The organism is Pseudonocardia sp. N23 (genome assembly GCF_002583555.1).
Classification (GTDB): domain Bacteria; phylum Actinomycetota; class Actinomycetes; order Mycobacteriales; family Pseudonocardiaceae; genus Pseudonocardia.
This window is the reverse complement of sequence record NZ_BEGX01000056.1, coordinates 1-55,104: the sequence shown is the minus strand read 5'-3', so window position 1 is coordinate 55,104 and position 55,104 is coordinate 1. Positions and strand designations below refer to the sequence as shown.

The following is a 55,104-nucleotide window of genomic DNA, read 5'->3' as shown; positions in this document are numbered from 1 at the left end:
GAGGACGCCCGCGTGGAGCTGATCGACGCCCGGGTCTCGCCGTACCAGGTCGAGAGCGCCGGACGGGTCAACTCCGGGCTCGCCTGGCGGGCGATGGGCCTCAAGCACGCCCCCACCCCGGCACCGCGCGGCGACAAGTGACCCGCCCCGCTCACCTTCCCGCCGTCGTGATGTCGACGTCGGTCCACCTGTTCTCGTCCACCAGCTTCACCCCGCGCCTCTACCCGGCGGACCGTCGCGCCACCGTCCGGCTGGGTAGCCGCGACGTCGACGTCACCCTCTACGCCGACCGGGCCAACCTCGCCCGGCTGCGCGACCTGCTCGCCGAGGTCGTCGCCCAGCTCGACGCCGCGAGCGGTCCCACCGCCGCCTGACCCGCTTCTCGGGCACGGAGGTAGCCACCCCCTTTCACGAATTCCAGCAATTCCGCAGTGGCTACCCCCTGCCCGAAAACAGGTCCCGACCAGCACCAGGAGCACCGATGCGCACCTGCGAGGACTGCGCCGACACCGGTCACTGCGACCTCTGCCAGGGCTACGGCACTACGCCCGACAGCCACCCCGGCGCCGACGACAGCACCGACTGCCCCGCCTGCGACGCCACCGGCACCTGCCCCACCTGCCCGACCGACCACCTCGACCAGGAAGCGAGCCCGTCATGCGTCTGACCCACCCCCACCCGCTTCACCGCCCCCAGCGGCCCGGGTCCGGCGTCGGCCGGCTCCTGCGTCGCCTCGAGCGCGAGCGCCGCCGCTTCCTGCACTGCGACCACCGCGAGGTCCCCACCGAGCTGGCCTGGCGCTCCGGAGTCGCCGAGGGCCTGCGCCTCGCGCAGCTCGCCATCCGCAAGGGCGCCTGACCCACCCACACGAGAGGAGCCGTCATGTTCGTCGAGACCGACCACCGCACCCACCGGCCGCACCGCCGCGACCACCACACCCGCCGCCGGACCACCCGCCCGACCGGTGGTGAGTTCCGCGCGCTGGGCTGGCTCGCCCGCCACCCGCTGTTCCTGCTCGTCCCCGCCGCCGTCCTCACCACCGCGGTTCTCGTCGGATGGCTGCCCACCGTCGTCACCGTCGCGGCTCTCGTCGGGTCGGTCGCGGTCTGGGGTCGGCTGCACCCGGCCTCGTTCGACCACACCGCCGGACCCCGGCTGCGCGCCTGCTGGCGACGCTGGACCCGCTACCGCGGCCGCCGCTGGTCCGGCGTCCTCTCCGACTGCGGCCTCGCCCGGGAGAACCTCCACACCGGCCGCCTCGTCGTCCCCCGCCTGGTCCGGGTCCGCTCGTCGTCACGCTCGATCGACACCCTCTACGTCCGGCTCGCCCGCGGCCAGGACCTGCGCACCTGGGAACAGCGCACCGAAGCCCTCGCCGACGCCCTGCTCGCCCACCGCGTCGCCGTGACCCGGCTACGCCCCGGCCTGCTCGCCCTCGTCGTCGAACACACCATGCCCTTCACCCACACCATCCCCGCACCACCGATCCCCACCGACAGCACCGAGATCGACCTACGCGCCCTCGACGTCGGCGACAACGAACACGGCCGCCCCTTCCACCTGTCCGTCCTCGGCACCCACGTCCTCGTCGCCGGAGCCACCGGCGCGGGCAAGGGCTCCCTGCTGTGGGCACCGCTTCGCGCGCTCGGCCCGGCCATCCGCGACGGCCTGGTCCGGGTCCGGGTGATCGACCTCAAGGGCGGCGCCGAGACCTCCCGCGGCGTGCCGCTGTTCCACCGCTACGCCACCACCATGGACGACGCACTCACCCTGCTCACCGAGGCCCGCGACGACATGCGCGCCCGGCAGAACCACATGCGCGACAACGGCCTGCGCCACCTCGACGTCTCCGCCCAGCACCCGCTGGACCTGGTCGTCGTCGACGAGCTCGCGATGCTCACCGCCTACGGCGAACGCGCCCAGGTCCGCGACGCCCTGCGCCTGCTCGCCGAAATCCTCACCCAGGGCCGCGCCTGCCTGACCACCGTCATCGGCTACGTGCAGGAACCGTCCAAGGACGTCGTCGACGTCCGTGAGCTGTTCCCCACCCGCATCTGCCTCGGCGTCACCGCCGCCTCCCACGTCGACATGGTCCTCGGCGAGGGTGCCCGCGAACGGGGAGCGCTCGCCGACGAGATTCCCGGCGACCCCGAGCACGCGGGCATCGGGTTCGTCATCGACACCCGCTCCCGGCTGCCTGTCCGGTTCCGCGCCGCGCACGTTCTCGATGCCGAGATCGACGAGCTGGCCGAGTCCTGCGCACCGGCGGGGGTGGCGTGATGTGGGCCGTCACCGGATGGGCCGCGATCACCTGGCTCAAGCTCACCGCGGCGCTCGCGGTCGCCGTCGGGGTGTGCTGGCTGTTCCTCGGCACCGGTTCGGGCTGGTTCTGGGGCGTCACCCTCGCCGCGGTCGCGATCGAGGTTCAGGCCACCCGCGCGCTCGCCGCCGAGTGGTCGGCTGAGGCACGTCATGGCTGGTGGTGGACCCGATGACCCGCCGCCCAGCTCACCAGAGCGAATCGGCCGGCCAAGCGCTGCTGTTCGACGACGACCTCACCGACCGCGTCCTGCGCGACGCCCACGACCCCGGATACGTCCTGGTCGGGATCGCCGAGAAGGTCCACACCCGCGCGATCGGCACCCGCGCCGCCGAGTTCGCCATCCCCACCCGCCCCGACGAAGCCGCCACCGTGCACCACCTGCTCGCCGCCGGACGACTCATCCCCGGCGCCCGGGTTCCCGTCCAGCTCGACGGCCGCCCCGAACCCGAGCAGGCGACCCTCGTCGACGTCGCCGCCACCGCGACCACCGGACCCGCACCCGGGGACCGGGTCCTCGTCCACGTCGACGTCGTCCGCCCCGGCCACGGCCTGGTCACCTGCGGCGCCGCCGACTTCTCCGGCTCGATCGTCCGCCAGGACGGCACCTACCTGGTCGAGACCGAACACGGCGACGTCCTCGGCCGAGCCCGCTCCTATCGCGCAGGCGCCGAACGCCTCGCCCGCCACCACGGCTTCCGCGCCGACCCCGTCGAGATCGAACACGAACACGAGGTCTACGGATGAGCACTCACGACACCGACACCGCGCTCACCGCGCGGCTTCGAGCCTTCGACTACCCGATCTGGCGCGCCCGCATGGAAGCCACCGGCGGATGCGCCCACCCCGTCAGGCTGCGCGGCTCCTCCACCGTCACCGCCCAGGACGGGCGGGTCCTCACTCAGCGCACCGGCGAGGTCTGGGCGCCGTGCGGGAACCGGCGCGAGACCGTCTGCCCGGCCTGCTCGGACCGCTACGCCGCCAATGCCTTCCACCTCATCCGCGCCGGACTCGCGGGCGGGGAGAAGGGCGTCCCGACCACCGTCACCGACCGGCCCCGCCTGTTCCTCACCCTCACCGCGCCGTCGTTCGGGCCGGTCCACTCCCGGCGCCTCTCGACCCGCGGCCGAGTGATCCCCTGCCCGTGCGAGCGCCACCACCGCGACCACGACCCCGACCTCGGCACACCGCTGGACCCCGACACCTACGACTACACCGGGTCGGTCCTCTGGCAGGCACACGCCGGGAAGCTCTGGCATCGCTTCACCATCGCCCTGCGCCGCACCCTCGCCAACGCGCTGGGCTGGACCACCCGCGAGTTCACCGCCCGCGCCCGTCTCTCCTACGCCAAGGTCGCCGAGTACCAGCGTCGCGGGCTGGTCCACTTCCACGCCGCCATCCGCCTCGACGGCCCCGACGGACCCACCGACCCGCCGCCCTCAGGCGCCACCCACGAGCTGCTGCGCGACGCAGTCACCGCCGCCGCCCGCAGCGTCACCGTCGACGTCGACAGCCCCGACGGCGCACCGCTGACGCTGCGCTGGGGAACCCAGGTCGACGTCCGCCGGATCAACGCCCAGGCCGCCGCCGACGTCACCGACGAGACCGGCGAGATCACCGACCAGCGATTGGCCGGCTACATCGCCAAGTACGCCACCAAGGGCACCGGCAAGACCGACGACCACCCCGACCGCCCCATCCGATCCTTGACCCACCTCGACCACCTGCGCCTGCACCCCCACCACCGCCGCATCATCGAGACCGCCTGGCACCTCGGCGGCCTCGACGCCTACGCCGCGCTCAATCTCCGCAAATGGGCCCACATGCTCGGCTTCCGCGGGCACTTCCTCACCAAGAGCCGCCGCTACTCCACGACGTTCCGCGCCATCCGCCACGACCAGCGCACCTGGCGCCTCGCCGAGCACCTCGAACGACTCGGCCACCCACCCGACGAGCCCGTGATCGTCGTCAACGACTGGCACCTCGTCGGCATCGGCCACCACACCCAGACCGACCGCGAACTCGCCATCGCCCACGCCGAACGCATCCGAGAGCAGCGCACCACCAGGAGGACGACGTGAACGAGCGGCTGTGGGGTCCGAAGGACGTCGCGCAGTACCTCGACATCCCTGTCCAGACGATCTACCAGTGGCGCACCAAGAACTACGGACCTCCCGGCACGCGCATCGGCAAGCACGTCCGGTTCGTGCCCGAGGAGGTTCGCGCCTGGGTCGCCTCGTTGCGCAAGGACGTGGCGTGATGGCCCGCCCGCCGCTGCCGATCGGCACGCACGGGCAGATCAGGCTCTACCGGCTCGGTCAGCGACGGTGGCGGGCTCGCACCAAGTTCCGTGACCACGACGGTGTCGTCCGCGAGGTCGAACGCACGGGCACCAGCAGAGCCGCCGCCGAGCAGCGCCTCAAGCTGGCGCTACGGGACCGCGGACGCACCGCTCTCGCCGGTGAGATCAGCGGCGACACCAAGGTGGCCGCTCTCGGCTCGCTCTGGCTCGCCGAGATCGACCGGGCCGTCGCCCAGGGGAAGCGCTCACCCACCACCGCCCATCAGTACCGGTACCGCTTCGACCGGCACGTCAAGGCAGGGCTGGGCCAGCTCCGCGTCCGCGAGCTGACGGTCTCGCGCCTCGACCAGCTCGTCGCCGACGTCCACGATCGCTACGGGACCGCGGCGGCCAAGACCACGCGGACGGTGCTGAGCGGCATGGTCGGTCTGGCAGTCCGGCACGACGCGCTCGACCGCAACCCCGTGCGCGACGTGGGCCGGATCGAGAGTGAGACATCGTCCGCGAAGTCGCTCACGCTCGACCAGGCCCGCGAGCTGCGCGGAAAGATCGCGGCGAGCGAGAAGGCGATCGAGTGGGACGTCGTGGAGCTGACGGACTTCATGCTCGCGACCGGCCTACGGATCGGCGAGGCGTGCGCGGTCACGTGGGATGCCCTGGACCTCGACGCAGGCACCGTGGAGGTCCGTGGAACGGTCGTCCGGGTCCCGGGTACTGGGCTGGTCCTCAAGTGGCGCACCAAGAGCCGCAGTGGCTTCCGGACGTTGGAACTGCCGACGTGGGCGGTCACCATGCTCAAGGCCCGGAGAGCGCACGCCACGGCCAACGAGTGGGGCGTCGTGTTCACCGCGCCGATGGGCGGCCTACGCGACCCGTCGAACACCCAGGCCGATCTCCGGGTCGTCTTCGCGGCGGCCGGCTACTCGTGGGTGACCTCGCACGTCTACCGCAAGACCGTCGCCACGTTGATGGATGCTGCGGGGCTGAGCGCCCGGGCCGCAGCCGACCAGCTCGGCCACGCCAAGGTCTCCATGACCCAGGACAACTACTTCGGCCGGAAGGTCGCGAAGACGGGCGCCGCCGCTGTCCTGGAGGCGATCACCGCCACGCCGAAGAAGCCCCACAAAGATGGGGGTAAAGGAGGGGCGTGATCTTCATACCGGCTCGGGCTAGGCCTCTGAGCTGGGAGAAAGCTCCTCCGACTGGACTCGAACCAGTAACCCTGCGATTAACAGTCGCATGCTCTGCCAATTGAGCTACGGAGGACCGCTCTGCCGGTCGGGCGCCGCCCTTCCGACTCGCAAACTTTAGCGCACCCGTTCGGCCGCATCCCCCGGGGGGCCACGTCCGCCACGGCAACCAGCGGACCTGCGGCTGGGGCAGGATGGGGATCGACACGGACGACCTGCGGAGGCGACATGCTGATGTTCTTGTTGGGTGCGGCCGTCGGGTACGTGCTGGGGGCGCGGGCCGGGCACGAGCGCTACGACCAGCTGGTGCGGACGTACCAACGCCTCACCGACCATCCCGCCGTCCAGGGCGCGGCGGGGGTGGTGCGGGCACGGGTCGAGGAAGCCGTCACCGGCAACCGGCACGCAGACGCGTCGTCGAACGGGCGCGGCCACTGACGTCGCGCCGGGCATCGCGGGGTACACCGGGAGGTCCGGCGGTCTACCTGCGGTACGTCGAGATCGACGAAGCCGCGGTCGCGGAGGCGCTCACCCAGCCGGAGCCCGACACCCCTCGAGCCGACAGCTCGGAAACCGGCAGCCCCGACGCCGACAGCCCCGTGCCCGGCAACGCCGACGGTCCGGCGGCCGCCAGACCCGGGCCCGACAGCCCCGCCGCCGGCAACCCAGCGGCCGGCAGACCCGGGCCCGACACTCCCGCGGCCACAGACCCGGCGTCCGGCAGACCCGCCGCCGACTCCGACCCAGACCCCGCCCCAGACGACGCCGACTGTCCCGGACAGGCTGCCCCGTCGACGGGCTATCCGTTCGATCTTCCCGTCGTCGCCGCCCTGCGGGGCCGACGGCTGGAGCTCGGGGCGGGCGTGACGTTCCTGGTGGGCGAGAACGGGTCCGGAAAATCCACGCTTGTCGAGGCCATCGCCGTGGCGGCGGGTTTCAACGCCGAGGGCGGGTCGCGGTCGTTCCGGTTCTCGACGCGGTCGAGCGAGTCGGCGCTGGGCGGGGCGTTGCGGGTGGGCCGGGCGCCGGGCGGGAGCGGTCGTCGTTCTTCCTGCGCGCCGGCTCAGGATCGCTTGTGCGCCACCGCGAAGATGCGGCGGAACGGGAGCCACGTCGTGCCGTCGGGTCGCACCGGGTAGGCCTCCCGCAGCAGCGGGGCGAGCTCGGCACGGAAGTCGGCGTAGGCGTCGTCGTCGAGGGCGTCGCGGACGGGACGCAGGGCGGTGGCGGTGATCCAGGTCAGGACGGGATCGTCGCCGGTGAGTCGCTGCAGGTAGGTCGTCTCCCACACGTCCACGTCGACGTCGGGGCCGCCGAGGATCGAGGCGTAGTCGGCGGGCTCGCGCACGGCCAGCTCATCGCGCAGCGTGAGCCCGCGCCTGTCGGCGAGGTCGCGGGACAGCGCGTGCGACGGCGCTCCGAAGTTGCCGGGCACCTGCATCGCGAACCAGGCTCCGGGCGGAAGCATCTCGACCCAGCGCGCGAGCAGCTCGGGATGGGTGGGCACCCACTGCAGCACCGCGTTGGTGACGACGACGTCGGTGTCGGGGCGGGGCGTCCAGGACCCGACGTCGGTGAGTACCGCGTCGATGCCGCGCTCGCGGGCGGCGGCGACCATCTCGGGCGAGGAGTCGACGGCCTCGACGGCGGCGTCGGGCCAGCGGCGCGCGAGGACCTCGGTGAGGTGGCCGGGCCCGCACCCGAGGTCGACGACGCGGCGGGGCGCGTCGGCTCCGATCCGGGCGACCAGATCGAAGAACGGGCGGGAGCGGGCGTCGTCGAAGGTCAGGTAGAGCGCGGGGTCCCAGGTGGTGCGGCTCATGCCTGGTGCGCCTTCCTGGCCACGTCGACGGCCAGACGGCGCACCAGCTCGGCGTCGGTGCCGGGGTCGGCGCGGACCTGCAGGACGGAGCCGTCGACACCCGGGATCCTGCGCTGCAGGAACCACACGCCGCCACCGCCGGGCAGGTCGCGACGATGCCGCGACCGGATCGAGCCGGTGACGCGGGTGTGCACGGCTGCCGGGACCTTGCCCGGCTCGTCGAGGCGCAGCCGCAGCGGGGGCAGGTCGGTGAGCAGCACGACGCCGTCGGCCACCTCCTCGGTGGCCTCGGTGACGACGAGGGTGCCGTCGCCCCACACGGCCTTGCTCACGAGGTGCCAGCCGATGCGCCGTGACGACTCGCCGGGCAGCCAGATCCCCCAGGACGTGACGACGACGTGCCCACCGCCGGCGACCTCGGCGACGGCGACGACGTTCTCGTCGGGTTCGAGGGTGCCGTCGAAGTCGGCGGGGAGCCCGCCGCGTCCGGTGACGGCACGGGTGATGCGGTCGAGCAGGCCCATCAGACGGCGGCTCCCATCGCCTTGTCGCGCAACGCGATCCGGTACTGCTCCAGGGGGACGAGGTCGCCGAAGAGCTGGTGGTAGGCGTCGGCTTCCTCGACGGGGTTGGTGCGCTGCAGCCTCGCCTTGAGCTCGGCGATCTGCGACTCGACGAGCGCGAGCCGCACCCCGGCGACGACGCTGCCGACGTAGCGGGCCTCGTCGGTGAGGCCGTTGCCGTTGTTGCTGGCACGCCCGGACTTGCGGGGCAGCTGCATGGGTTCGACGGCGAGCTCGTGGACGAGCCCGCGGACCTCGGGGGTGCACTCGGTGCCGACGGCCTCGATCCACGCCTGCCCGGACATCCCGCCGCACACGCCACCGGCGGCGGCGACGGCGCGGTGCACGACGGCGAACGCGGGATGGGTGAAGGCGGCCTCGGGCAGCTCGTCGTAGGCGGGGCCGGCGACGGCGGGCTCCTGCAGGGCCGCCTTCACGGCCTCGCGCTGCAGGTGCAGCCGCGGGTCGTCCTTCGGCGGCGGGGCGACCGCGGGGGTCGACCGGCGGCCGCGGCCTGCCTCGGCGGGGGCGCCGGCGGTCTCGCGGACGCGGCGGACGACCATCGCGATGTCGTCCCAGCTGGTCCAGCCGGCGAGGCGCCGGGCGTACTCGTCGCGAAGATCCTCGCGGCGGATCCGGGCGACGAGCGGGACGCAGCGCTGCAGGGCGGCGACGCGACCCTCGGCGGTGTCGAGGTCGTGGTCGCGCAGCATGGAGCGGATCGCGAACTCGAACAGCGGTTCGCGGCGGGCGACGAGGTCACGCACCGCGGTGTCGCCGCCGGACTGGCGCAGCTCGCAGGGGTCCTGGCCGTCGGGGGCGATCGAGACGAACGTCTGCGCGGCGAAGCTCTGGTCGCCCTCGAACGCCTTGAGCGCGGCGGCCTGACCGGCGGCGTCACCGTCGAAGGTGTAGATGACCTCGCCGAGGTCGAACGAGTCGTCGCCGATGAGCCGGCGGATCACCGAGACGTGGTCGGCGCCGAAGGCCGTCCCGCAGGAGGCGACAGCCGTGGGCACGCCGGCGAGGTGCATGGCCATGACGTCGGTGTAGCCCTCGACGACGACGACCTGGCGCCGCTTCGCGATCTCGCGTTTGGCCAGGTCGAGCCCGAACAGCACCTTCGTCTTGTGGTAGACGCTGGTGTCGGAGGTGTTGAGGTACTTGGCCTCTATCTGGTCGTCGTCGAACAGCCGGCGCGCGCCGAACCCGACGACCTCACCGCCGAGGTCGCGGATCGGCCACAGCAGCCGGCGGTGGAACCGGTCGATCGGGCCGCGGCGCCCCTCCTTGGTGAGCCCGGCCTTCATCAGCTCGTCGAGGGTGAAGCCGGCGGCGAGCAGGTGCTTGGTCAGACCGTCCCAGCCGGCGGGGGCGTACCCGCAGCCGAAGGTGGCCGCGGCCGCGGAGTCGAAGCCGCGGCCGGTGAGGAACGCGATCGCGGGCGCGGCCTCCGGGCTGCGCAGCTGCTCGGCGTAGTACTCGGCTGCCTTCTTGTTGGCCTCGAGCAGCCGGGACCGGGTGCCGCGGTCGCGCTGGACCGACGAGCCTCCGCCCTCGTAGTTGAGCCGGATGCCGACCTTGTCGGCCAGCCGTTCGACGGCCTCGACGAACCCGACGACCTCGATCTTCATGACGAAGTCGATGACGCTGCCGCCTTCGCCGCAGCCGAAGCAGTGGAAGGTGCCGTGGGTGGGCCGCACGTTGAACGACGGTGACTTCTCGTCGTGGAAGGGGCACAGGCCCTTCAGCGACCCGGCGCCCGCACGGCGGAGCGCGACGTACTCGCCGACGACCTCGTCGATCCGGGCGCGGTCGCGGACCTCCACGATGTCGCTGTCCCGGATCCGCCCTGCCACGGGTCCGAGTCTATGCGGACCGGGCGCGTGCCGGTCGGACGGCTCACTTCGCGAGGACCAGGCAGAACGGGTGGCCGACCGGGTCGAGGTACACGCGGAACGTCTCGCCGGGCTGGACCCCGGCCTTGGTCGCCCCGATGCCGAGGACGAACGCCTCGCCGGCGTCGAGATCGGGGACGTCGAAGTCGAGGTGGACCTGCTGCGGGTGCTCCTGGGAGGGCCACACCGGGGCGCGGTAGCCGTCGACGACCTGGCAGGCGATCGTGACCGGGCCCTCGGCGACCAGCTCCCACCAGTCGTCCTCGGAGTCGGCGGCGACGGGCCAGCCCGTGAGCTCGGAGTAGAAGCGGACGAGGGCTTCGGCGTCGGGGCAGTCGAGCGCGACGACCGACAGGCGTGGGCGCGGGTTCGGACCGGTCATCGTCGCGACGGTAGCCGGACGGGTGCGCGTTCGTCGCGGTCGACGAGCAGCGGGACCATCGTCATCACGGCGAACAGCAGGACGGCGACGGAGACGGCGGACCAGGTCAGGAGGTCGTGGAGGGTCATCACCCCACGGTGGCCCCCGAGGCCGTGGCGCGGCTGCGAACGAGCTGGGAGCCGGCTGAGAAGCGCCGGCCAGGGGGACCGAGGGTCAGGCGGCGACGGAGTGCGGGGCGATGGCGTCGAACGACTCGGGCGCGCGCCGCGGCTGCGGGATGAGCGGGGCGTCGGCCTCGACGCGGCCGACCGCGTCGGCGTAGAGGGGCAGGGCCGCCATGGCCAGCAGCATGACGATGCCGGCGCCGCCGGCGAGGACGGTGAAGACGTCGGTCAGCATGTTCATACCCCGTCATCTCCCGCCGGGCCGCCGGTGTTACCGCATCCGGAGGCCCGACCGGCGTGTCACCGCTACATCATTCGGACGAGTGAACGGCGGGCGCCTTCGACCGCACCAGCACGACCGCGAGCACCGCCGCGACGACCACCTCGACCGCGAACCCGACCGTCTGCGCCGTCGCGTCGAGCACGGAGAAACCGTGCAGGTGGACGCTGTGGAACACGACGTGCGGGACCGTCCAGACGGCGAACACCACGAGCGTGATCGCGACGAGCCGGCGGTCCAGCCAGACCGCCGCCGCGACGAGCAGGACCGTCAGCGCGAGGCTGAGCGCGCCGACGTCGCGGACCAGGTGCTCGTTGTAGGGCGGCAGCGCCGACACCCAGTGGTGGCCGGGTGCGGGGAAGCCGTCGTAGAACGAGCGTGGCGCGGGCAGCGCCCACAGCCCGACGACGGCCTGGGTCACGCCGAGCACCAGCAGCCCGGCGCGAAGCACCACGCGCGGGGTCACGACCGCGCCAGGTACTGCTCGAAGGTCACGGTGCCGTCGGCGTGCTCCGGCGCGGTGTGCGCGCCCGAGCGGAACCCGCGGGCGATCTTGCCCGGCAGCCGCAGACCGACGACGCGGCGGCGTCTGCCCGTCGCTGCGAGCCACGCGCGGCCGAGGTCCGCCACGTCGCGCACCTGCGGGCCGCCGAGGTCGGCGACCCGGGCGGCGGCCGGCCCCACCGCCAGCTCCGCGAGGCGCGCGGCGACGTCGGTGACGTCGACGGGCTGGAACGGCGTCCCCGCCGGCACCGGCAGCACCCCGGTCCGCGAGCCGGCGGCGAACATCGTCGCGAGCAGGTCGTGGAACTGGGTGGCGCGCAGGATCGTCCACGGCAGGGGGCCGCCGGCGACGACACGTTCGGCCGCGAGCTTTCCCCGGTAGTACGGCAGCGGTACCCCCTCGATGCCGACGATCGACACGTACAGCAGGTGCGGGCGCCCGGCGCGAGCCGCGGCGTCGACGAGCGTGCGGGTGGTGTCGGCATCGCCGCGCGGGGCGGTCGCGCAGTGCACGATCACGTCGGCTCCGCGCACGGCGTCGTCGATGCCGGCGCCGGACCGCAGGTCGCCGACGTCGCGCCCCTCCCCCGCGCTGCGGCTGAGCACCCGGGGCGCCTGCCCGTCGTGACGCAGCCTCTCGACGAGCGCGCGGCCCAGCGTGCCCGTGCCCCCGGTGACGAGAATGTCCATCGGTCCTCCCTGACTCGGTCGTTCTCCCGTGGGACGAGACCGGGCCGCAGGACGTGACGGTGGCCGGGGGTGACGCTCGTCGCCCCCGGTAGCGTCGCCGTCGTGACCGCCGACGCCGTGGCCTTCGAGTCGCACCGCGCGCACCTGCTGGGCGTCGGTTACCGGATGACCGGCAGCCTGGCCGACGCCGAGGACGCCGTCCAGGAGGCGTGGCTGCGCTTCGCCGCCCAGCCCCCCGACGCGATCGACGAGCCGCGCGCGTGGCTGACGACCGTCGTCGGGCGGCTGTGCCTGGACCGGTTGCGGTCCGCGGCGGTCCGCCGCGAGCGCTACGTCGGCCCGTGGCTCCCGGAGCCGATCGTCACCACACCGGGTGCCGATGACCCGCTCGCCGTCGTCGTCCGCGACGAGGGTGTCCGGATGGCCGCGATGGTCGTGCTGGAGCGGCTCAGCCCGCCGCAGCGTGTCGCGTTCGTCCTGCACGACGCACTCGACCTGCCCTTCGGCCGCATCGCCGAGGTGCTCGACTGCTCCGAGGCCACCGCCCGCCAGCACGCCAGCCGGGCGCGGCGCATCGTCGCCGAGGCCGACGCACCCCCGCGGGCGGCCGACGCCGAGCAGCAGGCCGTGCTCGCCGCGTTCGCCGACGCGCTGGCCCGCGCCGACACCGACCGGCTCGTCGCGCTCCTGCACCCCGACGTCGTCATGCTCACCGACAGCGGCGGCAACGCCCCCGCGGCGCGGCGCCCGATCGTCGGCCCCGCCGACGTCGCACGGCTGCTGCTGGGCCTGCTGCGCAAGTACGGCGACGGGCTCGCGGCGGGCTGGTCACCCGTCCTCGTCAACGGGGAGCCGGGTGTGCGGACGGAGGCCGTCGGCAAGGCACCCGCCTCGGTCGCAGTGCTCTCGATCACGGACGGACGAATCCGGAGCGTGTTCCAGGTGGTCAACCCGGACAAGCTCTGACCCCCGGCCGGTTCACCCGGATACTCCCCCGTGTCGCTCCGGCACCGAGGGTGACCGCCGGGCGAGGATTCGCGGGTGCGAACGGTACGTGCGTGGCGACGGGTTGTTCCGGTACTGGCGGCGATGGCCGCCCTGAGTGTGGGGGCCTCGGGATGCGCGGCCCTGCAGACCGCGGGGTTCCAGGTCGCACCCGCGGATGCGCCGGCGGTAGCGGCCGCCACCGGGGACGCCGCCACCGCGCTCGCCGCGCTCCCGGTGAAGGGGCGCGCGGCGAAGACCGGCTACACCCGAGAGCAGTTCGGCCCGGCGTGGTCGGACATCGACCGCAACGGCTGCGACCAGCGCAACGACGTCCTCGCCCGGGACATGACCGGCGAGACGTTCAAGCCCGGCACCCACGACTGCGTCGTGCTCACCGGTACGCTGCACGACCCGTACACCGGCAAGGACATCGTCTTCCAGCGCGGTCAGGGCACCAGTGAGAAGGTGCAGATCGACCACGTCGTCGCGATCTCCGACGCCTGGCAGAAGGGCGCGCAGCAGCTCGACGCGCCGACCCGGAAACTGCTCGGCAACGACCCCCTCAACCTGCTCGCCGTCGACGGGCCGACCAATCAGTCCAAGGGCGACGGCGACGCCGCGACGTGGCTGCCACCGTCGAAGCCCTCCCGTTGCGACTACGTCGCCCGCCAGGTCGCGGTGAAGACGAAGTACTCGCTGTGGGTCACCGCCGCCGAACGTGACGCCATCTCCGGCGTCCTCGCCGGCTGCCCGGGGCAGCCGCTGCCGGCGGACAGCACGATCCGCCGCTGACCCGCGCCACCCGCCGGCCACTTCGGGGTCGTGAGCGGGAATCACGGGCTGTTCAGGCGGACCTCGCACGCGGCATCGAAGCCCTGGTCGGTGATGCCGAGGGCGTGGTTGCTGCGGGCGCGCATGTTCTCCAGCGCGATCGCGTGGGTCAGCTCGACGAGGCCGGCGCGGCCGAACTCGCGTTCCAGCCCGGCGACCTGGTCGTCGGTGACCGTCGTCGGGGTCGCGGTCATGGCGTCGGCGTAGGCGATCGCGAGCCGTTCCTGGCGACTGTAGAGCGGGTCGGCGGCGTAGGAGTCGATGTGGCGCAGGCGGTCCACGTCGAGGCCCTCGAGGCGCTGCAGCATCGTCCCGAAGTCGACGCACCAGGAGCAGCCGACCTGCGTCGCCGTCCGGTACACGGCCAGCTCGCGCACCGGCGCGGGCAGCACGGTCGACGCCTTCTCGTACGCCAGCTCCGACACCAGACCCGCCCAGAACAGCTTCCGGTGGTGGCGGGCGACCGCGAACGGCTCGGGCACGTCGCCGAACCGGCGCCGCGCCATCCGGTACACCAGCCGGCCGACCGGGCCCGCGTCACGCTCGGTCACCGCGGGGACTCGTGGCATGTCAGACCTCCATCGTGTCGTCCTGTGCGTAGGACGAGACGACTCCCGGGTTCGTGACAGGCAGGCTCAGACCCGTCGCAGGCGCGCGTGCCAGGCGAAGGCCTGCTGGTCGGTGAGCACCGCGATCTGGTCGACGACGACGCGCAGCCGGGCGCAGTCGTCGGCGGCGAGCGCCCAGTCCTCGGCCCGGACCGGGTCGAGACTGGCCGGGGCGCCCGCGAGCAGCGAGGCGGCGAGCTCGGCGAGCAGCTCCCGCTGCCGGGCCTGCAACGCGAGCCGCGCGGGATCTGCCATCACGTAGCGCACGGCGACGGCCTTGAGCAGTGCCACCTCGGCGGCGGCGCCGGGCGGGACGACGAGGTCGGCGGCGAACCGGGCGACGGGCACGTCGGGATCGGGCAGGGCGTCGAGCGTCGCGTCGGTGGCCGCGCGGACGAACCGGCCGACGAGCTCGCTGGTGAGCACCTTGAGCGCGACGTGCGCACCGCCGGTGGCGGTCGGGCCGTGGAACCCTGCGACCGCCGCGACCGACGGCAGCGCCACGAGCTGGTCGGCGGCCTCCTCCAGGGCTTCGGCGTCGGCACCGAAGTTGGCGACGGCCAGCGCCGCGAGCGCGGCCCGCTCCTCGGGATCGCCCAGCGAGGCCAGGTCGATGCGGCCGGCGAGGATGCCGTCCTCGACGTCGTGCACCGAGTAGGCGACGTCGTCGGACCAGTCCATGATCTGCGCCTCGACGCACCGTCGCCGCGGCGGGGCACCCTCGCGCACCCACGCGAGGACGGCGGCGTCGACGTCGTAGGCGCCGTACTTGCGCAGCCCCGGCTCCGCCACCCACGGGTACTTGGCGGCGGCGTCGAGCGAGGCCCGGGTGAGGTTCAGGCCGGCCGAGCCCTCGCCGTGTCCGACCTTCGGTTCGAGCCGGGTGAGGATGCGCAGGGTCTGGGCGTTGCCCTCGAAGCCGCCGCAGGCGCCGGCGATCTCGTCGAGCGCGCGTTCACCGTTGTGCCCGAAGGGCGGGTGCCCGATGTCGTGGGCGAGCCCGGCGGTGTCGACGACGTCCGGGTCCGCCCCCAGCTCCTCGGCGATGCCGCGGCCGATCTGGGCGACCTCCAGCGAGTGCGTCAGCCGCGTCCGCGGGATACCGGTGACCTCCGCACCCTCCCCCGGGCCCACGACCTGCGTCTTCCCCGCGAGCCTGCGCAGCGCCGCCGAGTGCAGGACGCGGGCACGGTCGCGGGCGAACGGGCTGCGCCGCTCGGGCCGGCCCCGCCCGGCGGCCTTGGGGTCCTCGGGGAGGAGCCGGGCGCGGGAGTGCTCGTCGTAACCCCGGTCGTGCGTGACGGCCAGGTCGGCGGGGCCGCTCATCCGAGCCCGGTGTCCTCGGTCTCGGCCGGTGCCTTGGTGATCCGGTAGTACAGCAGCGCGGCCGTCTCCCTGATGATGTAGCGGGCCTGCGTCTCCCGGCTCTGCACGACGGGTCCACTGCGGGTCGGCGACGTCCACGCATCGAGCCCGGAGTCCTCGGCCATCGTGCGCGCCCGCAGCGAGTGCCACGGGTCGCTGACGAGGATGGCGGTGTTCCAGCCGTCGCGCTGGGCCACGGCAGCGACCGCCTGCAGGCTCGCGAGGGTGTCGGAACCCTCGCCGACGGCGACGACCGCCGACGCCGGGACACCGTGGGCCAGCAGGTAGCGCCGGCCCGCGGAGGCCTCGGTGTACTCGTCACCGGCCCGGTTCCCGCCGACGGTCACGATCCGCGGCGCGACGCCCTCCTTGAACAGCGCGGCGGCGTGGTCGAGGCGGGAGGCGAAGATCGGGCTGGGGTTGCCGTCGTACTGCGCCGCACCGAGCACGATCACGGCGTCGGCGCGCGTCTCGGTGTCGGTGCGCGCGGTCTGCCACACGCGGAACGCCGTGCCGCAGACGATGATCGCGCCGATCAGCAGTCCACCGATGAGGAAGCGGGCGGGCCAGCGCAGGCCCGAGGCCCGGTAGGTGGTCCGGGGCGCGACGGGCGGGCGCGGGTCGGCACCGATCCGGCGTGTCGGCCCCTCCGCGCCGGAACCGGGGCGGCGGAGCGGGACGGTCGGCGTCGCGCGCCCCCCGGACGACCGCCACGGCGGGCGGGGTGCGGTCACCCGCCGATCCGGCTCTCGGAGGCGGAGAGAGCGGTCGCGGCGCGACCGGACCGGACGGCGACGACCTGCGCGACGATCGACACGGCCGTCTCGGCCGGGGTACGGGCGCCGAGGTCGAGCCCGACCGGGCCGTGGATGGAGTCGATCTCGGCCTCGGTGAGGCCCTTGGCCAGCAGCCGGCCGCGGCGCGCCGACTGGGTGCGTCGCGAGCCCAGTGCGCCGATGAAGCCGCGGCCGCCGCGCACACCGTCGACGAGTATCGCGTCGAACCGGGGCGAGTGGTCGAGCAGGACGACGACGTCGGCGTCGGAGAACCCGGCGACGGCGGCGCGCGCGTCGTCGAGGTCGGCGACGGTCCGCCCACCCCAGCCCAGCAGCGCGGCCTGCGCAAGCAGCGCCTCGCCGATCGCGCCGGCCCCGACGACGACCACCGTGGGCACGGGGACCCACAGGTCGAGCAGTACGTCGGTGCCCGCGGCGTCGAACCGTTCGGTCGTGGTGGCGCCGCGGCGCAGCCGGGCCCGGACGGTCTCGCAGGCGGCGTCGTCGGCCTCGGCGGAACCCAGCGAGCCGTGCACCTGCTCGAGCGCCGGGCCGGTGAGGACCAGGACGGACGACCCGTCGGCGGGCGAGAGCAGCGCGGCGGGGACGCCGCCGTCGAGAGCGTCGCCCAGTGCCGTCGCGAGTGCCGCAGGCAACGGGTGGCCCAGGAGCGTGGCACCGCCGGCGCAGGCCAGCCCTGCTGCGATGCCCGCGGCCTCGGAGACGTGTGCATCACCGGTCCGCGGGCCGGTGGTGGACGCAGCCGCGAGCGGGAGCGCCGTGTCGTCGAGCGCGCCGAGGTAGAGCACGCCTGCCGACTCGCCCGCGGCCGTCGAGGCAACGAGCTGGCCGGACTCGACGGTGCCGAAGCCGTGCCGGTCGAGCACCCGGACGACTCCGATCCCGGCCGACCCTCCCGCCGCCCACGCGCGGAGCGCCGCGCCCAGGGCGCGGCGGGGGTCGGTGGGGGCGTCGGTGGAGCCGGACGGCGGCACGGTCGCAGCGGTCACGTCGGCCAGGGTAGCGACCCCGGCCGACGAGGGGGCCGACCGAGAGCCTGGCGCGTCCCCCGCGGGGTCAGCCGGTCGGCAGGGTGCGGCGGAGCGCGAAGATCGCGATGCGGACGACGATGGCGTCGACGACCAGCGCCGCGAACGCCCAGCCGTCGAACAGTCCGGCGAGCGGGCGGCCCTGGGTGAGCGCCAGGACGCTGGGCAGCAGGAACGTCGCGACGCCGATCGCGCCCGCCACGGCCGCCGACAGCAGCGGGACCGGCTGCGCGGCCGGGGTCTTCAGCGTCCGTGCCAGCATGCCCGCGATCACGAGCATCACGATCGTGAGGACGGCGTCGATGATCGCGAGCCGAGAGACGTCCCAGAGCCGGAACCCGTGCACCGCGTGGACGACCGCCGAGGCGACGAGCAGCGCGAGCAGGAACTGCGGGGCGGTGATCGAGCGCAGCCGGTTCACGCGGCCAGTCTCCCCTCCCCCGTACCGTGGAATACCCACCAGGGGTATTGGGTTGGTGCTGGTCATGATGGACACGCTGACCTACCGGATGGCCGAGACCTGGGTCGACGGCGGTCGGCCGCTGGAAGCGCTCGAGATGCTCGAGCCCCGCGCCGGGGAGCTGCGGGAGAGCTCCGGCGGCACGCTGCTGCTCGGCCGCGCCTACTACCGCTCCGCGCAGCTGCGCAAGGCGGAGGAGGAGCTGCGCCGCGCCGTCGAACTCGCGCCGGCCGACTCGTTCGCCCGCTACCTGCTGGGCCGCACCCTGCAGCGGCAGAGCCGGTACGCCGACGCCCTGCCGCACCTGCGCCTGGCCGCGGCCCAGAACCCCGTGTACGCCGAGGACCGCGACGCCTGCGCGGCCCGCGTGGGCTGACCCGCAGGCGGGTAGAGCCGGCCGAAGCCGTCCGCGATGCGGACGGCTTCGGCGCGCGTGCGGGAGCCGGTCTCGCCGATGGCCGACGACAGGTGGTGGCGCACCGTCCCCTCCGACAGGTACAGCCGGTGCGCGATGTCGGCGACGTGGCGCCGTCGGCGGCCGCGACGAGCACGTCGCTCTCCCGCTCGGTGAGCGGGCCGGCGCCGGTGCTCGACGACTCGGCCTCAACGACTCGGCGGACCGGCCCTCGCGGGTGAACGCGGCGCGTCCCCGGAGCGGCCGTCACGGCTCGCCGATGACGGATGTCATCATCGACCCGGGAACTCTCGGGACGTCCGATTCGTCCACACCTGTGACAGGCCCGTGCCGGTTCCCGCCCGATCCCGGCTTCCGACAGACAGGACCATGGACCTTCCCCGAAGTACCGGCGGCGCCCGAAGGCGTCTCCCCACGCGCTCCCCCGGCGGTCTCCGATGACCGTCCTCGAAGTCCTCCTCGGCATCGTCGTCGTCGTGCTGATCACGGCCGCGACCGGCTGGTTCGTCGCCCAGGAGTTCGGCTACATGGCCGTCGACCGGGCCCGGCTGCGCTCCCGCGCCGCCGCCGGAGACGCCGGCGCCGAACGCGCACTCGGCATCACCCGCCGCACCTCCTTCATGCTCTCCGGCGCCCAGCTGGGCATCACCGTCACCGGTCTGCTCGTCGGCTACGTCGCCGAACCCATGATCGGCGAGGGCATCGGCGAGCTCCTCGGCGGCGTCGGCGTCCCCACCGGTGTGGGCATCGTCATCGGCACCGTGTTCGCGCTGCTCTTCGCGACCGTCGTGCAGATGGTGTTCGGCGAGCTGTTCCCCAAGAACCTCGCCATCGCCCGGCCCGAACCCGTCGCCCGCGCCCTCGCCCTGTCGACGTCGATCTACCTCGCCACGTTCGGCTGGCTCGTCCACCTGTTCGACAAGGCCGCCGAGCTGCTGCTCCGGCTGCTGCGCATCGAACCCGTCCACGACGTCGAGCACGCCGCCACCCCGCGTGACCTCGAGGCGATCATCGACGAGTCCCGCGACAGCGGCGCCCTGCCCGTCGACCTCTCCACGCTGCTCGACCGCGTCCTCGACTTCACCGACCGGCCCGTCCTCGCGGCCATGATCCCCCGTCCGCGGGTCACCACGGTCCACGCCGACGCCACCGTCGCCGACCTCGTCGCGACGATGGCGTCCGGCCACTCCCGGCTGCCCGTCCTGCGCGACGACCCCGACGACGTCGCCGGCGTCGTCTGCCTGCGCGACGTCCTCGCCCTCGAGGACGCCGGCCGCGACCCGGCCACCGTCCTCGTCTCCGAGATCATGCGCCCGCCGCTGCTGCTGCCCGACTCGCTGCCGCTGCCCGCGGTGCTCCACGAGCTGCGGTCCGTCGGTGAGGAGTTCGCCTGCGTCCTCGACGAGTACGGCGGCCTCGCAGGCGTCGTCACCACCGAGGACGTCGCCGAGGAGCTCGTCGGCGAGATCACCGACGAACACGACCCCGTCGGCCTCGACGTCTCCACCGTCGGTGAGGGCGTCTGGACCGTCCCCGGTGCGCTGCACGTCGACGAGGTCGAACGCTTCCTCGACCACCCGCTGCCCGAGGGCGACCACCAGACCATCGGCGGGCTCGTCGTCGCCGCCCTGCAACGGCTCCCCCGACCCGGCGACGAGGTGGCCATCCGCCTGCCCCGGCCGCCGGGCACCGAGGAGGACGAACCCGCAGTGACCCTGCACGCCGTCGTCGAACGCGTCGAGAGGCGGGTGCCGGCCCACGTGCGGCTCCGGCTGTCGACCGCGTCCGCCCCCGACGGCGCCTCGGAACGAGCCGACCGATGAACACGTGGACGATCGTCGTGTCCATCGGGCTCATCGCGCTGTCCGCGTTCTTCGTCGCGATCGAGTTCGCGCTCGTCGCGGCCCGCCGCTACCGGCTCGAGGAAGCCGCCGAGCGGTCCGCGTCCGCGCGGGCGGCGCTGCGCAGCTCCCGCGACCTGTCGCTGCTGCTCGCCGGCTCACAGCTCGGCATCACGCTGTGCACCCTGGGCCTCGGCGCCATCGCCAAACCCGCCGTCGACGAGGCGCTCGAACCCGTCCTCGCCGGCTGGGGCCTGCCGGCCGCCACCGCCGGCGTCCTCGCGTTCGTGCTCTCGCTGATCGTGGTGACGTTCCTGCATCTCGTCGTCGGCGAGATGGCACCCAAGTCGTGGGCCATCGCCCACCCCGAACGGTCGGCGACGCTGCTCGCGCTGCCGATGCGCGGGTTCATGTGGCTCACCCGGCCCGTCCTCGTCGTGCTCAACGGGCTCGCCAACCGGTGCCTGCGCGCCGTCGGCGTCGACCCCGTCGACGAGGTCGGAGCAGCCCGCGACCCCGCAGACCTGCGCGAGCTCGTCACCCACTCCGCGCGGGCCGGGGCACTCGACGAGAACCGCCGCGCCCAGATCGTCACCGCACTCGACATCTACCGGACGCCGCTGCGCGAGCTCATGCGCACCGACCCCGTCACCGTCGACATCCTCGACGACGCCGCCTGCGTCCGCGCCGTCTCCCGGCAGAGCGGGCACCTGCGGCTCGTCGTCCGCGACGGCGAGGTCCCGGTCGGGGTGGTGCACGTCCGCGACGCCCTCGCCGCGCCGGCCGACGCCACCGCCGGGACGCTCATGCGGCCCGTCCTCACCCTGTCCGGCGACGAGACCGCGCACGCCGCGCTCGGCACCATGCGGGAGCAGCGGGCGCACCTCGCGCTCGTCTCGGTGGAAGGCGCCACGGGCCTGGTGACGATGCGCGACGTCGTCGACCGCCTGTTCCCGGCGGAACCGGCCTGACCCGCCTTCCTCCACGACGAACAGCGGCGGCCCTCAGCAGCCCAGCAGGCGGGCCGCCAGGTACGACTCGACCTGGTCGAGCGCGATCCGCTCCTGCGACATCGAGTCGCGCTCCCGGATCGTCACCGCCTGGTCGGTGAGGGTGTCGAAGTCGACGGTGATGCAGAACGGCGTGCCGATCTCGTCCTGGCGGCGGTACCGGCGGCCGATCGCACCCGCATCGTCGAACTCGACGTTCCAGTTCTTGCGCAGCGCCGTCGCCAGGTCACGTGCCTTCGGCGACAGATCCGCGTTGCGCGACAACGGCAGCACCGCCGCCTTCACCGGCGCCAGCCGGCGGTCGAGCCGCAGCACGACCCGCTTGTCGACGCCGCCCTTCGCGTTCGGCGCCTCGTCCTCGTTGTAGGCCTCGATGAGGAACGCCATCATCGAGCGGCCCACACCCGCCGCAGGCTCGATCACGTACGGCCGGTAACGGGTACCCGACGCCTGGTCGTAGAACGACAGGTCGACGCCCGAGTGGTTCGAGTGCGTCGTCAGGTCGAAGTCGGTCCGGTTCGCGATACCCTCGAGCTCGCCCCACTCCTGACCGGAGAAGCGGAAGCGGTACTCGATGTCGACCGTCCGCTTCGAGTAGTGGGAGAGCTTCTCCTTCGGGTGCTCGAAGTGCCGCAGGTTCTCCGGGTCGATGCCGAGGTCCGTGTACCAGCGGGTGCGCTCGTCGATCCAGTACTGGTGCAGCTCCTCGTCGGTGCCCGGCTCGACGAAGTACTCCATCTCCATCTGCTCGAACTCACGCGTCCGGAAGATGAAGTTGCCCGGGGTGATCTCGTTGCGGAAGCTCTTGCCCATCTGGCCGATGCCGAACGGGGGCTTCTTGCGCGACGTCGTCTGCACGTTCAGGAAGTTCACGAAGATGCCCTGCGCCGTCTCCGGCCGCAGGTAGTGCAGACCGTCTTCGGTCTTCACCGGCCCGAGGTGCGTCTCGAGCATCATGTTGAAATCCTGCGGCGGGGTGTACTGGCCGCGGGTACCGCAGTTGGGGCACGGGACGTCGGACAGGTCGTCCTCCGCGGCGGCCTTGCCCGTCCGCTCGACGTACTCCTCCGCGAGCTGGTCGGCCCGGAAGCGCTTGTGGCAGCTCAGGCACTCGACCAGCGGGTCGTTGAACACCCCGACGTGACCCGACGCCACCCACACCTGGCGCGGCAGGATCACCGAGCTGTCGAGGCCCACCACGTCCTCACGGCCGGTGACCATCGTCCGCCACCACTGCCGCTTGATGTTCTCCTTGAGCTCGACGCCCAGGGGGCCGTAGTCCCACGCCGAGCGGGTACCGCCGTAGATCTCCCCGGAGGCGAAGACGAATCCGCGGCGCTTCGCGAGCGCGACGATGGTCTCGATCTTGGCGGAAGTCGGCTTGCTGGCCACAGCTGATATCTCCAGGAAGAGTCCCGAAACGGAAGCCCCCAGCCTATCCACCGGCCCACCGCGCCCTCCCGCACCCCTCACTGACCGCGACAGCGAGCCCGCGGCGCGACCCCGTGGGGATCGGCGTGCGGTTCGCCGGGTCCGGGCGCCGGCTGCAGGCCGCCGCCGGGTCCGGGCGCCGGCTGCAGGCCGCGGGCCGTCCCCGGCAACATCCGCGGTGTCCACGCGACCCACGCGGCCGCGGCCGGGCCGGGCCCTCCGTCGGGCAGACCCGCCGGCGTGGTCGGGCGGCGCCGCGGTTGTGCCGTTGCCGCGCCGAGCGTGCAGTCGCCGCGCCGAGCGTGCAGTCGCCGCGCGGTTCCTGCGGGCCGGGCGCTGCCTGCAGACCGCGCGCCGCCCCGGCGATACGCGCGGTGTCCATGCAACCCACGCCGCGGCAGCCGGGCCACAACCGGCAGAGACTCCGCCGGGCTTACGCGCACAGCCGGTGGGGTGCCGCCAGGGGAGTCGTCGCCACGCTGAGTGTGCCGTCGCAACGCTGATTGCGCGGTCGCCACGCTGAGTGTGCCGTCGCCGCACGGTTCCTGCGGCCCGGACGCGACCTGCAGAGCCTGCGCTGACCCGACAAACCGAGCGATGTCCACGCGACCCAGGCGCCGACCGGGTCAACTAGCGTGGAGCGGCACTGAAGATCGGCGGTCTGCGCGCGGTGTCCGAGGTCGCGACTGGCCTCAGCGGTCTGACGCCCGCCTGCGGGGGTGGCGGCATCCGCTCACCCAACCCTCCGATCGAAGAGCCCGCGCGGTGCTCAAGACCACCACCGCCGAGGGGGACGCAACACGGCGGCGCTCACGCCGGGTGCCCTCACGGCCCGGCGAACGCGGAGCGCAGGCGCGCCGCGACCGGCTCGAAGTCCACGAGGTCGGCCCACGTCCAGCGCACGACCCGCAACCCGACCGCGCGCAGGGCGTCCTCGCGACGCTTCTCGGCCCACACCACCGCGGCGGCGTCGTCCTGCGAGTCACGCGTGTACTTCGTCCGGCCGTCGAACTCCCCGACCGTGCGCAGCGCAGGCCACCCGAAGTCGACCCGCCCGATCAGCCGGCCGCCGCCGCGGACCTCCCACTGCAGCTCCGGCGCAGGGAGTCCGTGGCGGCGCAGCGCGACCCGGCTGCGCGACTCCCCCGTGCTCTCGCACCGACCGTCCGCGAACGCGACGACCCGACCCGCCGCCGTCGCACCACCTCGATGCCGCGCCCTGCCGCGCGCGTACGTCAGAGAGGTCGGTGCGACGAGGCCTGCGCGCAACGCGGCGTCGGCGACCGCGACGGCCTGCTCGAACGGTTCGGTGCGGGCGATGTCGACGACTGTCCGCGCGACGGACGTGACGTGGCCGGCCTCGACGAGCTCCACCTCGTCCTCCCCGAGTCCGGTGCCGTGGAGGTGCAGCCGAGCCGAGCGACGGACCGCTCCTGGGGACATCCGGGTCAGGTGCACACGGTCGACCGCGATGCCCCACACCGGCAGGCCGTGCAGCACCGCTGCAGACACGTGACTCGCCGCGACCGGGGCCCGCATCCGCTCGAACGCCGCCCGGACCTCCAGCGCATGCCGTGCGTCGGGGCCGATCCCCGCCGCCGACGCGGCAGGTAGGTAGGCGCCGCGGGCGATCCGCACCAGCTCGCCGCCGGCGCACCAGCGGGCCAGCTCGTCGTCCGACACTCCAGAGGCCAGCAATGCGGATCTGCTGGTCAGTCCGATCACGTCCACGTCCCGACTGTGGCGCCTCCGGCCCTCGGGCGGCCACCCCTCCGGCGTCCCCTGTGGACAACTCGACCCCAGGTGCACAACTTGTCGGATCACCACGCAGCTTCTCCGGTCGTCGCGGGTCCGACAGGTGCGCGAGATGCGCGGTCCACACCAACGGAGCTCGGCTTCCTCGGTCGTCGCGCAGGCTGCGGAACGCGCGCCGACCGAGGGAAAAGCGCGCCGACCCGAGAAACCGTGCGGCGAGCAGACCGACCTGGACATCGGCCGCCGCACCCGGAGCACGTGTACTCCCCGCGGTCACCGCGACTTCTCGACGTCCCTCACGCAGCCGTGCGCGACGCCGCGCAGTCTGCACGCACAACGCGCGTACGTCGCAATCATCGCGCGTCCCGCAGGCCGCGTGGCGACCCCGGAATACGTGCACTCCTCCCGCAACCCGCGCGACGACTCCGCGCCTCCGCGACCCCGCGACCCCGCGCCTCCGCGACCCCGCGACCCCGCGACCCCGCGACCCCGCGACCCCGCGACCCCGCGACCCCGCGACGAGAGGCAAGGGGAACACGGGTGGCCTCCTCTCCGCAGCGGCCGCCTCACTAGATCGATGTTTGCTTATATAAGTCGAAGCTGTTACTTTCGAGCCGTGCACGCGTTCGACGTTCTCGGAGACCCGGTCAGGAGGCGCATCCTCGAGCTCATCGCCGACGGCGAGCTGAGCGCAGGGGATGTGACGGCGACGGTCCGCGAGGAGTTCGGCATCTCCCAGCCCGCGGTGTCGCAGCATCTCAAGGTGTTGCGGGAGAACGGGTTCGCCTCGGTGCGAGCCGTCGGCACCCGGCGGCTGTACGCGGTCCGGGCCGATGGGCTGCAGGAGGTCGACGTGTGGCTCGACCGGTTCCGCCGGTTCTGGACCCCCCATCTGGACGCCCTGGCGACGGAGATCGCCCGCGGCAAACGTGAACGGAGACAGTGGTGAGCGACGCGACGGACGTACGGCACGAGGTGAGTGCGGTGCGGCGCGAGGTCGGTGCCAGGACGTTGGCGGCGGGCGAGGCGCGGGTCGTCACGATCAGCCGGGTGTATCCGACGTCGGTCGACGACCTGTGGGACGCCTGCACCAGCCTCGAGCGGCTACCGCGCTGGTTCCTGCCGGTGACGGGTGAGCTGGAGCTCGGCGGCAGCTACCAGCTGGAGGGCAACGCGAACGGCACGGTGGAGCGCTGCGACGCACCGAACTCGTTCGCGGCGACGTGGGAGTTCGGCGGTGAGGTGAGCTGGATCGAGGTCACGTTCGCCGGCGAGGGCGAGGGCGCCCGGTTGACGATCGACCACATCGCGCACGTCGACGACGAGCGGTGGGCGCAGTTCGGGCCGGGCGCGGTGGGGCTGGGCTGGGATCTCGGGCTGTACGGGCTGGGGCTGCACCTGGCGACCGGGGCGAGCGTCGACGCGGCGGAGGCCGAGGCGTGGTCGACGTCGCCGGAGGGTGGCGCGTTCCTGACGGCGGCGAGCGACGACTGGTGCCGGGCGTCGGTGGCAGCGGGGACGCCGGAGGCGGAGGCGCGCCCGGCAGCGGACCGGACGACCGCGTTCTACACCGGCGCCGAGCCCCCCGCGGGGTCCTGAGAGGACGCGAGCAGGCTCTCGTGCGCGGTGACCGCTCCCCCGGCGCCGGAGGCGAGGGTCTCGAAGGTGGCGGGTTCGTCGGCGAGCGCCTCGGCGAGCAGCGGGACGACGTGCTCGCGCACCGGGAAGGGTGAGAGGGCGCGGCGGTAGCCGTCGACGGAGGCGAACCGCACCTGCAGAACCCAGCGTCCCGGCTCCTCGATGGCCCGGCCCAGCTCGCCGCCGAGGCAGCCCGGGGCGGCGGTGAGCAGCTCCAGGGCACGGCGCCCGCGGGCGAGGAACGCGTCGGCGTCGGCGGGCGGGACGTCGAACCGGCACATGAGCAGCACGAGGTGCGAATCTAGTCCAGCGCGGACGCCTACCATGGGCGGCACGTGACAGGACGGGGAACCATGTCGATCACCACCAGCTCCGCGGAAGGCGCCGAGGGGCACGTCGACCACGACGAGCACACGTGCATCGCGCCGGCGCCGGTGCGCACCCCGGACACGCTCGCGGCGGCGGGTGACCTGCTGCGGGCGCTGGCGGCACCGGTGCGGATCGCGATCGTGCTGCAGCTGCTGGAGTCGCCACGGTGCGTGCACGACCTGGTCGACGCGCTGGCGGTCACGCAGCCGTTGATCAGCCAGCACCTGCGGGTGCTCAAGGCGGCCGGGGTGGTGCACGGGGTGCGGCAGGGCCGGGAGGTCGTCTATGCCCTGGTCGACGACCATCTGGCGCACATCGTCGTCGACGCCGTCGCCCACGTCGAGGAAGGGACGCCCGCGTGACCGACCCCCGCCCCACGGTGCGCCTACGGGCGACGAAGCAGCGGGCCGCGGTGTCGGCGCTGCTCGACGAGCTCGACGACTTCCGCTCCGCCCAGGAGATCCACGAGGCGCTGCGGCGTTCCGGGGAGGGCATCGGCCTGACGACGGTGTACCGGACGTTGCAGACGCTGGCCGACGCCGGTGAGGTCGACGTGCTGCGCATGGGCGCGGGCGAGGCCGTCTACCGGCGCTGCGACACCGGCGACCACCACCATCACCTGGTGTGCCGGACGTGCGGGACGGCCGTGGAGATCGACGGCCCCGACGTGGAGCGGTGGGCGGAGAAGGTGGCGGCGGAGCACGGGTTCACGGAGGTGAGCCACACCGTCGAGATCTTCGGGGTGTGCAGGGCCTGCGCGGAGACGCCCGGCCGCGGCTGAACGCCACCTCCGTAGGGTGCACGTCGTGCCCTTCCAGCCTCCTGCCCCGCACCCGTCGGGCGCCCGGCCGCCGGTGATCCCGCGCGAGCTGGTGCCCCACCATGTCGCGCTGGTGATGGACGGCAACGGGCGCTGGGCCAACGCCCGCGGGCTGCCGCGGATCGAGGGGCACCGCCGGGGCGAGGCGTCGTTGATGGACGTGGCGCGCGGCTGCATCGACATCGGCGTGAAGTGGTTGTCGGCGTACGCGTTCTCGACGGAGAACTGGAAGCGCTCCCCCGACGAGGTGCGCTTCCTGATGGGCTTCAACCGGGACGTGATCCGCCGCCGGGTCGACGAGATGCACGCGATGGGCGTGCGGGTGCGCTGGGCGGGGCGGCGGCCGCGGTTGTGGCGCAGCGTCATCAAGGAGCTGGAGGTCGCGGAGGAGAAGACCCGCGACAATGACGTGCTGACGTTGACGATGTGCGTGAACTACGGCGGACGGGCGGAGATCGCCGACGCGGTCCGCCAGATCGGGCGCCTCGTCGCGGACGGGAAGATCAAGCCGGACAAGATCGACGAGCGCACGATCGCCCGCTACCTCGACGAGCCGGACATGCCCGACGTCGACCTGTTCGTCCGCAGCTCGGGTGAGCAGCGGACGTCGAACTTCCTGCTGTGGCAGTCGGCGTACGCGGAGATGGTCTTCCTCGACACGCTGTTCCCCGACTTCGACCGCCGCCACATCTGGGAGGCGATCGAGATCTACGCGCGCCGCGACCGCCGGTTCGGTGGCGCGATCGACCGTACCGAGGAGACCGGCTCATGAGCGACGTCGCTGCGATGCTCGACCTGGCCCGGCAGGCGCTGGAACGGTTCCACGACGTCCAGGTCGACGACGACGGCGCCATCACGTTCGTGCATGGCGCCGTGCCCTGCGTGGTGCAGGGGCTCGAGCTGGAGGAGGGGCTGCCGGTCCTCAACGTCACGTGCGTCGTGGCGTGGGACCTGTCGCTGGAGGTCGACGTGCCGACGCGGGTGGCGATGGGCGCGGGCGAGGGCCTGTTCGGGACGCCGCGCGTGGTGCGCGGCGACAACGGCTGGGACGTGACGTTGCGCTACGCGTTCCCCGTCGCGGGCCTGACCGAGAAGCCGCTGGGGACATTGCTGATGCTGGTGGCGGGCAACGCGTCGGCGCTGCGTGCGGAGCTGGTGGACTGAGCCGTGGCCCCGCACGGTACTGCGCGAGATCGCCCACGACGACGCCGACGCGGCTGCGGGGCCGCGGGCTCGCCGCGGAGGCGATGGCCGCGGTGCTGGACTTCGGGTTCGACCGGATGGCCTTGCAGCGCATCGAGATCTGGACCGAGTCGGCCAACGTGCGGTCGGTGCGGATGGCGGCGCGGCGCGGCTTCGTCCACGAGGGGACCCTGCGCGGCTACGTCCGTGAGGACGACGGATCCGGACCGTGACGTCGACGTCTTCGGGTTTCTGCGCGGTGACCCCCTGCGCGGTGACCGCCCGGCGCCGCCGCGCACGTGAACGTGGTCGGGTCCGGGGCGGCGCAGGGAGCCGTCCCGGACCCGGTCTCGGGGCGGTCAGCCGTTGTCGATGTGCACCAGCGGCAGCGAGCTCATCTGCGCGGGGTTCATCGCCGACGCCGCGGTGAGCACCGTCGCCTGCGCCTCCTGCATCCGGGCGTCGACCAGCCCGGACAGGCCGTAGGCGATCCGGCCGAGCTGGCGGACAGCGGTGTCGTCGACGGTCGGCTGCGTCGCGGAGACCACGGCGACGCCGGTGGGCGCGCCCGCGTTGTTCTGCGCGACGCCGACGGTGAACGTCTCGCGCGGGTTGACGTGCCGGGACGCGTAGTGGTCGCGCAGCTTCTTCATCAGGCCGTGGAACTCGGTGACCTGGCCCTCCATCTTGAGCTCGGCCACGTCGGAGTCCTTGAGGACCTCGGTGCGGCCGGAGAAGCAGCGCACGTAGCCGACGAGGGCTCCCGTCCACAGCGCCTCGACGAGTACCGGGTCGGGGTTCTGCGCCAGCGTCGACACCAGATGCTCGCAACACTGCAGGACGTACTGCAGGTCCTCGAAGACGGCGGCGAGACGCGTCAGTTCCTCCGACTCCGGTCCACCCATGCGCCGGACCGAGGCCGGGGCCTCCTCGGTGTCGGTTGCACCGGTCGTCCCGTTCGTGTCGGCCACGTCGCCCCCTGCTGATTGCGTGCTGCACTACTGCTGCTGCACTGCCTGAGGCCGCAGGCTAACCCCGGAGCGGCCGGTCTCCGATCTCGATATGAGACGGCGGTCACGGGCCGGGCGCGAGCCGCCCTCACAGCGGGGCGCGGCGCTCCACCAGTGGCAGCGAGCGGAGCTGGCGTTCGAGGTGCCACTGCAGGTGGGCGGCGACGAGGCCCGAGGTGTCGCGGCGGACGGCGGGGGCGGCGGCGTCGGCGAGGTCCCAGTCGCCGTGGAGCAGGGCGTCGAGGAGCGAGAACGTCTCCTGCGACGGCAGCGCCGAGCCGGGCGGGCGGCAGCGCTCGCAGACCGCTCCCCCGCCGGCGACGCTGAACGCGCGGTGCGGGCCGGGTTCGGCGCACTTGGCGCACTCGGTGATCGCGGGCGCCCACCCGGCGTGGCTCATGGCGCGCAACAGGAACGCGTCGAGCACCAGGGAGGCGTCGCGTTCGCGGCCCGCCATCGCCCGGATGGCGCCGACGAGCAGCAGGTAGACCCGCATCGACGGCTCGCCCTCCTCGGCGACGAGACGGTCGGCCGTCTCCAGGATCGCGCAGCCCGCGGTGTAGCGGGGGTAGTCGCCGATGATGCCGGCGCCGAACGCGTCGACCGTCTGGGCCTGGGTGATGACGTCGAGGCTGCGGCCGGTGTAGCACTGCACGTCGACGTGGTTGAAGGGTTCGAGCCGGGCACCCCAGCGCGACCGGGTCCGCCGCACCCCCTTGGCGACGGCGCGCACCTTGCCGTGCCTGCGCGTCAGCAGGGTGACGATGCGGTCGGCCTCGCCGAGCTTCTGCACGCGCAGCACCACACCGGTGTCGCGGTACAGGCTCACCGGACGAGACTACGACGCCGCCACGACCGCCGTCCCACGGCGCGCGCCGACCGCACCCCCGTCGACTGCAGGCCCCCCGCCGACTGCGCCGCCGCCCCTTGACACCCGCGCGCCCCGGCGGTGAGGTCAGGCTCACCAACTCGAAGGGGGAACGGCCCGTGTCGGAGCAGCCGTCCGGTTTCCGGGACCACGCGGTCCCGCAGGAGGCGCGCGACGCCACCAAGCGAACGCTGGACGCGACGGTCGGGCTCGTCGGTGAGCCGAGCGACGCCGAGCGGTCGCGCACCCTGTTCTCCGGGACGCGGACGGCGACGCTGTCGACGATCGGGGTCGACCCGGCCGGGGTGCCGTTCGGGTCGCTGGTGGCGCACGCCGTCGACGACGCGGGCCGGCCGGTCCTGTGCCTGTCGGACCTGGCCGAGCACACCCGCAACCTCGCGGCGGACCGGCGGGCGTCGGTGATGGTCGTCGAGTCCGGCGAGGGCGACCCGCTGGCACTGGGCCGGGCAACGGTGATGGGTGAGATGTCCGTCCTCACCGGCGACGAGCGGGAGGTGGCGCTCGAGCGCTACCGCGCGGCGCACCCGGGTGCGTTCTACGCCGACTTCGCCGACTTCCGCATCCACCGCCTCGAGGTCGCAGCGGTGCGCTACGTGGGCGGGTTCGGCCGGATGAGCTGGGTCGACGCCGCCGGGTACGCGGGGGCCGAGCCGGATCCGCTGCACGCGCACCGCGCAGGGATCGTCGACCACATGAACGACGACCACGCCGACGCGCTGCTCGACTTCTGCCGGAAGCTGGCCGACAGGCCCGACACGACGACCGCGCGGATGGTCGACGTCGACCGCTACGGGTTCTCCGTGCTGGCCTCGGACGGCCCGGAGTCCGGGGAGAAGGCGGTGCGGTTCGTGTTCGACGCCCCCGCCGACGACCCACTCGCCGTGCGGACCGCGATGGTGGACCTGGTGCGCCGCATCCGCGGCTGAGCGCGCTACCCCTAGGATCGGGGCGCAGGCCCCACCCGAGGAGAGCGATGTCGCAGGACCCGAACCAGCCCGGGAACGACCCCGCCGCGTCGTCGCAGAGCGGGTCGGGCTCCTCGGCGGACCCGACGGCGAGCCCGTGGGGCTCGCCGGGCGGCGACGAGGGCACTGTCAGCTTCCAGAAGAACACCGGCGACGCCGGGCAGCCGCAGGCCGGGTACGACGCCGGTCAGCAGGCGGCCCAGCCGGGCTGGGACCCGTCGCAGCAGCCCTACGGCGCCGACCCGTACGGGGCGCAGCAGCCCTACGGCGGGCAGCCCTACGGCGCCCATCCCGGGTACGGCGCGCCACAGCCCGGCAGCTGGGATCCCAACGCCTACCCGCCTCCGGGCAGCTACGGCACCGGCGGCTACCCCGACCCGTCGCAGCCGCAGCCCTACGGGGCCTACGGCGCGTACCAGCCGCCGCCCGCCTACCCGGTCGCGGCGCCGACGAACACGATGGCGATCCTGTCGCTGATCTTCGCATTCGTGTTCGCGCCGCTGGGCCTGGTGTTCGGTTTCGTGGCGCGCAGCCAGATCAAGTCCAGCGGCGAGTCCGGCGACGGGCTCGCGCTCGCCGGGCTGATCATCAGCGGCGTGTTCGTCGCGCTCTTCGTGCTGTTCTTCATCTTCATCTTCGCCCTGGCCGGCGCGGCGACCACGTACCGCTGAGCCGCCGCCCTCCCGGACAGCACGAACGAACGGCACGGTCGCGCAACGGATCGCGCGACTGTGCCGTTCGTTCGTGGGAACCGCTCAGAAGCCGAGCTTGCGCAGCTGGCGGGGGTCGCGCTGCCAGTCCTTGGCCACGGTGACGTGCAGGTCGAGGAAGATCTTCACCCCGAGCAGCGCCTCGATCTGACGACGGGCCGCGGTGCCGACCTGGCGCAGCCGCTCCCCGCCGCGACCGATGACGATGCCCTTCTGGCTCTGGCGCTCGACGTAGATCGTGGCGTGCACGTCGAGCATCGGGTTGTTCTTGGGGCGGTCCTCGCGCTCGATCATCTCCTGCACGACGACGGCGATGGAGTGCGGCAGCTCGTCGCGCACCCCTTCGAGGGCGGCCTCGCGCACCAGCTCGGCGACGAGGATCTCCTCGGGCTCGTCGGTGAGCTCGCCGTCGGGGTAGAGCGGCGGGCCCTCCGGCAGCCGGGCCACGAGCAGGTCCGACAGCAGCGGCACCTGGTCGCCGCGGGCCGCCGACACCGGCACGATCTCGTCGAACCCGATCTCGAGCTGCGTCAGCTCGGTGATCCGGGCGGCGATCTGCTCGGGCTGCGCCCGGTCCGTCTTGGTGACGATCCCGAGCACCGGGGTGCGCCCCGCGACGGCCTTCATCTCGCCGGCGATGAACTCGTCGCCGCGGCCGACCGGGACGTCGGCGGGCACGCAGAAGCCGATGACGTCGACCTCGGCCCAGGTCTCGCGGACCAGGTCGTTGAGCCGCGACCCCAGCAGGGTGCGCGGCTTGTGCAGCCCGGGGGTGTCGACGACGACGAGCTGCGCGTCGGGCCGGTGCACGATGCCGCGGATCGCGTGCCGCGTGGTCTGCGGCTTGCTCGACGTGATCGCGATCTTCTGCCCGAGCAGCGCGTTGGTGAGCGTCGACTTGCCCGCGTTGGGGCGCCCGACGAAGCAGGCGAACCCGGAGCGGTGGTCGTCGGGCCAGGTGCCGAAGCCGGTCATGTGAGGGGTCCCAGCTTCTCGCCCGTGAGCCGCTCGAGGATCTCGCGGCCGATCGGCAGCGCCGCGGTCGCGGCGGGTGAGGGTGCGTTGAGCACGTGCAGGATCGCGCCGTCGCCATGGCCCTGCTCGACGAACAGGAAGTCGTCGACGAGCGAGCCGTCGGGCCGGACGGCCTGCGCGCGGACGCCCGCGCCCGCCGGGGACAGGTCCTCGACCCGCACCTCGGGCAGCATCCGCTGGATCTGGCGGACCATCGCGCGCGACGACAGCGACCGGTGCACCTCGCCGAGCCCGTAGCGCCAGTGCTTGCGCGCCAGCGCGACCGTGCCCGAGTAGGTGAGCGAGCCGAGGAGCTCCTTCGGCTTGACGGCGCCCCACGAGTAGCCCTCACGGGCCAGCGCGAGGACTGCGTTGGGGCCGGCGTGGACGTGTCCGTCGACGCCGCGGGTGGCGTGCACCCCCAGGAACGGGAACGCCGGGTCGGGCACCGGGTAGATCAGGCCCTTGACCAGCTCGGCGGCCGGCTCGGAGAAGCCGGCGTACTCGCCGCGGAACGGCACGATCCGCACACCGGGGTCGGCGCCGGCGGCGCGGGCCAGCTCGTCGCTGCGCAGCCCCCCGCACACCACGACCTGGTGGCCCAGGACGTCGCCGGTGTCGGTGCGGACCACGACGTCGGCAGCGCGGCGGACGATGCCGGTGACGGCGCGGCCCGTGTGCACCTCACCGCCCTCCTTGGCGACGAGCGTGCCCAGCGTCTCGGCGATGCGCCCGTAGTCGCAGATGCCGGTCGACGGCACCGACAGCGCCGCGATGCCGCGGACGTGGGGCTCGTGGGTGCGGATGCCCTCGGCGTCGACCTCGTGGGCCTCGACCCCGTTGGCCACCCCGCGCCGCGCCAGCTCGGCGAGGCGGGGCAGCTCCTCGGGCTCGGTGGCGACGACGAGCTTGCCGGTGACCTTGTGCGGCAGGTCGTGCGCGCGGCAGAACGCGACCGTCTCGGCACAGCCCGCGACCGCGAGCCGGGCCTTGGCCCCGCCCGGTGCGTAGTACAGCCCGGAGTGGATGACGTTGGAGTTGTTGCCGGTCTGGTGCGCGCCGAGCCGGTGTTCACGCTCCAGCACGACGACCGAGCGGCCGGTGCGGGCCACGGCGTGCGCCGTGGCCAGCCCGACGATGCCACCGCCGACGACCACGACGTCGGCGCGTGGCGTGGACGGCAGCGCCGCGGGAGCGGTCACGCCGACGCCTCGGGGGCCAGCACGCGCACGACGGCGCCGGACGCGTCGGCGAGGATCACCGGCGCGGCCGGGGCGAGGTCGCGGACCGCGGCGACCGACGCGTCGTCGACAACGCCCTCGGCGCTGACGACGGCCGCGGCCTCCAGTCCGGGCGCCCCGCTGGACACGGCCGCGGCGACAGCCGCCTGCAGGGCCGTGAGCTGCAGCGACGGCAGCGCGACGCTCGCCGCGGCGTAGGTACGGCCGTCGGTGTCGCGGACGGCGGCGCCCTCGGCGGCTCCCGTGCGCGCCCGCGACGAGCGGGCCAGCGTGACGATCTTGACGTCCTCAGGATCGAGGTCGGACATCGGTTCCTTCCCGACGGTCGGCGTGTCCGCCCGTCCCGTTCCCTGTGTCGTGGAGTGTCCCGGCGTGCGCGGCGGGATCGCCCGCGCGGCCGTTGGCCGCGGCGGCGTCGTGCAGGTCGAGCGGGGTGCCGTCGTCGCCGGAGCGGCCGTCGTGGGAGCGGCCGTCGGCGGTGCGGTCGTCGCGGATCGTGTGCATCAGCAGCGGCAGGTCCGCGTCGTCGTCGACCGGGCTGACCAGCACCGTCGTGATCCGGATGCGGCCGCGGGCGTCCTTGCCGCCCTCCGCGAGCAGGTGCAGGCCCGCGACCTCGGTCTGCGCGCCCGGCAGCGGCACCTTGCCCAGCCGCTGCGCGAGCAGCCCGCCGACGGTGTCGACGTCGGCCGCGTCGAGCGCCACGTCGAGCGGGGAGTTGCCGTCGTCGTCGAGGCTGAACGCGAACAGCTCCCCGAAGTCCTCCACCGGCAGCCGGGCCGCCACCCGCACCGTGCGGGCGTCGAGCTCCTGGACCGGCGGCACCTCGTCGGCGTCGTACTCGTCGGTGATCTCGCCGACGATCTCCTCGAGGATGTCCTCGATCGTGACGACGCCCGCCGTACCGCCGTACTCGTCGACGACGATCGCCATGTGGTTGCGGCTGCGCTGCATCTCCTTGAGCAGCTCGTCGATCCGCTTCGAGTCGGGCACGTAGACCGCGGTCCGCATCACCTCGACGAGCTCCGCAGGTGCCTCGGCACCGGCGTGCTGGGCCGCGACGAGGTCCTTCAGGTAAGCGACCCCCACGACGTCGTCGATCCCGTCGCCGAGCACCGGGACGCGCGAGTAACCGCTCTTGAGCGCGAGCCGGACCACCTTGTCGACCGTGGTGTCGCGCTCGGCCCACAGCACGTCGGGGCGCGGGACCATCACCTCGCGGACCAGGGTGTCGCCCAGCTCGAACACCGAGTGGATCATCTGCCGCTCGTCCTCGTCGACGACGCCACGCGTGCTGGCCATGTCGACCAGCTCGCGCAGCTCCACCTCGGAGGAGAACGGTCCCTCCCGGAAACCGGGGCCCGGGGTGATCGCGTTGCCGACCAGGATCAGCAGTGTCGCCAGCGGGGACAGCAACGTGGCCAGCACCCGGATCGGGACCGCGACGACCATGCCCACCGAGTACGGGTGCTGACGGCCCAGGGTGCGCGGCCCCACGCCGATCAGCACGTAGCTGACGACGACCATGATCACGGCCGCCACCAGCACCCCCACCCAGGGCGTGCCGAACGTGCGGGCCATCGCGACGGCCAGCAGGACCGTCGCCGCCGTCTCGCAGATCAGCCGCAGCAGCAGCAGGAGGTTGACGTGGCGGGGGCGGTCCGCCACCACCCGCGACAGCGCCTTCGCACCCGGCCGGCCCGCGCGCACCAGCGCCTCGACGCGGGCACGCGACACCGACCCGAGCGCGGCGTCGGCGGCGGCGAACACACCGGCCAGCGGCACGAGCAGCATGACGACGACGATCATCACGACGGTGCCGCTCACGGTCTCAGCCGTCCTCGAGACCGGCGGCGCCGAGGACCCGGGCGTCGGTGCGCCGCTGGGCCTCCTCGCGTGCGACGCGCTCCCGCGCGGCCCGCCACTCCCCCAGCAGCTTGTCCTGCAACGCGAACATCTCGCGTTCCTGGTCGGGCTCGCCGTGGTCGTAGCCCAGCAGGTGCAGCACTCCGTGCACGGTGAGCAGGTGCAGCTCGTCGGGCAGGCCGTGACCGGCCTTGCGGGCCTGGTCGCTGGCGAAGGCCGGGCACAGCACGATGTCGCCCAGCAGCGCCGGCCCGAGGTCCGGGGCGTCGGGACGGCGGGTGTCCTCGGCCAGCTCGTCCATGGGGAATGCCATGACGTCGGTCGGGCCGGGCTCGTCCATCCAACGCTCGTGCAGCTCGCTCATCGCCTCCGTGGTGACGGCGGTGATGGCCAGCTCGACCGCGGGGCTCACGCCCATCGCGTCGAGCGCGTAGCGGGCGACGGACACGATCAGCGACTCGTCGACGGCGATGCCGGACTCGTTCGCGACCTCGATGCTCACTGGATTCCTCTGCGCGTGACGTCCCGGACGGAAGGTCGCCGGTGCTCCGAGGGTAGTCGGGTGCCCCGACACCCCGGCCGTCGCGTCCGCCGACCGGGGTAGCGCCCTCGGATCAGCGCCGGCCGCGGCGCCGCTGGTCCGGACCGGTGCGCGGCGCACTCGACAGCCCGCGCTGCTCGCTGACCGCGTCGAAGCGCGCGTAGGCGTCGACGATGTCGCTCACCAGCCGGTGGCGCACCACGTCGGTGCTGGTCAGCTGGGAGAAGTGCACGTCGTCGACACCGTCGAGGATCTCCCGCACCACCTGCAGCCCCGAACGGGTGCTGCCCGGCAGGTCGATCTGCGTGACGTCGCCGGTGACGACGATCTTCGACCCGAAGCCCAGCCGCGTCAGGAACATCTTCATCTGCTCGGGCGTGGTGTTCTGCGCCTCGTCGAGGACGATGAACGCGTCGTTCAGCGTTCGGCCGCGCATGTAGGCAAGCGGCGCCACCTCGATCGTCCCCGCCGCCATGAGCTTGGGGATCGACTCCGGGTCGACCATGTCGTGCAGCGCGTCGTACAGCGGGCGCAGGTACGGGTCGATCTTCTCGAACAGCGTGCCGGGCAGGTAGCCCAGCCGCTCCCCCGCCTCGACGGCCGGCCGCGTGAGGATGATCCGGTTGACGAGCTTGCTCTGCAGGGCCTGCACGGCCTTGGCCATCGCCAGGTACGTCTTGCCCGTACCGGCCGGACCTATGCCGAAGACGATCGTGTGCGTGTCGATCGCGTCGACGTAGCGCTTCTGGTTCAGCGTCTTCGGACGGATCGACTTCCCGCGCCGCGACAGGATGTCGAGGCTCAGCACCTCGGCGGGTGACTCACCCATCCGCTCACGGTCGGCCGCGTTCTCGTCGGACAGCATCTCGACGGTGCGGCGCACCGTGTCCTGCCCGACCTGCTGGCCGCGCTGGGCCAGCGTGACCAGCTCCGCGAAGACGCGCTCGGCGAACGCCACGTCAGACGGCTCGCCCGACAGCGTGAGCTCGTTGCCACGGACGTGCACGTCGGCGTCGAGGAGTTCCTCGGCCGTGCGCAGGCTCTCGTCGCGCGAGCCCAGCAGGGCCAGCAGCGCGGTGTCCGGCAGAGCCATCCTGGACTGGACTGTGTTCGGCTCGGTCCCGGTCAAGTCTCGTGCCGCCTGCTTCCTCTGCTCTCCCGCCGCGGCGGGGGTCGGTTCTCCGCGGTCGCCCAGCAGCGCTCACCGGCGCCGCCCCTGCGACGCCGCCGCTGCTCCGCGACGCACGAATGCTACCGCCGGGCACCGACAGTCCGCCGCGCGATTGTCGACGGGCACGACGAGCGGTCGGGACTACCGCAGCCGCTTGGAGATCTCGCGGAACCTCGGGTGCCGGGAGTCGCGCATCCACTCGAACAGCACCATCTCGCTGGTGACGACCTCGGCACCGTGCTCGCGGGCCCGCTGCAGCGCCGCGTCGCGGTCGCTCGGGCGACGCGACCCGACCGCGTCGGCCACCAGCACCACCCGCAGGTCACGATCGCGCAGCCCGACGACCGTCTGCAGCACGCAGACGTGCGCCTCCGCCCCGGTGACGACGACCTCGTCGCGCCCCGGGGGCAGCAGCGTGTCGAAGCCGGGCTCGTCGACGGCGGAGAACGCCGTCTTGGGCATCACGAGCTGCGGGAACGCGCCGAGCTCCGGCACCGTCGGGCCCAGGCCCTGCGGGTACTGCTCCGTGGCCGCGACGGGCACGTCCAGCAGGCCGGACGCCTCGCCGAGGAGCGCCGTCCGCGCCACCACGGCGTCGCCGTCGTGGATGGCGGGCACGAGCCGTTCCTGGAGGTCGATGATCAGCAGGACCGACCGGGACGCGGTGAGCAGCACCCGGCCACCCTAACCGCCCACCCACGCCGCGCGGCCCGCCCCAGCGCCGAACCCGCGCGCAACCTCACGGTCGTGAACCGGGCCTCCCGACGGCCGTGAGGTTGCGGGCGGGCATGTCAGCGGGGGCGGGTTCAGTGGCCCCGGAACGCCTCCGCGAGCCACCAGGAGCCACCGTCGGAGGCGATCTTCGCGTCCACGAGCAGAGGCCGGGCGCGGGGGCCCGCGACCCAGTCGCGCACGCCGTCGAGGTCCGCGGCCGTCCGCACGGTGACGGCGTCGAAGCCGTAGCCCCGGCCGATCGCGGCGATGTCGGTCTCCGGGAAGACGACGGTGGCGAGGTCGTCGCCTGCCGGCCCGAAGTGGTGCACCTCGGCGCCGTAGCCGCGGTCGTCGTACACCACGACGACCATCGCCAGGCCCAGCCGCGCGACGGTCTCCAGCTCGGCGGCGGCCATCAGCGCGCCGCCGTCGCCCAGGGCGGCGACGACCAGACGGTCGGGGCGGGCGAGCGCGACGCCGATGCCGGTGGACAGGCCCAGGCCGACGGACTGGAAGCCCTGGGTGAAGCAGAAGCCGGCCTCGTCGGGGACGGCCAGGTAGGCGGCGGGATAGCCCATGAAGTTGCCGGAGTCGACGGTGACGCTGCGGTCGGCGGGCAGGACGTCGTCGAGGCCGATGGACAGGACGCGAGGGTCGATGCCGTCGGGTCCGGTGAGGTCGGGCGGGTCCAGCGGGACGTCGCGCCAGCGGCCGGCGGTGGCGATCCGGGCGCGGACGTCGTCGGTGCGGTACCCGGTGCGCCCGGGGCCGTCGAGGGCGACCGCGACGTCGGCCGCGGTGGCGCCGACGTCGCCCAGCACGCCGAGATCGATGGGCCGGTTCGCGCCCAGGGCGTCGGCGTCGAGGTCGACCTGCACGACGGTGGCGTCCGGGCCGATGAGGGCGCCGTGGCGCATCGTCCACATGTTCAGCGCGCACCCCCAGCCGACGAGGACGTCCGCGTCCGCGATCAGCTCCGCGGCCAGCGGGGTCGCGAAGCCGCCCGAGATCCCGAGCGACCAGGGATCCCCGGTGAACAGCCCGTTCGCGACGGCCGAGGTCGCGAGGAGGGCGCCGCAGCGTTGGGCGAGGCCTGCCAGCTCCGGCCCGGCGCCACGGGCCCCTCGCCCGGCCACGAACATCGGTCTGCGCGCACCCGCCAGCGCCGCGGCGAGTGCGGCCACCGACGACGCGGCCGGGCGGGGCGGTGCGAGCGGGACGAGGTCGGGGACCTCGACGTCGTCGAGCGAGTCCAGGCCCGGGACCGCGGCGGCCTGCACGTCCAGCGGGAGGTTGAGGACGACGGTGCGGCGCTGCTCGGTCGCGGTCCGGTGGGCACGGACCGTGTCGGCCAGGGCGCTGCCGGGAGTGTGGACCCGCTCGGCGACGGCGCCCACCGCCGTGACCAGCGCGTCCTGGTCGATCCGGAAGTTGGAGCGGACCGCGGCGCCGCCGGTGTCGGCAGCCACCACGAGCAGCGGGGTGCGGCTCTTCGCGGCCTCGGTGATGCCCGTCATCGCGTTCGTCAGCCCGCAGCCCTGGTGCACCGACAGCACGGCGGGGACGCCGGTGGTGCGGGCGTGCGCGTCGGCCGCGGTGGCGGCGCCGGCCTCGTGCCGGGTCGCGGTGAAGGGCACGCCCGCGGCCCGCAGCGCGTTGGTGACGTGGAAGTTCCCGCTGCCGACCACCCCGAACACGTGCCCGGCCCCGAGCCTGCCCAGCACGGTGCCGACGAGCTCCGCGACGGTGACCGTCATCGTTCGACGAGGGCCAGCACCCGCGCCGGGCTGCCCGATCCCGACACGATGGGCAGCGGCCCGGTGAGAAGGACCGCGCCCGTCGGGGGCAGCGACGCGAGGTTCTGCAGCTGCGTGAGCCCGTACTTCCCGGCGCCGAGCAGGAACGAGTGGCACGGGAACGGCGGGTCGAACGAATGCGCGGTTCCCGCGTCGGTGCCGACGGTCTCGACCCCGACGCCGAGCAGCGACGTCTCCTCGGCCAGCCAGCGCGCGCAGGCCACCGACATGCCCGGCGTGTGCGGGCCGGTCTCGTTCGCGTTGAGGAACGCGGCGGCGTCCTCGGCACGGGCGTCCCAGCCGGTGCGGTAGAGCAGCCAGCCGCCGTCGGGCAGCGGGCCGTGCTCGGCCGTCCAGGCCTCGACGTGCTCGACCTCCAGCAGGAAGTCGGGCTCGGCGGCTGCGTGGGCGGAGAAGTCCAGTACCGCCGCCGGAGCCACCAGGCGGCAGGCCGGGACCTGCGAGACGTCCTCGCCCTCGCGGCCGGTGACCCAGTGGACCGGCGCGTCGAAGTGCGTGCCGGTGTGCTCGCCGGTGTGGATGTCGTTCCAGTACCAGGCGGGGCCGCGGTCGTCGTAGCGGCTGATCTGCGAGAGCGAGAACGGGATCGTGTTGGCGAACGGCGGCGGGAGCTGCAGCACGGGCGTGCCGGCGTGCAGCGGCGCGGTCAGGTCGACGACCTCGATGCGGCGGTCACGGAGCGCGGCGAGCAGGTCCTGCAGCACGGCCATGAGCTGTCCCCTCCTGCCGCGCGCGGACGGGCGCCGCCGTGGCGGGGTCCACGCTAGCTGCCGATCAGCCGCACGATCGCGGACTCGCACGCACGCCACGCCTCGGTCCCCGGGTCGATCACCGCGAAGTGCTCGACGCCCGGCAGGACCACCAGCTCGGCCGGGTCGCCCGCCGCCTGCGCAGCCGCGACGTAGCGCTCGCTCTGCCGCAGCGGGACGTTGACGTCGGCGTCGCCGTGGACGCACACCACCGGCACGCCGACGGGCAGCCGTTCGGCGGGCGAGGCGAGCGCGTAGCGGTCCGGGTCGTCCTGGGGTCCGGCGCCGAGCAGGTCCTCCACGGCGCCGCGGCCGACGCCGTTGCGGGCGGCGTCGACGAGGTCGAGCACCCCGGCCTGGCTGACCGCCCCGCGCAGCCGCACCGCCGGGCCTGCGCCGGGCGCACCCGCGGGCAGGCCGGGCCGGGCGGCCAGCCAGGCCGCGAGGTGCCCGCCCGCGGAGTGCCCGAGGGCGACGACGCGGTCGGGGTCGAGCCGGTCCTGTCCGGCCAGGAGGTCGACGGCGGCGGCGACGTCCTCGAAGGTCGCCGGCCAGCCACCGCCCGCGCCGACGCGGCGGTACTCGACGTTCCACGCGGCGAACCCGGCGGCGGCCAACGTGGCGGCGAGCGGGCGGCCGAGCGCGAGGTCGTAGCGGGCGCGCCAGAACCCCCCGTGGATGACGACGACGGTCCCCCGCACGTCGGCACCGTCGGGAGGCAGGGTCAGCTCCCCGAACTGTGCCGGGTCGGTGCCGTAGGCCAGCCGCATCGGGGTGCTCACCCCCGGATCATCGCGCGGCGACGGGACCGTCGCGGGGTGGGGTCGTCGCACGGGCCGGGGATGCCACGCCGCGATGGATGTGGGGGGACACCCACCGCGGCGTGGCGCCGCCGGACGAGGGGACTCTCCGGCGGGCCCCACGGGTGTGTTCCACCCGGGTCCGGCGCGGTCGACGAGGCGACCGGAAGTGCGCGAAATATATCTCCGCGCATTCGGGAACGGGACATTCGTCACCCGGATGCCGAACGGTGTCCCACGGTCAGCCGTGCGGCGTCCATCGGCTGGTCAGGGCACCTATGGCGCCGAGCGCGACGGCGGCGGCGGTGGAGGCACGCAGCACCTCGGGGCCGAGCCTGACGGCCACGGCACCGGCCGCGGTGAGGGCGGCGATCTCGTCGTCGGACACACCGCCCTCGGGGCCGACGACGAGCAGGACCTCCCGGACGTCCGGGGTCAGGGCGGCGGCGAGGCCGTCGGTGGCCGACTCGTGCAGGACCAGGATCCGGTCGAACCGGAGGGCCAGTGCGGCCAGCTCGCGCGTCGACACCGGGGCGCCGACGGGCGGGACCCAGGGCCGGCGGGCCTGCTTGGCGGCGGAGCGGACGGTCGTGCGCCACCGGGCCAGCGCCTTCTCGCCGCGGGCGCCGTCCTCCCACTTCGCGACGCAGCGCGCGGCCCGCCAGGGCAGGATCTCGTCGACGCCCGCCTCGGTGGCGAGCTCGACGGCCAGCTCGGAGCGCTCGCCCTTCACCAGCGCCTGCGCGAGGACGACGCGTGGCGTCGGTGGGTCGAGCACCGCGACGGAGACGACGCGCAGGTCCAGCCGGTCACGGCCCACGGTGTCGACGACGGCGCGCGCGAGCCCGCCGCGGCCGTCGGCAAGGGTGATCTCCTCGCCGACGCGCAGCCGCCGCACCGTGGCGGCGTGCCTGCCCTCGGGGCCGTCGAGCACGGCGTCGGCCCCGGTGGGCAGTTCGTCGACGAGGAACAGCGGCGCGGTGCCCACTGTGGCTAGCGCCTCATCGGTCAGCGGCCGCCGAAGCGCAGCCGGGAGAACAGCCCGTGCCCGTTGCGGCTGCCCATGGCCAGGTCGGGCTGCTCCTCGCCGCGCAGGGCGGCGAGCTTGCGCAGCAGCTCGGTCTGCTCCTTGTCGAGCTTGGTGGGGACGGCGACCTCGATGTGGACCATCAGGTCGCCGTGGCCGTCGACGCGCCCGTTGGAGCGCAGCCGGGGCATGCCCTTTCCGCGCAGCGTGCGGACCGTCCCGGTCTGGGTGCCGGCGGTGATCTCGAGGTCCTCGGCGCCGTCGATCGTCGGGAGGGCGACGTTGGTGCCCAGCGCGGCGGCCGTCATCGGGAGGCTGACGGTGCAGTGCAGGTCGGCGCCATCGCGGGTGAAGAACTCGTGCGGGGTCTCCTCGACCTCGACGTACAGGTCGCCCGCCGGGCCGCCGCCCGCGCCGACCTCGCCCTGGCCGGCGAGGCGCACACGCATCCCGTCGGCCACCCCGGCGGGGATGCGGACGCCGACGCTGCGCCGGGACCGGACACGGCCGTCGCCCGCGCACTGGTGGCACGGCTCGGGGATGACCTCGCCGAACCCGCGGCACGTCGGGCAGGGCCGCGACGTCACGACCTGGCCGAGGAACGAGCGCTGCACCGACTGGACCTCGCCCGCCCCGCCACAGATGTCGCAGCGGGTGGGCGAGCTGCCGGGCGCACAGCCCGAGCCGGTGCAGTCGGAGCACAGGATCGCGGTGTCGACGGTCAGCTCCCGCTGCACACCGCTGGCGCACTCCTCGAGGGAGAGCTGCATGCGGATCAGCGCGTCGGCACCCGGCTGGACGCGGCTGCGCGGCCCACGGCCGCGACCACCGGCCGAGGAGCCGAAGAAGGCGTCCATGATGTCGCCGAAGCCGAACCCGCCACCGAAGGGGTCACCCCCGCCACCACCGCCGCGGCCGTTGTCGAGCGGGTCGCCGCCGAGGTCGACGATGCGTCGCTTCTCGGGGTCGTTGAGCACCTCGTAGGCGGTGCTGACCTCGCGGAACTTCTCCTGCGCCGCGGCGTCGGGGTTGACGTCGGGATGCAGTTCCCGGGCGAGCTTGCGGTACGCCCGCTTGATCTCGTCAGGACCCGCGCCCTGTTCGACGCCCAGGATCCCGTAGTAGTCGCGTGCCACCCTTGCGTTCCCCATGGTCCTTCGCTCGACGAATCGCAGTTGAGAGTTACGTTGAGAGTTACAGAGTACGTGTCACGGAAGTCGAGCCGGACGGGCTCAACCCGCCTGCCGTCGCGTCGACGGACGGCGGAGCGTCACCGCCCGGACAGGATGTCACCCACGTAGCGGGCGACGGCGTGCACCGCCGCGATCGTGCCCGGGTAGTCCATCCGCGTCGGTCCGAGGACACCCATGCCGCCCAGGATCGTGCCCTGGCCGTAGCCGATCGAGATGACCGAGGCGCCCCGCAGGTCCTCCACCTGGTTCTCCTCGCCGATGCGCACCGTGACCAGGCCGGGGTCCTGCGCCGCGGCCAGCAGCTTGAGGACGACGACCTGCTCCTCCAGCGCCTCCAGCACCTGGCGCAGCGAGCCCGGGAAGTCGGCGACGTTGCGTGTGAGGTTCGCGGTGCCGCCGAGGACGAGCCGCTCCTCCGGGTGCTCCACCAGCGTCTCGATCAGGACCGTCGACAGCGTGACGACGACGTCGCGCAGCTCGGTGGGCACCTTGTCGGGCAGCTCGGCCACCGCGACGGAGGCGGCGGTGAGCGGGCAGCCGACGAGCGCCCCGTTGAGATGGCCGCGCACGGCGGCGACGTCCTCGTCGGACAGGACGTCGCCCAGGTCGACGACACGCTGGTCGACGCGGCCGGAGTCGGTGATGAGCACCAGCATCAGCCGGGCCGGGGTGAGTGCGACGACCTCGAGATGGCGGACCGTCGAGCGGGTCAGCGTCGGGTACTGGACGACGGCGACCTGCCGGGTCAGCTGCGCCAGCAGGCGCACGCTGCGACGCAGCACGTCGTCGAGGTCGACCGCGCCGTCGAGGAACGACTGCACCGCGCGGCGCTCCGCGGGCGAGAGCGGCTTGACGTCGGCGATCCGGTCCACGAACAGCCGGTAGCCCTTGTCGGTCGGGATCCGGCCCGCGCTGGTGTGCGGCTGGGCGATCAGCCCGTCCTCCTCGAGGGCGGCCATGTCGTTGCGGACGGTCGCGCTGGACACGCCCAGGTTGTGCCGGTCGACGATCGTGCGCGAGGCCACGGGCTCCTGCGTCGACACGTAGTCGGCGACGATGGCCTGCAACACCGCGAACCGGCGTTCCTCGGCGTTCACCGCGACCTCCCCCGTTGTTCCTCGTGTCCATTCTAGGTGCTCCGACCCCGTTGCACGGGGTGGCGCACATACGGTGACCTGCGCCACGACCCGGGGCGGACTGGTCCGCGTGCTGCTGCGCCGCCCGTCCTCGACGCGATCGCCGCGGGCCGCGTCACCCGGGCCTACCGGCGCTGGGACCGCGCCCGGGTAGAGGCGGGCACCCGGCTGCGGACGATCATCGGCGTTCTCGGGGTGACGGCCGTCGAGGTCGTCGACGAGACCACGCTGACCGACGCCCACGCCCGACACCCGCCTCGCCCGCATGGACGCGACCTCGCCCGCCGGGCCCTGGACGGCCGCTCGCGCTGATCGCGGAGAACCCCGAGGTCCGCGCCCCGACCCGGCGCTGCGCGTCGGCCGGGAGACCGCGCCGTTCGAACGCGACGTCCGCACGCTCGAGGAGCTCGGGCTGACCGAGAGCCTGCCCGTCGGCTACCACCTGTCGCCACGGGGACGGGCGTACCTGCGGATCTGAGTGTTCACCCACACCCGACGTCCGCTGTGGCAGCGTCGGTGCCGTGGCCGCCGGGGGACGACGAGCGCTGAGCCGCCGCACGCTGCTCGTCGGTGCCGGCGCCGCGGCCCTCGTCGCCGCCGGCACGGTGTCGTGGCCCGCCGGCGCGACCGGCGCCCCCGGTCCCGCCGAGCTGCTCGCCCGCATCCGGGCCTCGGCTTCGCAGCCCTACAGCGGGCTCGCCGAGGCGTCGGGACGGCTCGGCCTGCCCGACCTCCCGCAGCTCGAACAGGCCACCGCCCTCTTCACCGGGACCACCCGCATCCGGGCGTTCCACGCGGGCCCCGACCGCTGGCGCGTCGACGAGCTCACCGCCGCGGGTGAACGCGACGTCTACCAGCTCGACGGCGTGGAGTCGTTGTGGGACTTCGGGTCCCAGCGGCTCACCCGGATCGTCGGGACGACCTCGCTGCGCCTTCCCCGGGCCGGCGACCTGCTGCCGCCCGACCTCGCCCGCCGCATCCTCTCCGCCGCGCCCGACGATCCGATCACCGCACTGCCCGACCGTCGCGTCGCCGGCCGGGCGGCCGCGGGCGTCCGGCTCACCCCCGCCGACCCCGACACCACCGTCGCGCACGTCGACGTCTGGGCCGACGCGCCCAGCGGGCTGCCGCTGCGCGTCGAGATCTCCGGCCGCGCCGACCCCGGGAGACCCGTCCTGATCAGCGAGCTGACCTCGGTCGACCTGACCGCGCCGCCCGACGACGTCCTCGTCCCCGTCGTCCCACCGGGCGCGACCGCCACCGAGGTGGCCGCCACGGACCTCACCGGTGCGCTGCGTGTCCTCGGCCCGGCAGCACCCCCCGGGCGGCTCGCGGGGCGCGGCCGGCTGCCGCGGTTCCCCGACCTGCCCGGGATCGGCGTCTACGGCTCCGGGCTCGGCGGGTTCGTGCTCGTGCCGCTGACCGGCCGGATCGCGGGCCAGGCCGTCGACGGGGCCACCGGTGCGGGCGGCGTTCCCGTCACCGTGACCAACGGCCGCGCGGTCGGGGTGTCGACGCCGCTGCTGTCGGTCGTCATCCGCGCGGGCGGGCGACGCGGGGCACTGCTCGTCGGCACGGTGTCGCCGTCGGTGCTCGCGCAGGCCGCCGGCGAGCTGTCGGGGCAGGCCCCGTGACCGGGCCGGTGATCACGACGTCGGGGCTGACCAAACGGTTCGGCCGGGTCGTCGCCGTCGACCACGTCGACCTCGAGATTCCTGCCGGGGTGCGGTTCGGGCTGTTGGGCCCCAACGGATCCGGGAAGACGACGCTCGTGCGGATGCTGCTCGGCCTCGTCCACGCAACCTCGGGCTCGGCGACCGTCCTCGGCGAGCCGATGCCGCGGCGCGCCGCCGTCGTCCTGCCGCAGGTGGGCGCGCTGGTCGAGGGCCCGGCCGCGTGGGGGCACCTGTCGGGACGGACCAACCTGCGCCTGCTCGACGCCGCCGGCCCCGGAGGCCGTCGCCGCGACCGGCGCCGCCGCGTCGACGACGCCCTCGACCGCGTCGGGCTCGGCGGCATCGACCGCCGCCCCGTCAAGGCCTACTCCCTCGGGATGCGCCAGCGCCTCGGGATCGCCGCCGCCCTGCTGCGCGCCCCCCGGCTGCTGCTGCTCGACGAGCCCACCAACGGCCTCGACCCCCGCGGCATCCACGAGATGCGCGACCTGCTCGTCACCCTGAACGAGACCGGGACGACCGTCGTGCTGTCGAGCCACCTGCTCACCGAGGTCGAGGCGCTGTGCACGCGCGTCGGGATCATGGATGCGGGCCGGCTCGTCCTCGCCGACGACCTCGACGCCCTCCGCGCCCCCACCGGCCGCATCCGGGTCCGCACCCCCGCACCCGACGCCGCGCTCGCGCTGCTCGACGGGCGCGTCGAAGGCCGGGCCGACGACGTGCTGACGGTCCGCGGCGACGACCCCGCCGAGCTCAACGCGCTGCTCGTCGGCGCCGGGGTGCCGGTCACCGCGATCGACCGGGAGCAGCGGACGTTGGAGGAGGTCGTCCTCGGTGTCACCGGGAGCGGCAGCGACCGGTTCGAAGGGCACCGATGATCGGGACCGAGCTCGTCCTCATGCTGCGCAGACGTCGCGTCTGGCTGTGCTGGGCGCTGCTGTGCCTGCTGCCGACGGTCGTCGCCGTCCTGCTCGCCACCACCCGGCTCGCGCCCCCACCCGGCCGGGGTGGCGCGTTCCTGTCCGCCGTCCTCTCCGACGGGCAGCTCTTCCCCGCCGCGGCGCTGGCGCTCGTACTGCCCGTGTTCCTGCCGATCACCGTCGCGATCGTCTCCGGCGACGCCGTCGCGGGCGAGGCCGCCGCCGGGACGTTGCGCTACCTGCTGGTCCGGCCCGTCGGCAGGTTCCGGCTGCTGTTCGCGAAACTCGTCTCCGTCGCCGCGTTCACGCTGCTCGCGGTCCTGTTGGTGACGGTCACGTCCTACGTCGTCGGGGTGATCGCGTTCGGGTTCGGCCCCGGCGCCGAGCTCGGTGGTGGCGGTATCGCGTCACTGTCCGGGGCGACGCTCACCCCGCTGCAGCTCGCCGGGCGCACCGCAGGCACCGTCGGCTACCTGGCGCTGTGCATGCTGACCCTCGGCGCCGTCGGCATCCTCTTCTCGACGCTCACCGACTCCCCACTGGCCGCCGCGCTCGGGGTGCTCGCCGTCGTCGTCACCAGCGCGGCCCTTCAGCCCCTCGACGCCGCCGAGGCCGTCCGCACCTTCCTGCCGACGCAGCACTGGCTCGCGTGGATCGACCTCTTCCGCGACCCCCCGCTGCTCGACGCGGTCCGCACGGGGATCGAGGTACAGCTCGGCTGGATCCTCGTCGCCTTCGGCGCGGCCTGGGCGAACTTCACGACGAAGGACGTGACCTCGTAGAGCCTGTGAGCGAGCTCGGTTCCCGCTGGTCAGCCGGTGGCCCGCAAGGTGGCGCAGTCCGCCGGACCGGGCGTCGTCAACGGGGTCGTGCCCAGCGCGCGCAGCACCGCGCCGGTGACGACCGGGTCCGTCGGCAGGCCCGAGTGCGTGACCCGCGCGCCCGCGCACACCGCCTGCACCGACGTGTCCAGCGCCCCGGCCAGCCGCGCCGAGTCCGGCGGGGTGACGGTGTCGTCGTCGGTCGTCCACAGCGACAGCCACGGCAGCAACGACCCGACGCCCGCCCTGTCGATCTCCGCCAGCTCCGGTGACCCCGGGACCAGCTGGCGACACGCCACCGGGCACGCGTCCGGCGCCAGGCTCGCCCCCGCCGTCGCCAGCGTCGTCCCGTGCAGCGGCGCGCCCAGCGTCACCACCCGGCGCGCCCTCGACGCCCCGTCGTCGCGCGCCAGCCACAACGCCGTCACCACGCCACCCGCCGAGTAGCCGACCACGTCGACCGACGGCGCCCCCGCCGCCAGCGCGTCGTCGACCGCCCGGTCGAGGACCGCGACCTCCGCCGACAGGTCGCCCGTCCCGTCGACCAGGGTGAGGACGGTCGCCTGCCGGCCCGTCGCCTCGATCCGCCGCGCCAGGGCGAGCAGCGAGTTCCGGCTGCCGCCGTAGCCGGGGACCAGCAGCACCGGACCGGGGCGGTCGTCGGCAGGGCGGGTGCCGGGCAGCGGCAGGCCGGGCCCACCGAGCACCCGCACCCCGACGACGATCCCCGCCGCGACGACCACGAGCACCAGCAACCCGACCAGCAGCCTGCGCCGCGGACTCACCCCTGCACTCCCGGAGCCGCTGCCCGCGCCGCCGCCCCGCGCCCCGAACGAACGGCACAGCGGCGCGACCGAGTGGAGCGACTGCGCCGTTCGTCCGGGAAGTGGGGCTCGACGGTGGGGGGCCGCCTCATGCGGGGACCGCGGTGAGCAGGTCGGTGACGACGCGGTCGGCCAGCAGGCGGCCACGGCGGGTCAGGATCGCGCGACCACCGTCCGGCGCCGCCCGGTCCAGCGCCGCCGGCTCCAGCAGGCCCTCGGCGGCGGCGCGGCCGGCGGCGGCGCGGCCGGAGGCGTCGAGCAGGTCGAGCGGCAGGCCCGTCGCGAGACGCAGCCGCAGCATGACGCGCTCGGTCGCCTGCTCCTCCGCGCCCAGCAGCTCGTACCCCGCCTCCGGCGCCTCCCCGGCGGCCAGCATCGCCGCGTAGCGGGCCGGGTGCTTCACGTTCCACCAGCGCCGCCCGGCCAGGTGCGAGTGCGCGCCGGGGCCCGCGCCCCACCAGTCGCCGTCGAGCCAGTAGCCGAGGTTGTGCCGGCAGGCCGCGGCGTCGCCGGTCGCCCAGTTCGACACCTCGTACCAGCGCATCCCCGCCGCCGACAGGGTGTCGTCGATGATCTCGTAGCGGGCCGCGGCGACGTCGTCGTCCGGGGCGGCGAGCTCCCCGCGGCGGACGCGCCGGGCCAGCGCGGTGCCGTCCTCGACGATCAGCGAGTACGCCGACACGTGGTCCACCCCCGCCGACAGCACGGCATCGAGAGAGGCGCGCAGGTCGTCGTCGGTCTCGCCGGGTGTCGAGTAGATGAGGTCGAGGTTGACGTGCCCGATCCCCGCGGCCCGCGCCTCCCAGGCGGCGGCGACCGCGCGGCCGGGGGTGTGCCGGCGGTCGAGCACCGCGAGCACGTGCTGCGCCGCCGACTGCATGCCCAGCGACACCCGCGTGAACCCGGCGTCGACGAGACCCGCGAAGAACTCCGGCGACGTCGACTCGGGGTTGGACTCCGTCGTCACCTCGGCGCCAGGGGCGAGACCGAACTCGGCGCGCACCGCGTCGAGCACCGCACCGAGGCGCTCCGCCCCGATCAGCGACGGTGTGCCACCACCGACGAACACGGTGTCGACGGGCCGCTCCCCCACGACCGCGGCCGCCCCGGCGAGCTCGCGGCGCACCGCGTCGAGCCAGCCGTCGGGCGACGTCCCGGAGCCCGAGCCCGCGAGCTCGTCGGCGGTGTAGGTGTTGAAGTCGCAGTACCCGCAGCGGGACGCGCAGAACGGCACGTGGACGTACACGCCGAACGGCGTCGAGGATTCTGGGACGGGCACTCCGTCGAGGTTAGCCGCCCGCGCGCCCGCCGCCTCCCCCGCCGAGGGTGCGCAGGCCTGCGGCGCCACCCGTCGGCAGCGGCTGGGAGAGGTCGGCGAGCACGACCTCGTCGCCGTCGCGCAGGCCCGACGTGATCTGCGTGGCGGTCGTACCCGCCGCGCCGACGGTGACCGGAACGGTCGTGAGCGTCCCGTCACGCAGGACGTCGACGGTCGTACCGCCCGGCCCGGTGTGCACCGCCGAGGTCGGGACGGTCAGCACCGCGGTGGCCGAGGCGACCGTCAATGTCACCGTCGCGCCCGACCCCGCCGGCAGGGCGGGCGGTGTGCCGGTCAGCGCGATCGTGACCGGGTAGGTCACAGGTGATCCCGTGCCGCCGGGCAGCAGCCCGACCGACGCGACCTTCCCCGTGAGCGGCTGCTGCGAGCCGTCGGCGACGATCTGCGCCGCGTCACCGACGTGGACGCTGCCGATGCTCGTCTCCGGGACGGCGACGACGACCTCGTCGGCACCCGGGCCGATCACGACTATCTGCGCCGTCCCCGCCGAGCCGCCGACCTGCCGGCCCGCGGTGAGGTTCACCGCCGCGACGGTGCCGGCGATCGGCGCGAGCAGGGTGGCCTGGTCGCGGTTCCGCTGGGCCGTCGTGAGCTGGGCGGACGCCGAGTCGACCTGGGCCTGGTCGGCGGCGAGCTGGGCCGCGGACACGACCGTCGTGTGCCCGGCGCTGCCCGATCGCGCGCCCCCGGCGCCGGCGCCCCGTCCCCCCGCAGCGCCCCGTCCCCCCGTAGCGCCCTGTGCCCCCGCAGCGCCCTGGGCTCCCGCAGCGCCCTGCCGCTCCCCTGCCCCAGGACCGTTCGCACCCTGACCATTCGCACCCTGACCATTCGCACCCTGACCTGCCTCGCCGCCCGCTCCGCTTCCGCCGGTTCCGGGCCCTCCGGCGCCGGGCGCGCCTGTGCCTGAACCACCGGCGCCGGGCCCACCAGCGCCGGACCCGCCGGCACCGGCCGACCCACCGCTGCCGGCGCCGGTTCCTCCCGAGCCCGACCCTGTCCCGCCCGAGCCACCCGTCCCCGAGCCACCCGTCCCCGCGCCACCAGTCCCCGCGCCACCAGTCCCCGCGCCACCAGTCCCCGCGCCGGCGGCCGCCGTCAGCGCCGCGTCGAGCGCGGACTCGTCCGATGCCAGCGTGTGCTGCGCCGCGGCAACGGACTGCTGGCCGGCCATGACCGTCCTGATCGCGGCCTGGCAGGCCGCCAGCGCGGTCGCGGTCGAGGACGTGCCCACCGGCACGACGGTCCCGGCACCGGTCACGAACACCGCGGCGGCCGCGTGCGACCCGGCCGATCCGCGCGGCGTACCGGACCCCGCCGCACCGGACCCCGCCGCACCGGACCCCGCCGCACCGGACCCCGCCACACCCGGACCCGCCGCACCCGAACCGGTCGCACCCGAACCGGTCGCACCCGAACCGGTCGCGCCGGAACCCGCCGCACCCGGGCCCGTCGCCCCGGAGCCGGAACCGGGCCCCGTGCCGGGGTCGGTCACCGCTGCCGTCGCGGCGAGCACGGGAGCGCACGCGGTCGTCTCCGCGGTGAGGTCGCGCTGTGCGGCGGCGAGCAGCGCGTCGACGGTGCGCTGGTCGGCGAGAACCGCTGCCTGCGCCTTCGCCACGGCGCCCCCGCCCGCCCCGGCAGGCACGACTGCCGACGCAGGCACGACTGCCGGAACAGGCACGACGTCCCGACCCGCGGCCACGACCTTCGTGGCGGGCACCAGGTCGCCGGCGACCGCGTACACGGCCGGCACCACGATCGCGCCCCCCGTGAACGCCGCCGGCGCGGCCCCGGACCCGGCGCCCGACGCCCCGGACGACGCCCCCGCCGACGTCACGGACGTCTGTCCCGACCGGTCGGCATCGAGCTTCGCCTGCGCCGTCGCAAGCGTGGAGCGGGCCTGGGCGACCTGGGCGTCGAGGGTCGTCGTGTCCAGTGCGGCCAGGGGCGCGCCGGCGGCGACCTGCTGCCCGACGGCCACCGCGACCGTCGTCACCTGCCCCGCGATCGGGAACGAGAGGTCCGCCTCCGAGGTCGGGGTCACGGTGCCGGTCGCGTCGAGGGTGGCGGCGACGTCGCCGGTGCGGGCGGCGGTGGTGCGGTAGCGCCCGGAGTCGTCGGCGCGGGCCACCCCGGTCACGGCGAGCCCGACGGCGAGGACCACGACGGCGCCGACGGCCACCCAGGTGCGGGTCCGCCAGGAGCGAGGGTGCAGGACGGCGGACATGTCATTCGCTCCGCAGTGCGTCGATGGGGGCGAGCCGCGCGGCGCGGCTCGCCGGGTACACGCCGAAGACCAGGCCGATCGCGATGGCGACGACGATCGCGCCGATCGTCACCGGTACCGACACCAGGATCGGCTGGCCGATGGCCTCGGAGAGCAGGAGGGCGGCGAGCCCGCCGAGGATCGCCCCGGCGATGCCGCCGGCGAGCCCGAGGACGCCGGCCTCGACGAGGAACTGCCGGCGGATCACCGAGGGCGTCGCGCCGAGGGCCTTGCGAAGGCCGATCTCGCGGATCCGTTCGGTGACCGACACCAGCATGATGTTCATGACGCCGATACCGCCGACGAGCAGCGAGATGGCCGCGATCCCACCGAGGACGGCGGTCAGGGCGCCGGTGATGGCGTTGGCGGTGTCGAGGATGGACTGCTGGCTGGTGATGCTGAAGTCGGCGTTCGCGGGGTCGGTGACGCGGTGCAGCGCGAGGAGCTCGGCGTTCGCCTCCTGGTAGGCGGCGGGCAGCGCCTCGTTCGTGGCGGCCTGCATGTAGATGGTCTGGACCGCGCTGCGGGCGGTGCCGCCGAGGACGCGGTCGGCGGCGGTGCTGAACGGGAGCAGGGCCTGGTCGTCCTGGTCGGTCGCGGCCGACGACCCGGCGGGGGCGAGGACGCCGACGACCGTCATCGGCACCCCGGCGACGGCGACGCTGCGGCCCAGCGGTGAGGCGCCGGCGAACAGTTCGGAGGCGGTGGTCGGGCCGAGGACGACGACGGGCGCGTGGGTGGTGACGTCGTCGGCGGTGAGGAAGCGGCCCGCGGAGAGGGTGCGGGCGCGGACGGTCGCGTAGTCGGGGGTGGTCCCGACGACGGTGGTGGTCCAGTTCGCGGAGCCCGCCGTCAACGACTCGGAGCGCTGCACGGTCGGGGCCACGGCCGAGATGTCGGGGGCGACGTCGCGGGAGGCGAGGGCGGTGGCGTCGGCGAGGGTGAGCGTCGACGCGCTGCCCTGGCCACCGCGCACCCCGTCCGCGGCGGTGGTGGAACCGGGGGTGACGACGAGCAGGTTGCTGCCGAGAGCGTTGATCTGCGACGTCACGGTCTGCCGGGCGCCCTGCCCGAGCCCGACGGTGAGCATCACGGCGGCGATCCCGATGAGGATGCCGAGCATCGTGAGCCCGGACCGCAGCCGGTGGGAGCGGACGGCGTCCCAGCCGGTCCGGATGGTCTCCTGCCAGTTCACGCCGCCACCTCGCGCCCGGTGTCGGAGTGGATCTCGCCGTCGAGGATGCGGACGACCCGTGATGCCGCGGCGGCGACGTCCTCCTCGTGGGTGATCAGCACGACGGTGCGGCCGGCGGCGTTGAGCTCGGCGAGGAGGGCGAGGACGTCGGTGGTGGCGGCGGAGTCGAGGTTGCCGGTGGGTTCGTCGGCGAGCAGGAGTGCGGGTTCGGTGACGAGTGCCCGGGCGATGGCCACGCGTTGCTGCTGGCCGCCGGACAGCTCGCCGGGACGATGTTCGGCACGGTCGGCGAGGCCCACCCGGGCGAGCGCCGCGAGGGCGCGTTCCTTGCGTTCGGGTCGCGGGGCACCGGCGTAGCAGAGCGGGAGCTCGACGTTGCGCCACGCCGACAGCGACGACAACAGGTTGAACTGCTGGAAGACGAACCCGATGCGCCGGTTGCGGACGAGGGCGAGCGCCTCCTCGTCGAGGGTGCCGACGTCGGCGCCGGCGAGCCGGTAGGTGCCGGTGGTGGCGACGTCGAGGCAGCCGAGGACGTGCATGAGGGTGGACTTCCCGGAGCCGGACG

General features: G+C 74.0%; 67 protein-coding genes and 1 tRNA gene (1 of these 68 only partly in view). 31 read left to right on the top strand and 37 right to left on the bottom strand.

The window, feature by feature from the left end; genetic code table 11:
* The 10 genes from TOK_RS16820 to xerC form a co-directional block, all read left to right on the top strand.
* Positions 1-141, top strand: the 3' end of a protein-coding gene (locus TOK_RS16820; protein ID WP_098958826.1) for a hypothetical protein. The gene continues 234 nt to the left of window position 1, outside the view; 141 of the gene's 375 nt are visible here — the last part of the coding sequence; its start codon lies off the left edge, out of view; the stop codon is at positions 139-141.
* Complete coding sequence (locus TOK_RS16815) at positions 138-374, top strand: hypothetical protein (protein ID WP_098958825.1); 237 nt, start codon at positions 138-140, stop codon at positions 372-374. Before TOK_RS16820 ends, TOK_RS16815 begins: the two co-directional genes overlap by 4 nt.
* Positions 375-481: 107 nt before the next feature.
* A complete protein-coding gene (locus TOK_RS16810; protein ID WP_098958824.1) occupies positions 482-667 on the top strand; it encodes a hypothetical protein in 186 nt (61 codons plus the stop codon).
* Positions 658-858 (top strand): hypothetical protein, encoded by a 201-nt coding sequence (locus TOK_RS16805; RefSeq protein ID WP_098958823.1) that lies wholly within the window; start codon positions 658-660, stop codon positions 856-858. The genes TOK_RS16810 and TOK_RS16805 overlap by 10 nt, the downstream gene beginning before the upstream one ends.
* Positions 859-882: 24 nt before the next feature.
* On the top strand, positions 883-2,280 hold the full coding sequence (locus TOK_RS16800; protein WP_098958822.1) for an FtsK/SpoIIIE domain-containing protein: 1,398 nt from the start codon (positions 883-885) through the stop codon (positions 2,278-2,280).
* On the top strand, positions 2,280-2,495 hold the full coding sequence (locus tag TOK_RS16795; protein WP_098958837.1) for a hypothetical protein: 216 nt from the start codon (positions 2,280-2,282) through the stop codon (positions 2,493-2,495). Before TOK_RS16800 ends, TOK_RS16795 begins: the two co-directional genes overlap by 1 nt.
* The gene (locus tag TOK_RS16790; protein WP_141566426.1) at positions 2,492-3,067 is read left to right on the top strand and encodes a hypothetical protein; all 576 of its coding nucleotides are present in this window, start codon (positions 2,492-2,494) and stop codon (positions 3,065-3,067) included. The genes TOK_RS16795 and TOK_RS16790 overlap by 4 nt, the downstream gene beginning before the upstream one ends.
* The gene (locus TOK_RS16785) at positions 3,064-4,401 is read left to right on the top strand and encodes a replication initiator (protein ID WP_098958820.1); all 1,338 of its coding nucleotides are present in this window, start codon (positions 3,064-3,066) and stop codon (positions 4,399-4,401) included. The genes TOK_RS16790 and TOK_RS16785 overlap by 4 nt, the downstream gene beginning before the upstream one ends.
* Complete coding sequence (locus TOK_RS16780; protein ID WP_098958819.1) at positions 4,398-4,580, top strand: AlpA family transcriptional regulator; 183 nt, start codon at positions 4,398-4,400, stop codon at positions 4,578-4,580. The genes TOK_RS16785 and TOK_RS16780 overlap by 4 nt, the downstream gene beginning before the upstream one ends.
* Positions 4,580-5,773, top strand: a complete 1,194-nt coding sequence (gene xerC, locus TOK_RS16775) for a tyrosine recombinase XerC (RefSeq protein WP_098958818.1) — start codon at positions 4,580-4,582, stop codon at positions 5,771-5,773. The genes TOK_RS16780 and xerC overlap by 1 nt, the downstream gene beginning before the upstream one ends.
* 42 nt (positions 5,774-5,815) lie before the next feature.
* Here xerC and TOK_RS16770 read toward each other — a convergent pair.
* Positions 5,816-5,888, bottom strand: a tRNA-Asn gene (locus TOK_RS16770).
* A 152-nt stretch (positions 5,889-6,040) separates the two neighbouring features.
* Here TOK_RS16770 and TOK_RS16765 point away from each other — a divergent pair.
* Positions 6,041-6,250 (top strand): hypothetical protein, encoded by a 210-nt coding sequence (locus TOK_RS16765; RefSeq protein ID WP_098958817.1) that lies wholly within the window; start codon positions 6,041-6,043, stop codon positions 6,248-6,250.
* Between the two features lie 161 nt (positions 6,251-6,411).
* A complete protein-coding gene (locus TOK_RS35395) occupies positions 6,412-6,951 on the top strand; it encodes an AAA family ATPase (RefSeq protein ID WP_374754904.1) in 540 nt (179 codons plus the stop codon).
* Here TOK_RS35395 and TOK_RS16755 read toward each other — a convergent pair.
* From TOK_RS16755 to TOK_RS16725, 8 genes are all read right to left on the bottom strand, one after another.
* On the bottom strand, positions 6,876-7,634 hold the full coding sequence (locus tag TOK_RS16755; RefSeq protein WP_098958816.1) for a trans-aconitate 2-methyltransferase: 759 nt from the start codon (positions 7,632-7,634) through the stop codon (positions 6,876-6,878). The two genes, TOK_RS35395 and TOK_RS16755, sit on opposite strands and share 76 nt — an antisense overlap.
* Entirely contained in the window at positions 7,631-8,158 is a 528-nt protein-coding gene (locus TOK_RS16750; protein ID WP_098958815.1) for a hypothetical protein, read from the bottom strand. The genes TOK_RS16755 and TOK_RS16750 overlap by 4 nt, the downstream gene beginning before the upstream one ends.
* Positions 8,158-10,056, bottom strand: a complete 1,899-nt coding sequence (gene dnaG / locus TOK_RS16745) for a DNA primase (RefSeq protein WP_098958814.1) — start codon at positions 10,054-10,056, stop codon at positions 8,158-8,160. The genes TOK_RS16750 and dnaG overlap by 1 nt, the downstream gene beginning before the upstream one ends.
* A gap of 43 nt (positions 10,057-10,099) precedes the next feature.
* Positions 10,100-10,477: a VOC family protein gene (locus TOK_RS16740; RefSeq protein WP_098958813.1), complete on the bottom strand. Its 378-nt coding sequence runs from the start codon at positions 10,475-10,477 to the stop codon at positions 10,100-10,102.
* Complete coding sequence (locus TOK_RS34715; protein WP_256387979.1) at positions 10,474-10,605, bottom strand: hypothetical protein; 132 nt, start codon at positions 10,603-10,605, stop codon at positions 10,474-10,476. Before TOK_RS34715 ends, TOK_RS16740 begins: the two co-directional genes overlap by 4 nt.
* An 85-nt stretch (positions 10,606-10,690) precedes the next feature.
* A complete protein-coding gene (locus TOK_RS16735) occupies positions 10,691-10,882 on the bottom strand; it encodes a hypothetical protein (RefSeq protein WP_098958812.1) in 192 nt (63 codons plus the stop codon).
* A gap of 70 nt (positions 10,883-10,952) precedes the next feature.
* Entirely contained in the window at positions 10,953-11,387 is a 435-nt protein-coding gene (locus tag TOK_RS16730; protein WP_216361990.1) for a hypothetical protein, read from the bottom strand.
* On the bottom strand, positions 11,384-12,115 hold the full coding sequence (locus TOK_RS16725; protein ID WP_098958811.1) for an SDR family oxidoreductase: 732 nt from the start codon (positions 12,113-12,115) through the stop codon (positions 11,384-11,386). Before TOK_RS16725 ends, TOK_RS16730 begins: the two co-directional genes overlap by 4 nt.
* Before the next feature lie 102 nt (positions 12,116-12,217).
* On the opposite strand from TOK_RS16725, the gene sigJ reads away from it, so the two are divergent.
* Both sigJ and TOK_RS34145 read left to right on the top strand, forming a co-directional pair.
* Positions 12,218-13,081, top strand: a complete 864-nt coding sequence (sigJ, locus tag TOK_RS16720; protein ID WP_098958836.1) for an RNA polymerase sigma factor SigJ — start codon at positions 12,218-12,220, stop codon at positions 13,079-13,081.
* Positions 13,082-13,204: 123 nt separating this feature from the next.
* Positions 13,205-13,894, top strand: coding sequence for an HNH endonuclease family protein (locus TOK_RS34145; protein ID WP_098958810.1), 690 nt, complete (start codon positions 13,205-13,207; stop codon positions 13,892-13,894).
* A 41-nt stretch (positions 13,895-13,935) separates the two neighbouring features.
* On the opposite strand, the gene TOK_RS16710 is transcribed toward TOK_RS34145, so the two are convergent.
* The 5 genes from TOK_RS16710 to TOK_RS16690 all read right to left on the bottom strand — a co-directional run bounded on the left by TOK_RS16710 (position 13,936) and on the right by TOK_RS16690 (position 18,152).
* Entirely contained in the window at positions 13,936-14,502 is a 567-nt protein-coding gene (locus TOK_RS16710) for a carboxymuconolactone decarboxylase family protein (protein ID WP_098958809.1), read from the bottom strand.
* A 66-nt stretch (positions 14,503-14,568) separates the two neighbouring features.
* Positions 14,569-15,867, bottom strand: coding sequence for a deoxyguanosinetriphosphate triphosphohydrolase (locus tag TOK_RS16705; protein WP_098958808.1), 1,299 nt, complete (start codon positions 15,865-15,867; stop codon positions 14,569-14,571).
* Positions 15,864-16,481, bottom strand: coding sequence for a YdcF family protein (locus tag TOK_RS16700; RefSeq protein WP_098958835.1), 618 nt, complete (start codon positions 16,479-16,481; stop codon positions 15,864-15,866). The genes TOK_RS16705 and TOK_RS16700 overlap by 4 nt, the downstream gene beginning before the upstream one ends.
* A 155-nt stretch (positions 16,482-16,636) precedes the next feature.
* On the bottom strand, positions 16,637-17,692 hold the full coding sequence (locus TOK_RS16695) for an XdhC family protein (RefSeq protein WP_253258423.1): 1,056 nt from the start codon (positions 17,690-17,692) through the stop codon (positions 16,637-16,639).
* Positions 17,693-17,759: 67 nt separating this feature from the next.
* Positions 17,760-18,152, bottom strand: a complete 393-nt coding sequence (locus TOK_RS16690; protein WP_098958807.1) for a hypothetical protein — start codon at positions 18,150-18,152, stop codon at positions 17,760-17,762.
* 64 nt (positions 18,153-18,216) lie between these two features.
* Between TOK_RS16690 and TOK_RS16685 the strand changes: the two genes are divergently transcribed.
* The 3 genes from TOK_RS16685 (at position 18,217) to TOK_RS16670 (ending at position 21,418) form a co-directional block, all read left to right on the top strand.
* Entirely contained in the window at positions 18,217-18,567 is a 351-nt protein-coding gene (locus TOK_RS16685; protein WP_098958833.1) for a CDC27 family protein, read from the top strand.
* 476 nt (positions 18,568-19,043) lie between these two features.
* Complete coding sequence (locus tag TOK_RS16675; RefSeq protein WP_098958806.1) at positions 19,044-20,429, top strand: hemolysin family protein; 1,386 nt, start codon at positions 19,044-19,046, stop codon at positions 20,427-20,429.
* Positions 20,426-21,418, top strand: a complete 993-nt coding sequence (locus TOK_RS16670) for a hemolysin family protein (RefSeq protein ID WP_098958805.1) — start codon at positions 20,426-20,428, stop codon at positions 21,416-21,418. Before TOK_RS16675 ends, TOK_RS16670 begins: the two co-directional genes overlap by 4 nt.
* 33 nt (positions 21,419-21,451) lie before the next feature.
* Here the strand turns inward: TOK_RS16670 and TOK_RS16665 are convergent, their stop codons facing one another.
* Together TOK_RS16665 and TOK_RS16660 are read right to left on the bottom strand one after the other, a co-directional pair.
* The gene (locus TOK_RS16665; RefSeq protein WP_098958804.1) at positions 21,452-22,849 is read right to left on the bottom strand and encodes a glycine--tRNA ligase; all 1,398 of its coding nucleotides are present in this window, start codon (positions 22,847-22,849) and stop codon (positions 21,452-21,454) included.
* Between the two features lie 864 nt (positions 22,850-23,713).
* Positions 23,714-24,619: a hypothetical protein gene (locus tag TOK_RS16660; protein ID WP_141566425.1), complete on the bottom strand. Its 906-nt coding sequence runs from the start codon at positions 24,617-24,619 to the stop codon at positions 23,714-23,716.
* A 640-nt stretch (positions 24,620-25,259) separates the two neighbouring features.
* On the opposite strand from TOK_RS16660, the gene TOK_RS16655 reads away from it, so the two are divergent.
* Positions 25,260-25,592: a helix-turn-helix transcriptional regulator gene (locus TOK_RS16655; RefSeq protein WP_098958802.1), complete on the top strand. Its 333-nt coding sequence runs from the start codon at positions 25,260-25,262 to the stop codon at positions 25,590-25,592.
* A complete protein-coding gene (locus tag TOK_RS16650; protein WP_098958832.1) occupies positions 25,589-26,242 on the top strand; it encodes an SRPBCC domain-containing protein in 654 nt (217 codons plus the stop codon). The genes TOK_RS16655 and TOK_RS16650 overlap by 4 nt, the downstream gene beginning before the upstream one ends.
* Here TOK_RS16650 and TOK_RS16645 read toward each other — a convergent pair.
* Positions 26,209-26,607: an antibiotic biosynthesis monooxygenase gene (locus tag TOK_RS16645; protein ID WP_098958801.1), complete on the bottom strand. Its 399-nt coding sequence runs from the start codon at positions 26,605-26,607 to the stop codon at positions 26,209-26,211. The genes TOK_RS16650 and TOK_RS16645 overlap by 34 nt on opposite strands.
* A gap of 27 nt (positions 26,608-26,634) precedes the next feature.
* Here TOK_RS16645 and TOK_RS16640 point away from each other — a divergent pair, with 27 nt between their 5' ends.
* Genes TOK_RS16640 through TOK_RS34710 form a run of 5 tightly spaced genes read left to right on the top strand, consistent with a single transcriptional unit; the run spans position 26,635 to position 28,885 of the window.
* Entirely contained in the window at positions 26,635-27,012 is a 378-nt protein-coding gene (locus TOK_RS16640; RefSeq protein WP_098958800.1) for a helix-turn-helix transcriptional regulator, read from the top strand.
* Entirely contained in the window at positions 27,009-27,431 is a 423-nt protein-coding gene (locus TOK_RS16635; RefSeq protein WP_098958799.1) for a Fur family transcriptional regulator, read from the top strand. Before TOK_RS16640 ends, TOK_RS16635 begins: the two co-directional genes overlap by 4 nt.
* Positions 27,432-27,456: 25 nt before the next feature.
* A complete protein-coding gene (locus TOK_RS16630) occupies positions 27,457-28,242 on the top strand; it encodes an isoprenyl transferase (protein WP_098958831.1) in 786 nt (261 codons plus the stop codon).
* Positions 28,239-28,634 (top strand): hypothetical protein, encoded by a 396-nt coding sequence (locus TOK_RS16625; RefSeq protein WP_098958798.1) that lies wholly within the window; start codon positions 28,239-28,241, stop codon positions 28,632-28,634. Before TOK_RS16630 ends, TOK_RS16625 begins: the two co-directional genes overlap by 4 nt.
* The gene (locus TOK_RS34710) at positions 28,577-28,885 is read left to right on the top strand and encodes a GNAT family N-acetyltransferase (RefSeq protein ID WP_256387980.1); all 309 of its coding nucleotides are present in this window, start codon (positions 28,577-28,579) and stop codon (positions 28,883-28,885) included. Before TOK_RS16625 ends, TOK_RS34710 begins: the two co-directional genes overlap by 58 nt.
* A 126-nt stretch (positions 28,886-29,011) precedes the next feature.
* Here the strand turns inward: TOK_RS34710 and TOK_RS16615 are convergent, their stop codons facing one another.
* Positions 29,012-29,623 (bottom strand): hypothetical protein, encoded by a 612-nt coding sequence (locus TOK_RS16615; RefSeq protein ID WP_098958796.1) that lies wholly within the window; start codon positions 29,621-29,623, stop codon positions 29,012-29,014.
* 127 nt (positions 29,624-29,750) lie between these two features.
* Complete coding sequence (gene recO / locus TOK_RS16610) at positions 29,751-30,491, bottom strand: DNA repair protein RecO (protein WP_098958795.1); 741 nt, start codon at positions 30,489-30,491, stop codon at positions 29,751-29,753.
* Between the two features lie 158 nt (positions 30,492-30,649).
* Between recO and TOK_RS16605 the strand changes: the two genes are divergently transcribed.
* Complete coding sequence (locus TOK_RS16605; RefSeq protein WP_141566423.1) at positions 30,650-31,477, top strand: HugZ family protein; 828 nt, start codon at positions 30,650-30,652, stop codon at positions 31,475-31,477.
* A gap of 47 nt (positions 31,478-31,524) precedes the next feature.
* On the top strand, positions 31,525-32,187 hold the full coding sequence (locus TOK_RS16600) for a DUF4190 domain-containing protein (RefSeq protein WP_098958793.1): 663 nt from the start codon (positions 31,525-31,527) through the stop codon (positions 32,185-32,187).
* 84 nt (positions 32,188-32,271) lie between these two features.
* On the opposite strand, the gene era is transcribed toward TOK_RS16600, so the two are convergent.
* The 13 genes from era to hrcA all read right to left on the bottom strand — a co-directional run bounded on the left by era (position 32,272) and on the right by hrcA (position 45,456).
* Positions 32,272-33,201 (bottom strand): GTPase Era, encoded by a 930-nt coding sequence (era, locus tag TOK_RS16595; protein ID WP_098958792.1) that lies wholly within the window; start codon positions 33,199-33,201, stop codon positions 32,272-32,274.
* Complete coding sequence (gene lhgO / locus TOK_RS16590; protein ID WP_098958791.1) at positions 33,198-34,442, bottom strand: L-2-hydroxyglutarate oxidase; 1,245 nt, start codon at positions 34,440-34,442, stop codon at positions 33,198-33,200. Before lhgO ends, era begins: the two co-directional genes overlap by 4 nt.
* Positions 34,439-34,789 (bottom strand): cytidine deaminase, encoded by a 351-nt coding sequence (locus TOK_RS16585; protein WP_098958790.1) that lies wholly within the window; start codon positions 34,787-34,789, stop codon positions 34,439-34,441. Before TOK_RS16585 ends, lhgO begins: the two co-directional genes overlap by 4 nt.
* Complete coding sequence (locus tag TOK_RS16580; protein ID WP_098958789.1) at positions 34,770-36,308, bottom strand: hemolysin family protein; 1,539 nt, start codon at positions 36,306-36,308, stop codon at positions 34,770-34,772. Before TOK_RS16580 ends, TOK_RS16585 begins: the two co-directional genes overlap by 20 nt.
* A gap of 4 nt (positions 36,309-36,312) precedes the next feature.
* Positions 36,313-36,849 (bottom strand): rRNA maturation RNase YbeY, encoded by a 537-nt coding sequence (gene ybeY, locus TOK_RS16575; protein ID WP_098958788.1) that lies wholly within the window; start codon positions 36,847-36,849, stop codon positions 36,313-36,315.
* A 112-nt stretch (positions 36,850-36,961) separates the two neighbouring features.
* Positions 36,962-37,981, bottom strand: coding sequence for a PhoH family protein (locus TOK_RS16570; RefSeq protein WP_374754903.1), 1,020 nt, complete (start codon positions 37,979-37,981; stop codon positions 36,962-36,964).
* Between the two features lie 219 nt (positions 37,982-38,200).
* Positions 38,201-38,734 carry a hydrolase gene (locus tag TOK_RS16565; protein WP_098958786.1) on the bottom strand — a complete coding sequence of 178 codons (534 nt, stop codon included), beginning with the start codon at positions 38,732-38,734 and terminating at the stop codon, positions 38,201-38,203.
* Between the two features lie 131 nt (positions 38,735-38,865).
* The gene (locus tag TOK_RS16560) at positions 38,866-40,530 is read right to left on the bottom strand and encodes a thiamine pyrophosphate-binding protein (protein ID WP_098958785.1); all 1,665 of its coding nucleotides are present in this window, start codon (positions 40,528-40,530) and stop codon (positions 38,866-38,868) included.
* The gene (locus TOK_RS16555) at positions 40,527-41,300 is read right to left on the bottom strand and encodes a cyclase family protein (protein ID WP_098958784.1); all 774 of its coding nucleotides are present in this window, start codon (positions 41,298-41,300) and stop codon (positions 40,527-40,529) included. Before TOK_RS16555 ends, TOK_RS16560 begins: the two co-directional genes overlap by 4 nt.
* Before the next feature lie 53 nt (positions 41,301-41,353).
* On the bottom strand, positions 41,354-42,121 hold the full coding sequence (locus tag TOK_RS16550) for a S9 family peptidase (RefSeq protein ID WP_098958783.1): 768 nt from the start codon (positions 42,119-42,121) through the stop codon (positions 41,354-41,356).
* 259 nt (positions 42,122-42,380) lie between these two features.
* On the bottom strand, positions 42,381-43,127 hold the full coding sequence (locus TOK_RS16545) for a 16S rRNA (uracil(1498)-N(3))-methyltransferase (RefSeq protein WP_098958782.1): 747 nt from the start codon (positions 43,125-43,127) through the stop codon (positions 42,381-42,383).
* Positions 43,128-43,147: 20 nt separating this feature from the next.
* Positions 43,148-44,302, bottom strand: a complete 1,155-nt coding sequence (dnaJ, locus tag TOK_RS16540; protein WP_098958781.1) for a molecular chaperone DnaJ — start codon at positions 44,300-44,302, stop codon at positions 43,148-43,150.
* Positions 44,303-44,436: 134 nt separating this feature from the next.
* A complete protein-coding gene (gene hrcA / locus TOK_RS16535) occupies positions 44,437-45,456 on the bottom strand; it encodes a heat-inducible transcriptional repressor HrcA (protein ID WP_098958780.1) in 1,020 nt (339 codons plus the stop codon).
* 36 nt (positions 45,457-45,492) lie between these two features.
* Between hrcA and TOK_RS34135 the strand changes: the two genes are divergently transcribed.
* The 5 genes from TOK_RS34135 to TOK_RS16515 are packed head-to-tail and all read left to right on the top strand — an operon-like array spanning position 45,493 to position 48,873.
* The gene (locus tag TOK_RS34135) at positions 45,493-45,807 is read left to right on the top strand and encodes a hypothetical protein (protein WP_253258422.1); all 315 of its coding nucleotides are present in this window, start codon (positions 45,493-45,495) and stop codon (positions 45,805-45,807) included.
* Entirely contained in the window at positions 45,761-45,973 is a 213-nt protein-coding gene (locus tag TOK_RS34130) for a hypothetical protein (protein ID WP_253258421.1), read from the top strand. The genes TOK_RS34135 and TOK_RS34130 overlap by 47 nt, the downstream gene beginning before the upstream one ends.
* Before the next feature lie 43 nt (positions 45,974-46,016).
* Positions 46,017-47,129 carry a hypothetical protein gene (locus TOK_RS16525; RefSeq protein ID WP_098958779.1) on the top strand — a complete coding sequence of 371 codons (1,113 nt, stop codon included), beginning with the start codon at positions 46,017-46,019 and terminating at the stop codon, positions 47,127-47,129.
* Entirely contained in the window at positions 47,126-48,049 is a 924-nt protein-coding gene (locus tag TOK_RS16520; RefSeq protein WP_253258420.1) for an ABC transporter ATP-binding protein, read from the top strand. Before TOK_RS16525 ends, TOK_RS16520 begins: the two co-directional genes overlap by 4 nt.
* Positions 48,046-48,873: an ABC transporter permease gene (locus TOK_RS16515; protein WP_098958778.1), complete on the top strand. Its 828-nt coding sequence runs from the start codon at positions 48,046-48,048 to the stop codon at positions 48,871-48,873. The genes TOK_RS16520 and TOK_RS16515 overlap by 4 nt, the downstream gene beginning before the upstream one ends.
* Before the next feature lie 29 nt (positions 48,874-48,902).
* Here the strand turns inward: TOK_RS16515 and TOK_RS16510 are convergent, their stop codons facing one another.
* The 5 genes from TOK_RS16510 to TOK_RS16490 form a co-directional block, all read right to left on the bottom strand.
* Entirely contained in the window at positions 48,903-49,697 is a 795-nt protein-coding gene (locus tag TOK_RS16510; RefSeq protein ID WP_098958777.1) for a triacylglycerol lipase, read from the bottom strand.
* Between the two features lie 127 nt (positions 49,698-49,824).
* A complete protein-coding gene (gene hemW, locus TOK_RS16505; protein WP_098958829.1) occupies positions 49,825-51,015 on the bottom strand; it encodes a radical SAM family heme chaperone HemW in 1,191 nt (396 codons plus the stop codon).
* Between the two features lie 10 nt (positions 51,016-51,025).
* Positions 51,026-53,302 carry an HlyD family efflux transporter periplasmic adaptor subunit gene (locus tag TOK_RS16500; protein ID WP_098958776.1) on the bottom strand — a complete coding sequence of 759 codons (2,277 nt, stop codon included), beginning with the start codon at positions 53,300-53,302 and terminating at the stop codon, positions 51,026-51,028.
* 1 nt (position 53,303) lies between these two features.
* Positions 53,304-54,536: an ABC transporter permease gene (locus TOK_RS16495; RefSeq protein WP_098958775.1), complete on the bottom strand. Its 1,233-nt coding sequence runs from the start codon at positions 54,534-54,536 to the stop codon at positions 53,304-53,306.
* On the bottom strand, positions 54,533-55,104 hold a 572-nt coding region (locus TOK_RS16490; protein ID WP_098958774.1), incomplete at its 5' end, for an ABC transporter ATP-binding protein. The genes TOK_RS16490 and TOK_RS16495, both read right to left, overlap by 4 nt.

Coding starts and splice junctions, on each gene's coding strand:
- TOK_RS16810 (WP_098958824.1), top strand. CDS start 482: ATGCGCACCTGCGAGGACTGCGCCGACACCGGTCACTGCGACCTCTGC.
- TOK_RS16805 (WP_098958823.1), top strand. CDS start 658: ATGCGTCTGACCCACCCCCACCCGCTTCACCGCCCCCAGCGGCCCGGG.
- TOK_RS16800 (WP_098958822.1), top strand. CDS start 883: ATGTTCGTCGAGACCGACCACCGCACCCACCGGCCGCACCGCCGCGAC.
- TOK_RS16795 (WP_098958837.1), top strand. CDS start 2,280: ATGTGGGCCGTCACCGGATGGGCCGCGATCACCTGGCTCAAGCTCACC.
- TOK_RS16790 (WP_141566426.1), top strand. CDS start 2,492: ATGACCCGCCGCCCAGCTCACCAGAGCGAATCGGCCGGCCAAGCGCTG.
- TOK_RS16785 (WP_098958820.1), top strand. CDS start 3,064: ATGAGCACTCACGACACCGACACCGCGCTCACCGCGCGGCTTCGAGCC.
- xerC (WP_098958818.1), top strand. CDS start 4,580: ATGGCCCGCCCGCCGCTGCCGATCGGCACGCACGGGCAGATCAGGCTC.
- TOK_RS16765 (WP_098958817.1), top strand. CDS start 6,041: ATGCTGATGTTCTTGTTGGGTGCGGCCGTCGGGTACGTGCTGGGGGCG.
- TOK_RS16755 (WP_098958816.1), bottom strand. CDS start 7,634: ATGAGCCGCACCACCTGGGACCCCGCGCTCTACCTGACCTTCGACGAC.
- TOK_RS16750 (WP_098958815.1), bottom strand. CDS start 8,158: ATGGGCCTGCTCGACCGCATCACCCGTGCCGTCACCGGACGCGGCGGG.
- TOK_RS16740 (WP_098958813.1), bottom strand. CDS start 10,477: ATGACCGGTCCGAACCCGCGCCCACGCCTGTCGGTCGTCGCGCTCGAC.
- TOK_RS34715 (WP_256387979.1), bottom strand. CDS start 10,605: ATGACCCTCCACGACCTCCTGACCTGGTCCGCCGTCTCCGTCGCCGTC.
- TOK_RS16735 (WP_098958812.1), bottom strand. CDS start 10,882: ATGAACATGCTGACCGACGTCTTCACCGTCCTCGCCGGCGGCGCCGGC.
- TOK_RS16725 (WP_098958811.1), bottom strand. CDS start 12,115: ATGGACATTCTCGTCACCGGGGGCACGGGCACGCTGGGCCGCGCGCTC.
- TOK_RS34145 (WP_098958810.1), top strand. CDS start 13,205: ATGGCCGCCCTGAGTGTGGGGGCCTCGGGATGCGCGGCCCTGCAGACC.
- TOK_RS16710 (WP_098958809.1), bottom strand. CDS start 14,502: ATGCCACGAGTCCCCGCGGTGACCGAGCGTGACGCGGGCCCGGTCGGC.
- TOK_RS16705 (WP_098958808.1), bottom strand. CDS start 15,867: ATGAGCGGCCCCGCCGACCTGGCCGTCACGCACGACCGGGGTTACGAC.
- TOK_RS16685 (WP_098958833.1), top strand. CDS start 18,217: ATGATGGACACGCTGACCTACCGGATGGCCGAGACCTGGGTCGACGGC.
- TOK_RS16675 (WP_098958806.1), top strand. CDS start 19,044: ATGACCGTCCTCGAAGTCCTCCTCGGCATCGTCGTCGTCGTGCTGATC.
- TOK_RS16670 (WP_098958805.1), top strand. CDS start 20,426: ATGAACACGTGGACGATCGTCGTGTCCATCGGGCTCATCGCGCTGTCC.
- TOK_RS16645 (WP_098958801.1), bottom strand. CDS start 26,607: ATGGTAGGCGTCCGCGCTGGACTAGATTCGCACCTCGTGCTGCTCATG.
- TOK_RS16640 (WP_098958800.1), top strand. CDS start 26,635: ATGTCGATCACCACCAGCTCCGCGGAAGGCGCCGAGGGGCACGTCGAC.
- TOK_RS16625 (WP_098958798.1), top strand. CDS start 28,239: ATGAGCGACGTCGCTGCGATGCTCGACCTGGCCCGGCAGGCGCTGGAA.
- TOK_RS16600 (WP_098958793.1), top strand. CDS start 31,525: ATGTCGCAGGACCCGAACCAGCCCGGGAACGACCCCGCCGCGTCGTCG.
- era (WP_098958792.1), bottom strand. CDS start 33,201: ATGACCGGCTTCGGCACCTGGCCCGACGACCACCGCTCCGGGTTCGCC.
- TOK_RS16585 (WP_098958790.1), bottom strand. CDS start 34,789: ATGTCCGACCTCGATCCTGAGGACGTCAAGATCGTCACGCTGGCCCGC.
- TOK_RS16570 (WP_374754903.1), bottom strand. CDS start 37,981: ATGGCTCTGCCGGACACCGCGCTGCTGGCCCTGCTGGGCTCGCGCGAC.
- TOK_RS16560 (WP_098958785.1), bottom strand. CDS start 40,530: ATGACGGTCACCGTCGCGGAGCTCGTCGGCACCGTGCTGGGCAGGCTC.
- TOK_RS16555 (WP_098958784.1), bottom strand. CDS start 41,300: ATGGCCGTGCTGCAGGACCTGCTCGCCGCGCTCCGTGACCGCCGCATC.
- TOK_RS34130 (WP_253258421.1), top strand. CDS start 45,761: ATGGACGCGACCTCGCCCGCCGGGCCCTGGACGGCCGCTCGCGCTGAT.
- TOK_RS16515 (WP_098958778.1), top strand. CDS start 48,046: ATGATCGGGACCGAGCTCGTCCTCATGCTGCGCAGACGTCGCGTCTGG.
- TOK_RS16500 (WP_098958776.1), bottom strand. CDS start 53,302: ATGTCCGCCGTCCTGCACCCTCGCTCCTGGCGGACCCGCACCTGGGTG.